60 protein-coding genes (2 of these 60 only partly in view) are annotated in these 57,046 nt (G+C 46.9%); 26 read left to right on the plus strand and 34 right to left on the minus strand.

Features of this window, described 5'->3' with window-relative positions; all coding sequences use genetic code 11:
• The 4 genes from ppk1 to H8K36_RS05790 all read left to right on the plus strand — a co-directional run.
• Window positions 1–1,706 carry the 3' portion of a polyphosphate kinase 1 gene (gene ppk1, locus H8K36_RS05775; protein ID WP_230404354.1) on the plus strand. It extends 376 nt beyond the left edge of the window, so the window shows 1,706 of its 2,082 coding nt (coding positions 377–2,082); the start codon falls outside the window, past its left edge; its stop codon occupies window positions 1,704–1,706.
• 1 nt (window position 1,707) lies between these two features.
• Window positions 1,708–2,178, plus strand: coding sequence for a SixA phosphatase family protein (locus tag H8K36_RS05780; RefSeq protein WP_186914656.1), 471 nt, complete (start codon window positions 1,708–1,710; stop codon window positions 2,176–2,178).
• A 106-nt stretch (window positions 2,179–2,284) separates the two neighbouring features.
• Window positions 2,285–2,746, plus strand: coding sequence for a MarR family winged helix-turn-helix transcriptional regulator (locus H8K36_RS05785; protein WP_186914655.1), 462 nt, complete (start codon window positions 2,285–2,287; stop codon window positions 2,744–2,746).
• Window positions 2,747–2,902: 156 nt separating this feature from the next.
• Entirely contained in the window at window positions 2,903–3,322 is a 420-nt protein-coding gene (locus H8K36_RS05790; protein WP_186914654.1) for an organic hydroperoxide resistance protein, read from the plus strand.
• Window positions 3,323–3,865: 543 nt separating this feature from the next.
• Here H8K36_RS05790 and H8K36_RS05795 read toward each other — a convergent pair.
• A complete protein-coding gene (locus H8K36_RS05795) occupies window positions 3,866–4,444 on the minus strand; it encodes an outer membrane beta-barrel protein (RefSeq protein WP_186914653.1) in 579 nt (192 codons plus the stop codon).
• A gap of 294 nt (window positions 4,445–4,738) precedes the next feature.
• On the opposite strand from H8K36_RS05795, the gene H8K36_RS05800 reads away from it, so the two are divergent.
• Both H8K36_RS05800 and H8K36_RS05805 read left to right on the plus strand, forming a co-directional pair.
• Window positions 4,739–5,437, plus strand: a complete 699-nt coding sequence (locus H8K36_RS05800) for a hypothetical protein (RefSeq protein ID WP_186914652.1) — start codon at window positions 4,739–4,741, stop codon at window positions 5,435–5,437.
• A 112-nt stretch (window positions 5,438–5,549) separates the two neighbouring features.
• Window positions 5,550–5,987, plus strand: coding sequence for a hypothetical protein (locus H8K36_RS05805; RefSeq protein ID WP_186914651.1), 438 nt, complete (start codon window positions 5,550–5,552; stop codon window positions 5,985–5,987).
• A gap of 19 nt (window positions 5,988–6,006) precedes the next feature.
• On the opposite strand, the gene H8K36_RS05810 is transcribed toward H8K36_RS05805, so the two are convergent.
• Both H8K36_RS05810 and H8K36_RS05815 read right to left on the minus strand, forming a co-directional pair.
• The gene (locus H8K36_RS05810; protein ID WP_186914650.1) at window positions 6,007–6,489 is read right to left on the minus strand and encodes a WbuC family cupin fold metalloprotein; all 483 of its coding nucleotides are present in this window, start codon (window positions 6,487–6,489) and stop codon (window positions 6,007–6,009) included.
• A 51-nt stretch (window positions 6,490–6,540) separates the two neighbouring features.
• Window positions 6,541–6,906 (minus strand): nucleotide pyrophosphohydrolase, encoded by a 366-nt coding sequence (locus tag H8K36_RS05815; protein WP_186914649.1) that lies wholly within the window; start codon window positions 6,904–6,906, stop codon window positions 6,541–6,543.
• Between the two features lie 244 nt (window positions 6,907–7,150).
• Between H8K36_RS05815 and H8K36_RS05820 the strand changes: the two genes are divergently transcribed.
• On the plus strand, window positions 7,151–7,798 hold the full coding sequence (locus tag H8K36_RS05820; protein ID WP_186914648.1) for a phasin family protein: 648 nt from the start codon (window positions 7,151–7,153) through the stop codon (window positions 7,796–7,798).
• 92 nt (window positions 7,799–7,890) lie between these two features.
• Here the strand turns inward: H8K36_RS05820 and H8K36_RS05825 are convergent, their stop codons facing one another.
• From H8K36_RS05825 to H8K36_RS05840, 4 genes are all read right to left on the minus strand, one after another.
• Complete coding sequence (locus H8K36_RS05825; RefSeq protein WP_230404297.1) at window positions 7,891–10,173, minus strand: xanthine dehydrogenase family protein molybdopterin-binding subunit; 2,283 nt, start codon at window positions 10,171–10,173, stop codon at window positions 7,891–7,893.
• Window positions 10,170–10,649, minus strand: coding sequence for a (2Fe-2S)-binding protein (locus tag H8K36_RS05830; RefSeq protein WP_186914647.1), 480 nt, complete (start codon window positions 10,647–10,649; stop codon window positions 10,170–10,172). Before H8K36_RS05830 ends, H8K36_RS05825 begins: the two co-directional genes overlap by 4 nt.
• Before the next feature lie 63 nt (window positions 10,650–10,712).
• Window positions 10,713–11,492 (minus strand): class I SAM-dependent methyltransferase, encoded by a 780-nt coding sequence (locus H8K36_RS05835; RefSeq protein ID WP_186914646.1) that lies wholly within the window; start codon window positions 11,490–11,492, stop codon window positions 10,713–10,715.
• 166 nt (window positions 11,493–11,658) lie between these two features.
• Window positions 11,659–12,513 (minus strand): HDOD domain-containing protein, encoded by an 855-nt coding sequence (locus tag H8K36_RS05840; RefSeq protein ID WP_186914645.1) that lies wholly within the window; start codon window positions 12,511–12,513, stop codon window positions 11,659–11,661.
• A 234-nt stretch (window positions 12,514–12,747) separates the two neighbouring features.
• On the opposite strand from H8K36_RS05840, the gene H8K36_RS05845 reads away from it, so the two are divergent.
• The 11 genes from H8K36_RS05845 (at window position 12,748) to H8K36_RS05895 (ending at window position 21,289) form a co-directional block, all read left to right on the plus strand.
• Window positions 12,748–13,119: a hypothetical protein gene (locus H8K36_RS05845; RefSeq protein ID WP_186914644.1), complete on the plus strand. Its 372-nt coding sequence runs from the start codon at window positions 12,748–12,750 to the stop codon at window positions 13,117–13,119.
• 31 nt (window positions 13,120–13,150) lie between these two features.
• Window positions 13,151–13,882 carry a flagellar brake protein gene (locus H8K36_RS05850; RefSeq protein WP_186914643.1) on the plus strand — a complete coding sequence of 244 codons (732 nt, stop codon included), beginning with the start codon at window positions 13,151–13,153 and terminating at the stop codon, window positions 13,880–13,882.
• Window positions 13,883–13,887: 5 nt separating this feature from the next.
• Window positions 13,888–14,523, plus strand: a complete 636-nt coding sequence (locus H8K36_RS05855; RefSeq protein ID WP_186914642.1) for an alpha-ketoglutarate-dependent dioxygenase AlkB family protein — start codon at window positions 13,888–13,890, stop codon at window positions 14,521–14,523.
• A gap of 159 nt (window positions 14,524–14,682) precedes the next feature.
• Window positions 14,683–15,045 carry a LiaF transmembrane domain-containing protein gene (locus tag H8K36_RS05860; RefSeq protein WP_186914641.1) on the plus strand — a complete coding sequence of 121 codons (363 nt, stop codon included), beginning with the start codon at window positions 14,683–14,685 and terminating at the stop codon, window positions 15,043–15,045.
• A 35-nt stretch (window positions 15,046–15,080) separates the two neighbouring features.
• Window positions 15,081–15,782, plus strand: a complete 702-nt coding sequence (locus tag H8K36_RS05865) for a LiaF transmembrane domain-containing protein (protein WP_186914640.1) — start codon at window positions 15,081–15,083, stop codon at window positions 15,780–15,782.
• Between the two features lie 350 nt (window positions 15,783–16,132).
• Window positions 16,133–16,882, plus strand: a complete 750-nt coding sequence (locus H8K36_RS05870) for a sensor histidine kinase (RefSeq protein WP_186914639.1) — start codon at window positions 16,133–16,135, stop codon at window positions 16,880–16,882.
• A 9-nt stretch (window positions 16,883–16,891) separates the two neighbouring features.
• A complete protein-coding gene (locus H8K36_RS05875; protein WP_186914638.1) occupies window positions 16,892–17,620 on the plus strand; it encodes a LytR/AlgR family response regulator transcription factor in 729 nt (242 codons plus the stop codon).
• An 87-nt stretch (window positions 17,621–17,707) separates the two neighbouring features.
• Window positions 17,708–18,559, plus strand: coding sequence for a ParB N-terminal domain-containing protein (locus tag H8K36_RS05880; protein ID WP_186914637.1), 852 nt, complete (start codon window positions 17,708–17,710; stop codon window positions 18,557–18,559).
• 224 nt (window positions 18,560–18,783) lie between these two features.
• Window positions 18,784–19,530, plus strand: a complete 747-nt coding sequence (locus H8K36_RS05885; RefSeq protein ID WP_186914636.1) for a peptidylprolyl isomerase — start codon at window positions 18,784–18,786, stop codon at window positions 19,528–19,530.
• 129 nt (window positions 19,531–19,659) lie between these two features.
• On the plus strand, window positions 19,660–20,169 hold the full coding sequence (locus H8K36_RS05890) for a DUF1993 domain-containing protein (protein ID WP_186914635.1): 510 nt from the start codon (window positions 19,660–19,662) through the stop codon (window positions 20,167–20,169).
• Window positions 20,170–20,488: 319 nt separating this feature from the next.
• Window positions 20,489–21,289 (plus strand): DUF2726 domain-containing protein, encoded by an 801-nt coding sequence (locus tag H8K36_RS05895; protein WP_186914634.1) that lies wholly within the window; start codon window positions 20,489–20,491, stop codon window positions 21,287–21,289.
• 15 nt (window positions 21,290–21,304) lie between these two features.
• Here the strand turns inward: H8K36_RS05895 and ribA are convergent, their stop codons facing one another.
• Window positions 21,305–21,937, minus strand: a complete 633-nt coding sequence (ribA, locus tag H8K36_RS05900) for a GTP cyclohydrolase II (protein WP_186914633.1) — start codon at window positions 21,935–21,937, stop codon at window positions 21,305–21,307.
• 182 nt (window positions 21,938–22,119) lie between these two features.
• A complete protein-coding gene (locus H8K36_RS05905; RefSeq protein WP_186914632.1) occupies window positions 22,120–22,677 on the minus strand; it encodes a peptide deformylase in 558 nt (185 codons plus the stop codon).
• A 169-nt stretch (window positions 22,678–22,846) separates the two neighbouring features.
• On the opposite strand from H8K36_RS05905, the gene H8K36_RS05910 reads away from it, so the two are divergent.
• Complete coding sequence (locus tag H8K36_RS05910; protein WP_186914631.1) at window positions 22,847–23,494, plus strand: site-2 protease family protein; 648 nt, start codon at window positions 22,847–22,849, stop codon at window positions 23,492–23,494.
• Window positions 23,495–23,558: 64 nt separating this feature from the next.
• Here the strand turns inward: H8K36_RS05910 and ilvD are convergent, their stop codons facing one another.
• Window positions 23,559–25,433 carry a dihydroxy-acid dehydratase gene (ilvD, locus tag H8K36_RS05915; protein WP_186914630.1) on the minus strand — a complete coding sequence of 625 codons (1,875 nt, stop codon included), beginning with the start codon at window positions 25,431–25,433 and terminating at the stop codon, window positions 23,559–23,561.
• 169 nt (window positions 25,434–25,602) lie between these two features.
• On the opposite strand from ilvD, the gene H8K36_RS05920 reads away from it, so the two are divergent.
• The 4 genes from H8K36_RS05920 (at window position 25,603) to H8K36_RS05935 (ending at window position 31,205) form a co-directional block, all read left to right on the plus strand.
• A complete protein-coding gene (locus H8K36_RS05920) occupies window positions 25,603–26,283 on the plus strand; it encodes a sigma-70 family RNA polymerase sigma factor (RefSeq protein WP_230404298.1) in 681 nt (226 codons plus the stop codon).
• Entirely contained in the window at window positions 26,280–27,542 is a 1,263-nt protein-coding gene (locus tag H8K36_RS05925; RefSeq protein ID WP_186914629.1) for a prolipoprotein diacylglyceryl transferase, read from the plus strand. Before H8K36_RS05920 ends, H8K36_RS05925 begins: the two co-directional genes overlap by 4 nt.
• Before the next feature lie 108 nt (window positions 27,543–27,650).
• The gene (locus H8K36_RS05930; RefSeq protein WP_186914628.1) at window positions 27,651–30,020 is read left to right on the plus strand and encodes a vWA domain-containing protein; all 2,370 of its coding nucleotides are present in this window, start codon (window positions 27,651–27,653) and stop codon (window positions 30,018–30,020) included.
• 270 nt (window positions 30,021–30,290) lie between these two features.
• A complete protein-coding gene (locus tag H8K36_RS05935; protein WP_186914627.1) occupies window positions 30,291–31,205 on the plus strand; it encodes a DMT family transporter in 915 nt (304 codons plus the stop codon).
• A gap of 72 nt (window positions 31,206–31,277) precedes the next feature.
• On the opposite strand, the gene H8K36_RS05940 is transcribed toward H8K36_RS05935, so the two are convergent.
• Window positions 31,278–32,096 carry a hypothetical protein gene (locus tag H8K36_RS05940; RefSeq protein ID WP_186914626.1) on the minus strand — a complete coding sequence of 273 codons (819 nt, stop codon included), beginning with the start codon at window positions 32,094–32,096 and terminating at the stop codon, window positions 31,278–31,280.
• A 275-nt stretch (window positions 32,097–32,371) separates the two neighbouring features.
• On the opposite strand from H8K36_RS05940, the gene H8K36_RS05945 reads away from it, so the two are divergent.
• Entirely contained in the window at window positions 32,372–33,259 is an 888-nt protein-coding gene (locus H8K36_RS05945) for a polysaccharide deacetylase family protein (protein ID WP_186914625.1), read from the plus strand.
• Here H8K36_RS05945 and H8K36_RS05950 read toward each other — a convergent pair.
• The 20 genes from H8K36_RS05950 to H8K36_RS06045 form a co-directional block, all read right to left on the minus strand.
• Window positions 33,256–33,864 carry a 4'-phosphopantetheinyl transferase family protein gene (locus H8K36_RS05950; protein ID WP_186914624.1) on the minus strand — a complete coding sequence of 203 codons (609 nt, stop codon included), beginning with the start codon at window positions 33,862–33,864 and terminating at the stop codon, window positions 33,256–33,258. The two genes, H8K36_RS05945 and H8K36_RS05950, sit on opposite strands and share 4 nt — an antisense overlap.
• 47 nt (window positions 33,865–33,911) lie before the next feature.
• Window positions 33,912–34,370, minus strand: coding sequence for an excinuclease ATPase subunit (locus H8K36_RS05955; RefSeq protein WP_186914623.1), 459 nt, complete (start codon window positions 34,368–34,370; stop codon window positions 33,912–33,914).
• A gap of 68 nt (window positions 34,371–34,438) precedes the next feature.
• Window positions 34,439–35,668 carry a beta-ketoacyl-ACP synthase gene (locus tag H8K36_RS05960; RefSeq protein ID WP_186914622.1) on the minus strand — a complete coding sequence of 410 codons (1,230 nt, stop codon included), beginning with the start codon at window positions 35,666–35,668 and terminating at the stop codon, window positions 34,439–34,441.
• On the minus strand, window positions 35,665–36,396 hold the full coding sequence (fabG, locus tag H8K36_RS05965) for a 3-oxoacyl-ACP reductase FabG (RefSeq protein ID WP_186914621.1): 732 nt from the start codon (window positions 36,394–36,396) through the stop codon (window positions 35,665–35,667). The genes H8K36_RS05960 and fabG overlap by 4 nt, the downstream gene beginning before the upstream one ends.
• Before the next feature lie 94 nt (window positions 36,397–36,490).
• On the minus strand, window positions 36,491–36,976 hold the full coding sequence (locus tag H8K36_RS05970; protein WP_186914620.1) for a hotdog family protein: 486 nt from the start codon (window positions 36,974–36,976) through the stop codon (window positions 36,491–36,493).
• Complete coding sequence (locus tag H8K36_RS05975; protein WP_186914619.1) at window positions 36,973–38,169, minus strand: beta-ketoacyl-ACP synthase; 1,197 nt, start codon at window positions 38,167–38,169, stop codon at window positions 36,973–36,975. Before H8K36_RS05975 ends, H8K36_RS05970 begins: the two co-directional genes overlap by 4 nt.
• A gap of 7 nt (window positions 38,170–38,176) precedes the next feature.
• Window positions 38,177–38,761, minus strand: a complete 585-nt coding sequence (locus H8K36_RS05980; RefSeq protein ID WP_186914618.1) for a DUF3261 domain-containing protein — start codon at window positions 38,759–38,761, stop codon at window positions 38,177–38,179.
• Between the two features lie 7 nt (window positions 38,762–38,768).
• Window positions 38,769–41,195 carry an MMPL family transporter gene (locus tag H8K36_RS05985; protein WP_230404299.1) on the minus strand — a complete coding sequence of 809 codons (2,427 nt, stop codon included), beginning with the start codon at window positions 41,193–41,195 and terminating at the stop codon, window positions 38,769–38,771.
• Window positions 41,192–41,821, minus strand: coding sequence for an outer membrane lipoprotein carrier protein LolA (locus tag H8K36_RS05990; protein WP_186914617.1), 630 nt, complete (start codon window positions 41,819–41,821; stop codon window positions 41,192–41,194). Before H8K36_RS05990 ends, H8K36_RS05985 begins: the two co-directional genes overlap by 4 nt.
• Entirely contained in the window at window positions 41,808–42,248 is a 441-nt protein-coding gene (locus tag H8K36_RS05995) for an acyl-CoA thioesterase (protein WP_186914616.1), read from the minus strand. Before H8K36_RS05995 ends, H8K36_RS05990 begins: the two co-directional genes overlap by 14 nt.
• Window positions 42,241–43,797, minus strand: coding sequence for an HAL/PAL/TAL family ammonia-lyase (locus H8K36_RS06000; RefSeq protein WP_186914615.1), 1,557 nt, complete (start codon window positions 43,795–43,797; stop codon window positions 42,241–42,243). The genes H8K36_RS05995 and H8K36_RS06000 overlap by 8 nt, the downstream gene beginning before the upstream one ends.
• Window positions 43,784–44,761 (minus strand): LpxL/LpxP family acyltransferase, encoded by a 978-nt coding sequence (locus H8K36_RS06005; protein ID WP_186914614.1) that lies wholly within the window; start codon window positions 44,759–44,761, stop codon window positions 43,784–43,786. The genes H8K36_RS06000 and H8K36_RS06005 overlap by 14 nt, the downstream gene beginning before the upstream one ends.
• 33 nt (window positions 44,762–44,794) lie before the next feature.
• Window positions 44,795–45,556 (minus strand): glycosyltransferase family 2 protein, encoded by a 762-nt coding sequence (locus H8K36_RS06010; RefSeq protein WP_186914613.1) that lies wholly within the window; start codon window positions 45,554–45,556, stop codon window positions 44,795–44,797.
• Window positions 45,557–45,580: 24 nt separating this feature from the next.
• A complete protein-coding gene (locus H8K36_RS06015; protein WP_186914612.1) occupies window positions 45,581–46,657 on the minus strand; it encodes a class I SAM-dependent methyltransferase in 1,077 nt (358 codons plus the stop codon).
• Between the two features lie 24 nt (window positions 46,658–46,681).
• Window positions 46,682–48,472 carry an ApeI family dehydratase gene (locus H8K36_RS06020; RefSeq protein ID WP_186914611.1) on the minus strand — a complete coding sequence of 597 codons (1,791 nt, stop codon included), beginning with the start codon at window positions 48,470–48,472 and terminating at the stop codon, window positions 46,682–46,684.
• A 32-nt stretch (window positions 48,473–48,504) separates the two neighbouring features.
• The gene (locus H8K36_RS06025) at window positions 48,505–49,068 is read right to left on the minus strand and encodes a COG4648 family protein (protein ID WP_186915707.1); all 564 of its coding nucleotides are present in this window, start codon (window positions 49,066–49,068) and stop codon (window positions 48,505–48,507) included.
• A gap of 16 nt (window positions 49,069–49,084) precedes the next feature.
• Entirely contained in the window at window positions 49,085–49,348 is a 264-nt protein-coding gene (locus H8K36_RS06030; protein ID WP_230404300.1) for an acyl carrier protein, read from the minus strand.
• Window positions 49,349–49,360: 12 nt separating this feature from the next.
• On the minus strand, window positions 49,361–49,615 hold the full coding sequence (locus H8K36_RS06035) for a phosphopantetheine-binding protein (RefSeq protein WP_186914610.1): 255 nt from the start codon (window positions 49,613–49,615) through the stop codon (window positions 49,361–49,363).
• Complete coding sequence (locus tag H8K36_RS06040; protein ID WP_230404301.1) at window positions 49,608–50,399, minus strand: lysophospholipid acyltransferase family protein; 792 nt, start codon at window positions 50,397–50,399, stop codon at window positions 49,608–49,610. Before H8K36_RS06040 ends, H8K36_RS06035 begins: the two co-directional genes overlap by 8 nt.
• Before the next feature lie 10 nt (window positions 50,400–50,409).
• A complete protein-coding gene (locus H8K36_RS06045) occupies window positions 50,410–51,177 on the minus strand; it encodes a beta-ketoacyl synthase chain length factor (protein WP_186914609.1) in 768 nt (255 codons plus the stop codon).
• Window positions 51,178–51,395: 218 nt separating this feature from the next.
• On the opposite strand from H8K36_RS06045, the gene H8K36_RS06050 reads away from it, so the two are divergent.
• Window positions 51,396–51,803: an OsmC family protein gene (locus H8K36_RS06050; protein ID WP_186914608.1), complete on the plus strand. Its 408-nt coding sequence runs from the start codon at window positions 51,396–51,398 to the stop codon at window positions 51,801–51,803.
• The gene (locus H8K36_RS06055) at window positions 51,800–52,696 is read left to right on the plus strand and encodes a pirin family protein (protein WP_186914607.1); all 897 of its coding nucleotides are present in this window, start codon (window positions 51,800–51,802) and stop codon (window positions 52,694–52,696) included. Before H8K36_RS06050 ends, H8K36_RS06055 begins: the two co-directional genes overlap by 4 nt.
• 11 nt (window positions 52,697–52,707) lie before the next feature.
• Here H8K36_RS06055 and H8K36_RS06060 read toward each other — a convergent pair whose 3' ends face one another.
• The 3 genes from H8K36_RS06060 to pepN all read right to left on the minus strand — a co-directional run.
• A complete protein-coding gene (locus tag H8K36_RS06060; RefSeq protein WP_186915704.1) occupies window positions 52,708–53,622 on the minus strand; it encodes a glutaminase in 915 nt (304 codons plus the stop codon).
• A gap of 153 nt (window positions 53,623–53,775) precedes the next feature.
• Entirely contained in the window at window positions 53,776–54,780 is a 1,005-nt protein-coding gene (locus H8K36_RS06065) for a class 1 fructose-bisphosphatase (protein WP_186914606.1), read from the minus strand.
• 54 nt (window positions 54,781–54,834) lie between these two features.
• A protein-coding gene (gene pepN / locus H8K36_RS06070; RefSeq protein ID WP_186914605.1) for an aminopeptidase N crosses the window boundary here: on the minus strand, window positions 54,835–57,046 show its 3' portion. The gene runs 476 nt beyond the window's last position; only the last 2,212 of its 2,688 coding nucleotides appear in the window; its start codon lies beyond the right edge, outside the window — the gene reads right to left on this strand; the stop codon is at window positions 54,835–54,837.

The raw sequence follows: 57,046 nt of genomic DNA on the forward strand, positions 1-57,046 counted from the left end.
GAGCCTGGGTTAAGTCTTACTTTGATCGTGAAGTTCGACCGTTGTTAACGCCAATCGGTCTAGACCCTGCGCATCCGTTCCCGCAAGTGGTCAACAAGAGTCTTAACTTCATCGTGTCGTTGGCCGGTAAGGATGCCTTTGGTCGAGGCACGGCAATTGCGATTGTAAAAGCACCACGTGTTTTGCCACGGGTCATCAAGATTCCCGATGAGTTAACAGAAAAGGGGCAAGCCTTCTGCCTACTCTCCTCCATCATCCATGCTCATATCGGTGATTTATTTAATGATAGAGAAGTACTCGCCTATTCTCAGTTCCGCGTGACGCGCGACAGTGATCTATGGGTAGATGAAGACGAAGTCAAAAATCTACGTCAAGCATTGCAGGGCGAATTGCAGGGTCGCCAATTTGGTATGGCAGTGCGGCTTGAAGTCGCTAAAAACTGCCCTGAATCCCTCTCTCAATTCTTACTCGAGCAGTTTTCGCTCAGTAAAGATCGACTGTACCAAGTCGATGGACCCGTGAACATGGTGCGCCTGTCTGAGTTGATCGATCATGCTAACCAAGCCAATTTGCGCTTTCCGGCGTTCTCGGCAAAACCTGACAGCAAACTCAGCCAAAAGAATATTTTTGAAGTCTTAAATAAACAAGACATTCTCCTACACCATCCTTTCCAACCGTTTCAGACAGTAATCGATTTTATTCGTACCGCATCGCTCGACACGAATGTTTTGGCGATTAAGCAAACGATCTATCGTACGGGTATGAATTCAGACCTTATGGAAAGCTTAATCACTGCGGCACGCATGGGTAAAGAAGTGACCGTCGTCGTAGAGTTAATGGCTCGCTTTGACGAAGAGGCAAATATCAACTGGGCAGATCGCTTGCAACGTGCTGGCGCCCAAGTGGTCTATGGCGTTGTCGGCCTAAAAACGCACGCCAAGCTTGCCCTTGTCATTCGCCGAGAAGAAAGTGGCCGCCTCAAACATTATGCCCATCTTGGCACTGGCAATTATCATCCTTCAACGACACGTTTCTATACTGACTTCGGTTTACTGACTGCGCATCCGAAGAAAGCGGCGGAAGTAAATGAAGTGTTTATTCATTTGACCGGTTTGACCAAACCTAAGAAATTAGAATACTTGTGGTTGGCTCCGTTTTCACTGCAGCCAAAAATCATCAAGGCCATTCGCAATGAAGCTCGTATCGCACGCGAAGGGCGCCCTGGTCGCATCATTGCCAAGATGAATGCCTTGGTCGACGAAACCGTTATTCGCGCACTCTATGCAGCCTCCGCCGACGGTGTAAAAATTGACCTAATCGTACGCGGCGCCTGCACGCTGCGTCCTGGTGTTCCTGGCTTATCTGAAAACATTACAGTTCGCTCCATCATTGGCCGCTTCCTCGAGCATTCACGCATCTATTATTTCCGGAACGATCTCGAGCACAATGTGTATCTCGCTAGTGCCGATTGGATGAGTAGAAATTTATTCCGACGCATCGAAGTGGCCTTCCCTGTTCTCGAAAAAAATCTGAAAAAGCGTATCATTACTGAGGGGCTAGACCCTTACCTCAAAGATAATCAGAACGCTTGGGTACTTGAAAGTGATGGTAGTTACGAACGCAAGAAACCAAGAGGAAAACAAAAGGCATTCAGTGCACAACAACACCTGATGCAAACCCTCGGCTCTCCAGAATCTGACGACTAATATGGACCTCATCTTATGGCGTCATGCGGAAGCGGAACCCGGCACCATTGAACTGGCAGACCTAGATCGCCGTCTCACTGCAAAAGGTCGTAAGCAAGCGCAAAAAATGGGGAGTTGGCTCGATGGTCAATTACCGGAGAGTTGTAGGATTTTAGTGAGTCCGAGTATAAGAACTAGAGAAACGGTTGCCGCCTTAGAGAGAAAATTCAAGATAGTTGAAGAGCTAGCACCTGACGCGAGTCCGGAACAACTATTGCAGACGGCAAACTGGCCCAATAGCAGAGAGAGTGTCATGATTGTTGGGCATCAACCAAGCTTAGGACAAGCAGCTTCGATGATCATCACCCCCTATCAGCCCGAATGTGCCGTGCGCAAAGGCAGCGTTTGGTGGATTAGCCAAAAACAACATCAAGCTGAGGGCTTGCGAACCTATCTCAAAGCGATCATTGCACCTGAGTTACTCTCACGCTGATACCGCAAGGAGCGCCACATCCAAGACCCAGTGAAAAAAATAGTTTGCGCTTGCCTTCCAGCGCGACTACTTTGATAATAGCTTCAACTCTGTTCACTGGCTCATCATGGCAACTCCATCCAAAGACGATATCGATTTTCTCGCACTCGAGAACCAATTTTGTTTCGCCTTGTACTCCACTTCACTCGCGCTAACCAAATCCTACAAACCACTGCTAGACAAAATTGGCCTTACCTATCCACAGTATTTGGTGATGTTGGTGCTATGGCAGCAAGACAATATTTTGGTCAAGGACATAGGCGAGCGACTATTTCTCGATTCAGGCACGCTAACCCCACTACTCAAAAGGATGGAGTTGGCCGAGTTAATTCAACGACAACGAGATTCCGAGGATGAGAGACAAGTGCGCATCATCCTTACCCGCCAAGGCAAAGTCTTAAGAAATGCAGCAAAAGAAATTCCCGAGAAAATTCTTTGCGCAAGCGGTCAACAGGCTGGATCCCTACACAAGATGCGTCAAGAACTGGTGAAACTTCGCAGTCAGTTGCAGCAGCATAACGAGGAATAGCTCCCTTCATTTAAATAATCTATGTTACCGATAGAAATCTTTTTTAAAAAATAGATGGCACACAATTTAATTGTGCACTACCATGATGTTCATACGATGTAACAAGCACTTTTTGTTACCCATCGATATCAACCATTAATTTGAAAAGGACCTATCATGCAAATTCTTTACACAGCAAACGCAACAGCAACTGGTGGCCGTGATGGCCAAGCAACTTCCAATGATCAACGCTTAGCAGTCAAGTTGAGCACGCCGAAAGAGCTTGGTGGTGCAGGTGGTGACGGTACCAATCCTGAGCAACTGTTTGCCGCAGGTTATTCGGCTTGTTTTATCGGCGCCATGAAATTTGTCGCCGCGGCACAAAAACTTGCATTGCCAGCGGACACAAGCGTCAACGGCCTAGTCGGGATTGGTCCAAACGGAAAAGGCGGTTTCGGTTTGCAAGTGGAACTCAATATTTCATTGCCAGGGATGGACCGCGCTGCAGCAGAGGCATTGATTCACAAAGCGCATGAGGTTTGCCCTTACTCCAACGCGACACGTGGCAATATTGAAGTAGCGGTCAAATTAGTCTAAGTAGACCAGATCATTTGCTTCTAAAAGTGATCTGAAAATGAAGATAGGCAGGTGTCAATTGACACTTGCCTTTTTTTATGACGGGAGAGACTTTCCAGAAAAAGAACTTCAAGCTAAAACTCGTCCGGAGTTCAGAAACGATATATCACAACGCCTTACTTCACCTTAAATCCAAGTTCAGTTTTCTCGTTTGATTGTTACTCATGATGGAAATATGATTCGTAGGAGATGGAGCAGATGCCAATTAAATTCCTGACAACTACCTGCAAGCATTACCGCCTATCTTAGCTTGCACGTGCGGAACCCATCAAAGCAATCCTCGCGATTCAGTGTTCGAAGGCAAAATTGTAGAGAAACAGAGACGTGGCATTGACCATCAACGACACTCACCATAATATGAAGTCTACGCTCCTGATGAGAAATGCTAACGTGCCAGAATACGCTAAAGCTCAGGCGCCACAGGTGATAATAATGCGAAAAAAAATACGCCATCAGAGATGGCGTATTCAACCGGTAAGATCTACTTATAAAGAGCGAATCGAATTAGAAGCTATACTGCGCGCCAATCGAGAAAGTATTGACTGTTTCTTTCTCGGAACCCAATTTAATACGACGTGATTCAAATTCGCCGCGCAATGCCAAATCCTTAGACACTTTATATGTCAAACCCAACGCAGCAACAGGCTGTGTCGAAGTTGTGTCAGTTGAAATGCTTCCAAGATTCGACAATGTACCTTTCGCAGTTGACGTTGTGCGAGCTAAGCCCAATTTTGCGAAACCACCAAATTCCTCGGTGAAGTCATGCTTAACCACGCCCGCGAAATCAATACCAGCAGACTTCAATTCCGCACTACCAACGGCATTACCAAATGGCGCTGATGCAGAAATTTTACCGAGCGAGAAGACTGTAGTTTCAAAAGCAAAGTTCTTGTCGAAGTTATAGCCACCGATTAACTTGTAAGTCGTACTGTTTGTGTCGCACTTCGCAACAGATTTGCAATCATCATTCCATTTTGATTGGCCAACAGTGCCGCCAACATAAACGTTTTGAGCAGATGCACTTGCGCCAATCAACAAACCAGCAACCGCCAAAGTAGAAACCATCAAACTTTTTTTCAACATATAAACCTCAATATAAAAAATAAAAATGTACTTGCAATCAAAAGAACGGGACACATGTAATCCAGTGTTTCATTTCGCTCTATCCGGAAGCAAAGACAAAAAACAAATTGATTTCACGTATGCATTGCGACTCCGTTTTGAACGTCATTTACGCTCATTGCGTTGTCGATGAACGAATAATGCGTGAACTCTCAGAAAAGCCCTAAAGAACTATGCGAGGTCTTTCAGGTTGCGCCGTGAAGTAGCAAAGAACAGTACTTACGCTAGTATTCCAATGAGAAGAGGAGATCAATTATGGGCTTCGACCCACTCAATTTAAAAGATGCATCAGTTCAATTTGAACAAAGTATGGGGCGCGTTATCGATGAACGCTTGGCGCCGCTATTTGATCGCTCTATTAACCATGTAAGTCAAGAGCTGAGTAGTGTAATTCAGGAAGCAGGGGCACAGGTCGACCGCAACATCGCGCTGTTGTCAGACGAAATTCATAATCAACGTAGCATGACCAAAGATGATATTCGTTCATTAATCGACTATGCCACATTACAGCTAGGCTCCGCCCTCGATCAACGCATTACAACAATCAAACAAGAAACCTCCGAACTCATTAATCAAAAAGTCGAACTTTTGAAATCCGAGCTCAATGATGCTGCTGCTCTCAGCCGTAAAACCATGCTGAGCAATGTCTTGATTTCAATTTTCGCTGCCTTATTCATGGCGGGCATAGGCCTCGTCTACAAACAAGTGTCAAGCGGTGACCTCAGCTTGCTGAGCCTATTTCGGGTGTCACTAATGTCATGTGCCACCTTCACTTTTGTTTTGTCTATGCTGAAGTTCATACAACGCTGGCGCAATATGAATCAAAGTAAGAAAGGTGTTGCAACCATCGCTATTGGCTATTTCGGCATACTCAAGCCCAACGGCGCAGGTGTTTTGCTCGCGCTCAGTGTGTGCTTGGTTGCTACCTGCGTGGCTGCCTATCATTTTCTATGAGAATTATCTCCCAACGGCCCTTAGTGATAGCAAACAACGTCTCAATCTAAATTCAAAACCATCTCGCTCGAATTTGCGTAGAATAGCTTGATCCAGGTTTGAACGACTTAATATGAAAATTCATGGTGAATGGCAGATCAGCCTAGTTCGTAACATTCTTGTTCGAAGCACTGCTGGTGTCTTTAACAATGAAGGTACGCTAGCTGTTTTTGAAGAGACGAAAGCGACGGCGCCAATTCATGCGCCGTGGGCTGGCCTCACCAATGCTGAAAATTGGGAGATGTCGACGGCCAGCAGTTTGCAATTGTTTCCAGGTATGCGCGAGTGGGCATTTGAAAATAACTGCCACTGCCTTGCGATTGTACTTCCGAGCATGTTGAAGAAGAAAATCCATCAACAACAAACCGGACACTTCCCTGAAGAATTCGTTCGTTACTTCTCCGATATTGATCAAGCCTGTGCTTGGTTGAGCGGCAAAGGTTTTCCGATCACCGCAGAGGAGTATCCGCATTATGCATTTATCGAACGCACACGTCCTGCACATACATAACGCGAGCGAGAAACCAATCTCAAGCGAAGTGCTCCAACATTTTTTGTAAATAAGTGACGCATGCCACGTCTCCTTCGACAGGCGCCCATGCTGCCTTTTCCGTAGGGGCAATCGGCACATAGGGACCAGCTTTTGCTTCAAAGAAAACCGAACCTGCTTCTAAGGCAACCATGCTATGAAACACCCCGACGGGTATCGTGATACCAAAATGTTCTGTATTTGGTGAGAGCTCAACTGTCTGTTTGATGTTGCCTACTTCATCAAAAATCAAGACACCAAAACGCCCTTTTAACACTACTAAGGTCTCTTCCTTTTGTGGGTCGAGATGACAATGCGGTTGCACATAAGTACCTGGTTCTAAGGCATTCAAGAGGCGATGACATTGCGCCTCGTTACTTGCATGAAAATTCAAATTCTTTCGTAAACGAGGACTATTCACCGCCTCATTTGATAGATCCGCGAGCGTTGTTTGTCCAATTAGTTGCACCAATGATTGCGTCATTCATTTGCTTTCTAAAGTATAAATTCGGTATTGCAGACCCAATTGGGCGACTCAAAGTTGATCATATTTCTTCAGCGTGCCGCGTGATTTTTCAATCGGATATTTCACTGCATTGAGTTTGATCTTATCAAAGGCTGCATCGACCAAATCAATATCTAAGCGATCAGCAAGCATCACCAAATAGTTAAGCACATCAGCGAGTTCATGGCGGACGGCTTGCAAACCCTGCTCACCCAATTCTGTTGCATGTCCCTGCTGCAACCATTGAAAAGGTTCGAGTAATTCAGCCGCTTCAACACTCAAAGCACTGGCTAAATTTTTAGGCGTATGGAACTGATGCCAATCACGCTCTGCTACGAACTCACGCAATGCTTGCTTCAATGCCGGCAAGTCTAGTTTTTGAGTATCCACGCTCATTTCTCACTCTTCGTTGGAGGTATAAAAGCACCATTTTACGTGTTTTTGCTGTGGATAAGAAACACCGAACGCAGAGCAGCAAATATACTAAGCAAAAACTCGCTATTTCCAAGAAGCGCGCCTACAATAAGAGTTATTGCACCGCAAAAGAATTGTTCTATCACACACACGACGTTTCAAATAGGCTCGTTTGTGGAAATTGATTTTATTCACTGGTATCACTCATCCATCCATGGAGGATATTATGTTGTTGCTGTCAAGTCAGTTTTCTTCTCCCGCTCATAGTTCGCTGGAATCAGCGTTAGCGGCATTACAAGATGTTTCTCAATTACTGAGTGAAGATCTTGATCGCAGCAATGAAGCTTGCAATCAATTCTGGCAAAAATCCGCTGAATCAAGTTGGCAAACATATTCTGAGTTATTCGTCTGCAAAGAACCCCAAGATTTTTTCATGGTATCAAGCGCCCATCTGAAGTTCTGCCTAGAGCAAGGCACTTTGCTGCAGAACACCCTCCATAGTATTGTTCAAGATGCAGGACAAAAATACCAAGAGCTCGTCAAACAAACACTGAATTTGCCACATGCAAGCCTAGTAATCACGACACCGACTGCACCTGCAATCAAGGTCACCGCAAATCCCCTCGAATTGATCATTGATCGTCAGACCAAGGTCAAAGCTAAGCCGGGAATGACAGAAGTCGCTGTACCGGCTGTAAAACCAGCTGCAAAACGCAAGACAAGTAGTAGCGTGAAAACGAAAGCAGAAACGACTGCTGCGACTAGTCTAACGAAACCCGTCGTCAAAAAACCTAGTTTCCCGACGGTACCTGGGCGCGAACCGGCGACAACCGCGAACAAGACTGCCAGTACTAAGAAGCGCGTGACCAACTAAGGCAAAGTAAATCACTGCCGCATATAAGAAAAGCCCGAGATATCATTCTCGGGCTTTTTGTTTTATCACTGAACTTTACCGTTGGTCGCAGTTTATGACCAACGCAGATCATTTCGCGATAAAGGCAATTGTCGTACTCGCTTGCCTGTTGCAGCAAAAATAGCATTACATACGGCTGGCGCCAGAGGAGGAAATGCAGGCTCCCCTAAACCAGTAACTGGATAGTTCGACTTCAAGAAATGGACGTCGATCTTCGTTGGTGAATCGGGCATTCGGAGCAAAGGATATTGATCAAAGTTCGACTGCACCGTACGGCCACGTTGGAAATCTAATTCAGGGAACATCAATGTGCTGATACCATCGATAACAGATCCTTGCACTTGATTTTCTGCACCACTCAAATTCACTATTTGCGAACCGATGTCGGTCACCACAACCACTCGATCGACTTTCACTTGACCGTCTTTCGATACTGTCACTTCGGCCACTTCAGCGATATAACCTCGGTGACTAAAGTGGAAGGCGATACCCTGCCCCTGCCCTTTCGGGAATTTCCGTTTCCCCCAACCAGATTTTGCAGCCACTTCCTTTAGCACATTACGCATGCGGGCAACATTGTAAGCTTGGCCGCGTTCACCCGTGCCTTGCATCATGTCCTTATCGCCTAAAATTTCTAAGCGGAATTCCAAAGGATCGCGATTGGCCGCATACGCTAACTCGTCAATGAAACTATGGAAGACCCACGCAAACACATTACTACCAGGCGCTCGCCACGGTCCCATGGGAATACCACATTCCATCGGTGTCTGTTCGAGCAAACAGTTCTCTACCCAACGGCCAGGAAATTCATCGCCCGACAGGCTCGCGCCACTACCCGGCTGCAAAATACTTTTACCATCACGTGTAATACGATTGGCAAAAGTCACAAAATGGTTGTGCCAAGCACTAAGCTTACCGTTCTTATCGACCGCACCGCGCAAGAAGTGAAAACCACCAGCGCGATAATGGTCATGGCGCATATCATCTTCACGTGACCAAGTGAGCTTCACGGGCGCATTCACTTTTTGCGCAATCGCAGCCGCTTCGATGATGTAGTCAGCACTTAAGCGACGACCAAAACCGCCACCGCTGCGCGTCATATGCAAGGTAATTTTTTCTTTCGGAATTTTCAGAACGGAATTGACGATATTTTGCCCCGCAGCCGGATTCTGCGTTGGCGCCCACAACTCCAGCGTACCCTGCTCAGGTTTGAACCATGCTGTACAGTTTTGTGGTTCGATACTGGCGTGTGAAATAAAGGGGTAAACATACTTTGCTTCAACTACTTTGGCCGCATTTGCTATCGCTACATTGACATCACCGTCCTTGCGCAAAGATACGGTACCGGGTTGCTTGCTAAAGCCCTCGGCCTTCGCAGCAAAGTCATCCCAACTCTCGTTGACCACACTACCTTCGTCCCATTGTACTTTGAGTTGTTTGCGTGCACTCAAGGCTGACCAAGTTGATTCTGCAATAATGGCGACACCTGGCATCAAGCCATTTAGATTAGAGGTTCCTTCAAGAATAAACGCATCTTTAATGCCGGGTAATGCTTTGATTGCTTCGAGGTTGGCGCTCACTACTTTGCCGCCAAACGCTGGGCATTTTTCATACACCGCATACAACATACCTGGCAACTTCACGTCAATACCAAACAGGGGCTTGCCGCTAACGACTGCTCCATTATCTACGCCGCCAATACGGGTTCCTAACAATTTGTATTCGGAAGGCTTTTTCAATACGACGCTACTTGCCTCTGGTACCGACAAACTCGCGGCTTTATTCACTAAGCTAGCGTAACTCAATTGACGTTTGCTTGGCTTGTGAAACACGACACTTTTTTCCGCATAGCATTCCGTCACTGGTACATTCCAAGTTGCGGCGGCGGCCTGAACTAACATCGTACGTGCAGTGGCACCAAGTTTTAGAAACTCGTTGTAATTCATTGGGGTTGATAATGATCCTCCCGCAAATTGATCTCCATACATCGGGTTCAAATCTGCTTGAACGATCACTACGTCTTTCCAATTTACTTCTAACTCTTCAGCGATCACCATTGGCAACGAAGTCTTAATGCCTTGCCCAATTTCAGGTTGCTTCGACACCAATGTCACTTTGCCATTGTCGGCAATCTGAATGAATGCGTTTGGTTTAAAACCCACTTCTGCAGTTGCGGCCTGCGGCTTCGCAATACTCTGTTCAGCATGGGCACCAAGAGTCCAAAAACTGCCGAGCACCAGACCACCACTGAGCATCGAACTCTGGCGCAAAAAATCACGACGCTGCTGATCTTCAACTTCAGCCATGCCAATATTTTCCTGATTCATCGCATTCATTTTTTGCCTTTCTGTGTGCGCGCAATTTCGGCAGCACGATGAATCCCTGCACGAATCCGTAAGTAGGTCGCACAGCGGCATAAATTACCGCCCATCGCTGCGTCAATATCCGCATCAGTAGGCTTTGGATTATCTTTAAGTAAGGCGGCTGCGGTCATAATTTGACCGGATTGGCAGTAGCCGCACTGGGGCACATCGAGCTCTTGCCATGCCTGCTGCAATGGATGAGCATCTTTGGCATCGAGGCCTTCGATGGTTGTTACTTTCTGGCGCCCAACACTGGAGACTGGTGTCATACATGAACGGCTAGGAACACCATTAATTTGTACGGTGCAAGCACCGCACTGACCAACACCACAGCCATACTTGGTACCAACCAAATTTAAGGAGTCACGCAAAGCCCAGAGCAAAGGCGTCTCTGGAACCAAATCGACGGTCTTAACCTGACCGTTCACTGTCAAATTGTATTTACCCATTGCTTCACCACCCTCACGCTGATAAAAAACCCCGGAACAGTTTATCTCTTCCGGGGTTTCAGTTTATTGCTTAACAAACTTCAAGGTCATGCGATCACTTTCACCGATCGCCACATACTTTGCCCGATCTTTATCTTTATTCGCGAGCACTGGTGGCAATGCCCATACACCGTTTTCGTGGTTAGCATCATCTTTAGGATTCGCATTCACCTCAGATTTAGCAGCGAGTTTAAAACCCACGCTTTCAGCCAGCTTAATGACATAGGCTTCATGCACATAACCTGAACTCGCTTTTTCATCTTGTTTGGCGCTAGCTGGCAAACGGTGCTCTACCACACCGAAGACGCCACCCGGTTTCAATGCATCAAAAGCGCTCTGAAAAACCTTTTTGGCAGCAGTTTCATTCACGCCCATCCAATTGTGTACGTTACGGAAGGTCAATACGACATCGACACTGCCTTTCGCTGCGTAATCGATCTTGTCAGCAGGATTAAAATCGCCAATCACAACTTTATCGAATACCGCTGGATTGGCGGCCAATTTTGTTTTCAAGCCATTGCCTGCACCTGCCAAAATTAACTTACCATCATTACGCAACAACGGCGCCAGGATTTCAGTGTACCAGCCGCCACCTGGCGAGAGTTCTACTACGGTCATTTTGTTGTTCACACCGAAGAAACTCAGGGTCTCGTACGGATGACGTGCAGCATCACGTTCAACGTTCGCTGGTGTACGTTGAGGATGGGCGACTGCTGCCTTCAAGGCATCTTGCGCCATCGCCACACCACCTGCCACCAAATTTGCTGCCACCAAAGTCAATGCAAATGCTAACTTTTTCATCATATCTCCTAGATTTTTGGGTCGATTCAAGCGTGAAAAATTCACCTTAATCTCAATCTCGCTGAAAGCGCATTACAGCCGGATTCATCGACATGCGCTGCCTTTGACTGCAATTCATGTCAAATAGTTCAGCAAATCCTTATAAAGCGTAGGGCTAAAATTAAGTGTATCAAGCAATGATTTTGAGGATCTGGGCAATCTCTTGGCGCGTCTCAACCATCAAGGTCTCGGTGGCTGTCTTATCCAGCTGAAGATTGGTCAAAGGCACAGGAATGTCTTCCCAATTCAGGTCGTCCAAAGACTGTTTAACAAAGCCTGCGTCTAGAAAATCTGCGGCTGCCACCACATCGGTTAAGCATGGGCGACTTGTCAGAGGCAAGTCTGTACGTTTGCGCTCCATCACTGCAGTACGAATATCTTCAGAAACTTCCCAGCTCTCGAGGATCGCTGCGCCGATATCGACATGCCATTGATCGACTAAATCCCAAAGTGCCTCTTGCGAAGTGAACAAGCCTTCGTATTGATGCGCGCGGCTCAAAATATAGAATTTACCAATATCATGCAATAAGCCTGCAATCATGGCCTTATCAGGGCTCAATTTACTGCGTGCCTTTGCCAACACACAGGCCAACGCTGCGACTCGCATACTGCGTGTCCAAAGACCTTCCATCTGTTCAGAATTGCCAGTGTGGCTTTGTTGGTCTTTTAGCTGCTTCATCCCAACAGAGATCGCAATGTTTTTGACAACGCCAAATCCCAATAATGAAACTGCTAATTTCAGCTCTTCAATTTTCTTACTGCTACGATTAAACATCGGTGTATTCGACAACATCAATACTTGTGCAGATAAAACAGGTTCTGTGCTAATGATGCGAGACACCTGATCACTCGACATATCTGGGTCGTCGAGTGCTTGCCGAATTTTCATCGTCGCTTTCAGTGAAGTCGGAAAAACGAGATTGCGTGAAGAAAGCTCGGCACTCAATCCTTTAATAAATTCAAATTCTGATTCACGTTGATTCATGATAGGGCTAACAATGACGATAATAAGGAAGAGGGATACACAAAATAGTTGCCATAGTAAAACAAAAACAGGCTTAACCGAAAGCTAAAAGCACCACAATGACAGAGATTTGAGGCAAATTCAGCAATAGCCACATTTTTCGACGTTTTCCTTCACAAATACATCACTACCATTGGATCAAAAGAAACTTTCTGCTAGGCTTAACAAAACAAAGAGACACTAGGGAGACTGAGAATGTTCACCGAAGAAGATTTTTTTGCAATCAGTAAGTTCTTGAAATTAGGCGTCAAGATTGCGATGAAAAATCCTATGGGCCAACGCCCGATATTTAGCACCGCCTTTCCCAACCCTAAAGGAGGGATGGTCAAGATCGAAGTCGCGAGTCTGTATGACGTTGAACGTAAATTAAGAGCCCTCTTGGCGAGCGATGTCCCGGTCAAAACAAAACTCACTCCTTTTACTTACCTCGGCACTAACTTTGAAGGTCAGTTGCTATGCACGAAAGGAACAAACGAATTTCAAGTGCTAGAGACCAAAGATATGTTTGGCATGGAGTCTAAAAAAGTCGTTCGAAGCGCTGAGCACTTTATACAATTACTTCAATAATGTAGATTTTTTATCGCCGAGTACACTCCTCATGTCAGCTTCATTTAGCGATCAGGAAATTGAAGACCGATTTTTCCTTCGAGGTCAAGTTGAGATCTTGAGCGCTTTGAATGATCTAGCCCATCGACGAGAACCGATTTCTGTCTATTTCAACAACGGCCAAAGCTTTATTTTGACCGCCATACTTTCGGCTAGACCTGATGGCTTAGTCTTTGACTTAGGTGGCGATCCCAATATGAATCGCCAACTTGAGAAGGCAACACATTGCGTTTTCATGGCCTTCCCTGATGGTATTCGCGTCCAATTCACAGGCATCAATCCCCAGCGATTTATGTGGGGAGAAGATGCTGCGTTTTGGGTGCCAATACCAGAACGTATTATTCGCCTACAAAGGCGTGAGTTTTATCGAAATCTCCCACCATTGAGTCAAGACTTCAGGACTAAGCTACATGATGCGGATGGCCATGTAATCGCAGACTGGAGGCTACACGATATCAGCGTTGGCGGTTTTGGTATCATCACTGAGGGCGAGCCGCAATTACGTATCGGTGATACCATTCCTCAAGCTTGGATTACGCTACTCAATAAAAATCATGTTCATTGTGCGGTAACGATACAACACATCACTTTCATTGAACGAACCAAGCTGGGGAAATTTCAAATCGGCTTTCAATTTCAGAACCTGAGCCATGCCATGGATATCACGATTCAAAAAACGATTCTAAATATCGAATATGAGCGTCATCGGCTACTCGGCAAATAGTCACTATGTCTCAAGCTTCACTCTTCGGTGATCAAAGCACCAGTTCAGAGTCGTTCGAATCATTTAGCTTACCGCAAGCTGAGTTACGCTATTACGAACACTATTTTTCACCAAACGAAGCAGATCAACTTTACAGGACGCTTTACGATGAGGTCCATTGGCAGCAACACCGCATTCGTATTGCTGGCATTGAGCGCCCACAACCTCGTCTCAGTGCCTGGTATGGTGACCCTAAGGCTCATTATTCTTACTCGAGCCTGCGCCTAGATCCCAACCCATGGACGACGACTTTGCTCGTACTCAAGCAACGACTAGAAGCGAGCTGCAATGCTAACTTCAACAGTGTGCTACTCAATCTATACCGAGACCAGCAAGACAGCATGGGATGGCATGCCGATGATGAGAAAGAGCTTGGACCGCTTCCGGTGATTGCGTCTGTGAGTTTCGGCGCCAGCCGTGATTTTCTAATCAAGCACAAAGTTGAGCCACAGCTCAAACGAAAAATTGCCTTAGCACACGGCAGCTTATTAGTCATGGGAGGCGATATGCAAAGCCACTGGTTGCATGCCATCGCCAAACAAAAAGAGCAGCTTGGCCCTCGGCTGAACTTAACTTTCCGCCAGATTTATCCTAGCAATTAAGGCCCTTACCACCGCTTTTCGTCATTCACCGACCAATTTCGTCATTCGCCGAAAGCAGCATGACTTCTCTTTCTTCTTGTTTTACCTTATCGATGTGGCGCAAGCCAATACACGACTACCCAAGCACACTACGCAACACATCGAATTGAAAGGAATATCATGTCTCGCTTTGGAAAACGAAACAACGGTGACCACGTCGAATTTGGCATTATGCTGATCCTCGTTGGCTGCGGTTTCTTAGCCTATAAAATGGGCTACATCAACAACAACTGGTATTGGTGGGAGCTGGTAGCCGGTGCTGCCGGCATCCTCGGTACCATTCGTCTAATTCGCGCCCGAGATTTACAACAGGCTGTTAGCGCTGTATTTCAAATTGCGTTTGCGGTTGTCATTTACGGTATGTTCGAAAACCTCTGGGGCCTCAATTTTTACATACACTGGCCCATTTTGTTGATTGGTCTTGGCTTAAGCAGCTTGACCAGGTATGCCCTTGGCTCAAAAGATAAAGCCGATCGCTGCTAAACACCTATAATTAACGAACAAATTTGGAGTATAAAATGAGAAACAGAAATAGAGATCCTCAACAACGCTTAGTATTCGGCATCCTCATCATGGTCGTTGGCGTACTAGCCTTACTCGATAATTTACGTATTTTTGAGGGCATCCGACTAGTTAGTTTTTGGCCTGCGGTCTTCATTGTTGGCGGCATCCTAAAGATGTCCCAATCACAGGCACGTTCTGGTTATGTTATCGGTGCGATTTTTATCGCGGTCGGTTCCATCATGACACTCAATAACTTAGGTGTAATCAGCATCCGAATGCGCGACTTCTGGCCTCTCATTCTCATTGCTGTCGGCTTCTTAGTTATCTTCAAAGATAAAGCGAAGCAAACCATGGATGAAATTTCAACGACTAAAATCAATGAAAGCAAAGAAGGCAAAATCGATATCATTGCTATCATGAGTGGCAGTCAAGGCAATATTGCTAGTGCAAACTTTACCGGTGGCGATATTACTGCAGTGATGGGCGGCGTCGAACTTGATTTACGCAATGCTTCTATTGAAACTGAAGCTGTTCTTAACGTCTTCACTTTCTGGGGTGGCATCTCTCTCAAGATTCCAAACGATTGGAGTGTCGTCAATAGTGCAAATGCGGTACTCGGTGGCATTGAGGATTCAACCGTTCCCAACATGAGCGCGAATAAGCGCTTAATCATTACTGGCACATCGGTAATGGGTGGCGTCGAAATTAAGAACTAATCGTAGCTCCACATGATAGTCCAACCAACAAGCTGCTCTGAGAAACTATGAATCCTTTCCTCTCGAATCTCAGAGCAATTTGCTACAACAGTTTGATTTGGGCGCTGGTTGGCGCCCTCTTCGCTGTGCTATTGGTAATGACCCATGTCAGCGGATGGCAACAAGCACTGTGTTTTACTTTGCCCCTATGCCTGAGTTTTGGATTTATTTCCGCATCTGCTTATTACGTCTGCAAAGCCCTTCCTCTCCATAAGCGTCATTTTTTCTCTTGGCTGACTTTTTTTGGTACAAGCTCCTTTTTCTCGGCAGCCCTTTGGCTCTTGATTGCGATCGCTTGGAACAGGCTTTGTATGACATTCGATAGCACTTGGGCTTTTGAGCTCAGTACCACGATACAGTGGCTCACCTTTATTCTCGGTGCTTTACTCTACCTGCTTTCAATTTTGTGCTACGACGTTTTAATCGCCTTCGACAATATTCGCCAAGCGGAACGTCGGCAAGCAGCCTCGGAAATTCATGCACGTGAAGCTGAATTGCAAATGCTTCGAACCCAAATCAATCCGCATTTCCTGTTCAATAGTCTTAACTCAATCAGTGCGCTTACAGCAATCGACGCTGCAGCGGCGCGTGAAATGACCATCGAACTAGCGCAATTTTTTCGGCAAACGCTGGCCCTTGCAGATCAACAGAAAATCAAACTCGAACAAGAGCTTGAACTCTGCCAACACTTCTTAGCCGTAGAAAAAATTCGCTTTGGAAAAAAATTGCAAACATCATTTGTCATCGATGAACAAAGTCTCGCTTGCTTAATGCCACCAATGATCTTGCAGCCACTATTAGAGAATGCGATCAAGCATGGTATCCGCGATCTCGTCGATGGCGGCACCATAGAGGTAAGTAGCAAAGTTCGCGAAGAATGGTTGTATATCGCGATCGAAAATCCTATTGATCCAGATAGTGCATCGGCTGAAGGTACGGGCACTGGGCTCAAGAATCTTCGCTCACGTTTCGCCAGTTTGTATGGCCAACGTTGTCGTGTCGATTGGAGCAAAGACACCGCTATGTTTCGCGTTGAAATCGCCTTGCCCCTAGAAAAATAAGACCACACCATGAATAAACTCCGCACCTTGATAATTGATGACGAAGAGCTCGCCCGCCGCCTAATTCGTGAATACCTCAAGGCTCACGAAGATATTGACATCATCGGTGAGTGCGAGAACGGCTTACAAGCGGTAGACGCAATTTCGGATCAGCAACCAGACTTAGTCTTTCTCGATATTCAAATGCCCAAATTAAATGGATTTGAAGTGCTCGATGCAACGCAAAGAAAACAGGGAGTCATTTTCACGACGGCCTATGATCAATATGCACTCAAAGCTTTCGATCAACATGCCATTGATTACCTTCTTAAACCGTATTCCCAGCAACGCTTCGACGAAGCACTTGCGAAAGCTCGCAAGTTGCTGAGACAGGCTGATGAACGCGTTCCCGCGCTAATCACACAGCAGAGCCAACAATGCCAAAGACTGGTGGTGCGCGATCGCGGTCAGACATTCATCATCCCTTTTGAACAAATTGACTATATCGAAGCACAAGATGATTACGTACAAATTCATTATGCCGGTAAGTCTTTGATGAAAACGCAAAGCCTGTCCGATATCGAGAAGCAACTCCCACTCGAACATTTTGTTCGCATTCATCGCTCGGCGATCATCCGCCTTCCTGCGCTTAAATGTCTGGAACGCGCCAGCAAAGACAGCTATCAAGCGGTAATGCACTGTGCTGCGGTGTTACCGGTAAGCAGATCTGGCTATGACCGCATCAAGGGAATGCTGTAAAGTGCTGTTCTTTTGAATTTACCTCGCACTGACAGGCATAAGCATGCATGGCAGCGCTAAAACAGCACTTCCAGCAATTTGAGCACTATGAATATCATCATCAATCCCGAATTACGCGACTACATCGACCCACTGACGACGCAAGAGTTTCTTGCACTCGAACGCAGCCTATTAAAAGAAGGCTGCCGAGATGCCTTGGTGCTCTGGGGTGAAACACTGATTGACGGCCACAATCGCTATACTATTTGCCAAAAACATAGCATCCCATTTCAAACCAAACAAAATGACCAGTTTTCAAGCATTGAAGATGTCATGCTATGGATGATTGATAACCATTTGGCACGACGCAGCGTATCGAATTTCCAACGTGGCGTTTTAGCCTTGCGCAAAAAAGAAATCATTACAGAACGTCGCAAACAACAAAGTAAACAAGAGAAAGTGGCTGAAGCTGAGCTGGCGGTCAAAGAACCTGATCCCGTTTCAGTAGAAACACGAGATGAAATCGCCAAAGTTGCTGGATTAAGCAAACCCGCGGTGGCCCAAATCGAAAAGATACGTAAGGCAGCAACACCAGAATTAGTTGAAGCAGTACGCGCGGGCACGATATCTATCAACACCGCAGCCACCATTGCAGCATTGCCTGGCGAACAACAAGTCGCCGCTGTCGCAGGCGGCAAAAAAGAACTACAACAAGCAGCGCGGCAATTGCGTGAAAGTCGAACTCCACGGGTGCCCAAAGAATCTAACGCAGATCAAACAGAAACCGGCAGTGGTACTCAAGGCGAGACAGAAGCGAACCTCGGTACTAACAACAGCACAGCTTCATCACACCAATCTGCAGACATGTCTGAATTGGAACGCTTACGTGCCGAAAACTTCTCGTTGAAACAGCAAATTGCACAATTGCAAGCGCAATTGGGTAGTTCCGTGGCTAATTGAAGTAAAACTGCACGACTTCGACTCTTTAACTCCTTCTTTCAACCGAAAAAGCCTACTTTTTTGCGTATTTTGTCGAAAAATACGCTTGAATTCTGGCATTTTGGCCATAATTACGAACTGTTTACAATTCTCAGTGCAATTTCCTGAGTTTTACATTGCTGGCTACTTGCGAAAATACTGTCTTGTAGCCTTTCACAATTACTCTACCTCTTGTTAGGAACATCATGACTATTAGCGTTAACGGCACAGAAATTAATGAAGCAACGATCGCCGCTGAAATGAACCGTGCCCGCGCTGCTGGCCATCCAGAAGGCGAACAATTGCGCGATAGCGCGATTCAAGAACTCATCTTGCGTAAATTAATGTTAGATCAGGCTGCCAAAGTCGGCGTCTCCGCCGGTAGCGATGAAGAAACCATCGGTACCTTGTTACAACAAGAAGTGGCATTTAACGAAGTCGATGAAGCGAGCTGCCGTAGCTTTTACGATGAGAACAGCGCAAGTTTTATGCAAGGTGAAATGGCCGCAGCAAGCCACATCTTGTTCACACCAGGTGAAGGCTTGGGCGGAAGCTTGGTTAAAGCGAAAGCAGAAGGCATCTTGGCCGATTTGCAAAAGAACCCAGCGGCATTCGCGGCAATGGCGCGCGAACATTCTGCTTGCCCATCCGGTAAAGAAGGCGGCGCCTTAGGTCAATTCGGTCGCGGTCAAATGGTGCCAGAATTTGAACAAGCTGTTTTCAGCACTGAGCTAGGTCAAATCACTCCAGAACTGATTGAGACGCAATTTGGTTACCACATCATTCAAGTAACCGACCGCAAAGGCGGTGATTTGGTCAGTTTCGACGAAGTCAAAGAGCGCCTGCAAGCGTATTTGACGGACATGGAAGGCCGTAAAGCGACGCACGCTTACTTGGCTGATTTGGTCAAAGCCGCAGACATTCAAGGCTACCAATTGCCAGCATTCGCTTAAGTTAAGCTCATCATCTATGCTCGACTCGTCTAGAATCGAGCAAACAAAACGCCCAGAGTACACATGCTGTATGCTTTGGGCGTTTTGCTGTATGCAAAACACTTTTCCAACTCACACGAATTGAAAATCATGACTCCTTCTATGCATCGCGCCTCAGTCCCTGTATTTCAACAAATGCTTGGCAGCCTCAAGACTATCCTGCAAAAAGCACAAACTCACGCGGCAGAAAAAAAGATCGATGACCAAGTTTTCTTACAAGCACGCTTGGCTCCCGACATGTTTCCCTTAATTCGCCAAGTTCAAATCGCAGCCGATTTCGCAAAAAGTGTGGCCGGCCGTTTAGCTAGTGTCGAGTTGCCTGAGTTCGCAGATACCGAAGTCAGTTTTGAGGACTTACAACAGCGCTTGGACAAGACTTTAGTGTTTCTTGCCAGCTTGGACCAAAAGCAATTTGACGGTAGCGAAAAATTAGAAATCATCCTTCGCCCAGGAACGCCGAAAGAGAAGAAACTTCAAGGCGATAATTATCTTTTTGCTTATGGATTGCCTCAATTTTTCTTCCATGTGACAACGACCTATGCAATTTTGCGTCACCACGGTGTTGATCTTGGCAAAAAAGACTACATGGGACAATATTAAATTTTGTGAAACTGTATTTTCTAGGTTCAAAAATTTGATGGTTTTAATACCTCTTGTTGCGAATCAACATATAATAGTTAATCTTTTTTTGTTCGAAAATATCGGCTACCGCAAGCTTTCAGTGCTAAAGATTGTTAGCGGATAGCCGACAAATGAAGTAGATAGATCGAATACCGCTTATCAGACTGAAAATACCATCCGATGAAATCGACCGATCGGTCGATTGCATTTTATGGGAAGAAGTCTATAGTGCTGCCCTTGGTGTAAAACTGTATCGATGCACGTTTGAGACACAACGCGAGTAAGGAAGGGAGGTTCTATGTTTTCTCATTTTCTAGATAAAGATTCTAAGTCCGAACCGGATTTTGAGAAGCGTAAGTTCTTTGCTGCTGAAGAAGAAGTTTTCTTCAAGCGCCTGATCAAAGCGCTTCCCAATTGCAGTATTTTCCCCAAAGTTCAAGTGGCGGCGATTCTTGAGCCGCACATCAGCAATGAGAAAAAGCGACAAGTCATGCGGCAAAAGCTGCAATCTCGCCATGTCGACTTCGGTATTTTTGATAAAAATTTAGAGTTACTGTGCGTCGTTATCCTTGAAGGTGACGACGAAGTGGACGAGGATGAGTATCCGACCCGACACTTGTTAAAAAGTGCTGGCATTAAAAGCATACGCTGGAAACGTGCAGCCCTTCCGACTTACGAACAAGTTCTCCGCACTTTAGCGCCGTTCTCTGACTTGAACTCGCCAAGAGCAGAGAGTAGTCTACATACAATTGGTAAGCTTTTCCCTGATGAAGACGTCACGAGTGGCAAGATCTTCACGAAAGTGGAACATGGCAACCCAAACGCGCTCTCTTTGGCAGCGATAGAACGGATCACGCCAGAAAAACTGATCAAAACTCAGTATCCTCATATTTGGCAAAAAATATGTCTTTTTGCGGGTGACCCTGGTTACTTGAAAAACTATCTCGAGTCCTTATTTATTCAAAATCGCCCGACAAAGCGACGTGGATTACCAAAGCCTGTGGCAAACGAAGTAATGGCGATTCAGTATGAAAATAGTCGCTTCGTGGTATCGAAAGATCCGGATCCAATTTGGGATCCGACCTTCCTTCACCGTTGATCTAGCAATAATTTCTTAGAGATCTGGCGCCAACATGTGGCCAAGCTTGGCAGCTTTGGTCTCTAAGTACCTCTGATTAAATTGATTGCGGGCGATAATCAAGGGGACGTGCTCCTCAACCTTCACTTGCATATTCTGGAGCGCAGAGATCTTGCGCGGATTATTCGTCATCAGCTTGACACTACTGATCCCCAAATGTTTGAGCATAGGGTCGCAAAGGCTATAGTTGCGCAAATCCGCGGCGAATCCTAATTTCTGATTGGCTTCGACAGTATCGGCGCCATCATCTTGCAAATGGTAAGCGCGAATCTTCGCTAACAACCCTATACCACGCCCTTCCTGACGCAAATACAGAATAACGCCACGCCCCTCGGCAGCAATCTTTTGCATTGCTGCTTCCAACTGTGGGCCACAATCACAACGCTGACTAAACAAAGCATCACCTGTCAGACATTCGGAGTGAATACGTGCCAAGACAGCCTTGCCGTCAGCAACGTCACCCAAAGTCAATGCCACATGCTCTTTACCCGTAGCGGGCTCTACAAAGCCATGCATGCGGAACCTCGCCCAAGTTGTGGGCAAGTCGCAGCTATCTACAAATTCCAGTGCCTGTTCTTCCGAATTCAGAGGCAAATCTACAATCGACATAGTATTCTCACGGTCTGCTTTTCCGCGCAGGAAAGGCTGGATACCAGCTCGGATGATGTAAAAACTTTATTTACATCAATCGCTAAAAAGTAAGAGTATAAACGACTCGGTGAAACTCAGCGGAAACGGGACTTGAGCGAGCTCACTAAAGCAACTCGCTTAATTGTCTTTTTTTACATCGATTAGGCCAAGCTTGGCGGCGGGATAGTGTAATCGACTTGTTTTTGATATTTTGCTCTATCCATCTCAAATTCCTGACGGGATACTGTGGAATTCACATCTAAAGCGAGATCGAGTGCCAATACGCCATCCAGATGGTCTAACTCATGCTGCAATAGCTCAGAGAGTGGGCGATCTAATTGATGCCATTCTATCGTTTTACCTGCTTCATCGATGTAGCGGACTGAGATCGACTCGAAGCGCCGCACTTTCACCAAGGTATCAGGAAAACACATGCAATCATCCCACATCGTGAAAGATTGCTCGCTATGCCAGATGATTTCCGGGTTAACCAAGGTGAAACTTCCTTCTCCCAAATTAAGAGCGATGAAGCGTTGACTAATGCCGATCTGCGGAGCGGCGATACCACGACCGAAGCCGCGCTGCCGTCGAAACGCATCAAGGCAGGATTTCAATAGCTCACTTTGTTGTCGGAACTGTGGATCAAAGACGTCGAGAACAGCACTTGCTATCAAGCGCAAGCGCGCATCGTCACTTGGTAAAATACTAGGCAGAGCCATTTTCTTCTTTCAGAGAATTCCAATTAGACTAACGTTCGTTCAGGTATATTCATGATACAACACTGTTATTCTTCGGTTTCGCCTCCATCTCCACTGTAACGTGTTTCTTTGGATAGGTTCGCTATCAAAAGTAGAGCGACTAATACCGTGACCAATCATCAGGATAACTATGAATTTCGATCTCGAAAAGATGTTCAGCATCTTCCCAGCTGTGGTTATCGGCCTCACCATACATGAGTGGGCACATGCCTATACCGCGTATAAACTTGGCGATACCACCGCCAAAGATCAAGGCAGACTCACGCTCAACCCGCTCAAGCATCTCGACCCATTTGGCACCCTACTGATTTTGATTTTGGGGTTTGGATGGGCTAAGCCAGTACAGTTTAATCCTGATAATCTCAAACAGAAGCATCGCGATGAAATTTTGATTTCGATTGCTGGTCCCTTGTCGAATTTCTTACTCGGCATTGCTTTCCTCGCCTTGGCCCGAGGAATTTTCAGTTTCGCCGATGCACAAAATGCCAACTCCATCTTTGGCTACATCAATACACTCGTGTTATGGGCGATTATCAATTTTGGTCTAGCCATTTTCAATATGATTCCTTTACCGCCTCTCGATGGCTCTCACCTTTACATGACCTTTTTTAGCCGTATCAACCCGACCTTAGCCAACCGCATGTATAGCCTTGGCATGTTTGTCTTAATTGGTATTTTGCTGATGCAGAATTTCTTGGGGAACGAGATCTTGCCAATTGGAACCTATGTCAATCAACTCACAGATTACTTCCTACGACTACTCGGCTTTCAATTGTAAGCATTAAAAAAACAAAGGGCGACTCTTTGCAGAGTCACCCTTTTTCCTATATCGATTTTAGGTATTAGCGACGCAACTGCGTAATATCACGCACCGCTCCACGATCAGCAGATGTAGCCAATGCTGCATAAGCTTGCAAAGCTTGTGAAACATAACGATCACGATTCACAGGTTGCCATGCTTGCGCGCCCTTCGCTTCCATTGCTGCACGACGTGCCGCCAAGTCCTCATCGCTGATATCGAGACGGATGCTCCGATTAGGGATATCAATCAAAATACGATCGCCCTCTTCCACCAAACCAATTGCACCACCTTCGGCAGCTTCAGGGGAGGCATGGCCAATGACCAAGCCAGATGATCCGCCTGAGAACCTACCGTCGGTAAACAAAGCGCAGGCCTTGCCTAAACCTTTGGACTTGATATACGAAGTTGGATACAACATCTCTTGCATACCAGGGCCTCCTTTCGGGCCCTCGTAACGAATGATAACGACATCACCAGCATGGACGGTATCACCTAAAATAGCCTCAACTGCTGCATCTTGGCTTTCAAACACACGTGCCTTACCTGCAAAGGTCAGAATACTTTCATCGACACCGGCAGTCTTTACGATACAACCTTTTTCTGCGAGATTACCGTACAAAACCGCGAGCCCACCGTCCTTAGAATAGGCATGCTCGTAATCACGAATGCAGCCATTGGCGCGATCAGAGTCCAAGCTATCGAAACGTTTATTTTGTGAGAAAGCGACCTGAGTTGGCACACCACCCGGTGCAGCCAAAAATAATTGTTTTACTGCGGGGTCATCACTAACCGCAATATCATTTTTTGCGATAGCTTCAGCGAAACTCGCGGCATGAATCGTTGGACGAGATGTATCGAATAAACCAGCACGTGCCAATTCACCGAGAATGGAGATAATGCCACCCGCGCGATGCACGTCTTCGATATGATACTTGTCGGTCATGGGCGCCACTTTGCATAAGCAAGGAACTTTACGCGAAATACGATCAATATCGGCCATCGTAAAATCAACACCGGCTTCATTTGCAGCTGCTAACAGATGCAGAACGGTGTTAGTTGAACCACCCATTGAAACATCAAGTGCCATTGCATTTTCGAAAGTCGCTTTATTGGCGATCGAACGTGGCAACACCGTATAGTCATCTTGCTCGTAGTGACGCTTAGCGAGTTCAACAATCAAACGCCCAGCGCGCAAGAACAATTCTTTGCGATCTGCGTGGGTCGCCAAAATCGTACCATTACCTGGCAAAGACAAACCTAAGGCCTCGGTTAAGCAATTCATGGAATTAGCCGTGAACATGCCCGAGCAAGAACCGCAAGTGGGGCAAGCAGAGCGTTCGATACGACCAATTTCTTCGTCACTCACTTTACTATCACCGGCTTTAATCATGGCATCGACCAAGTCGATCTTCATGATTTTTTGCACGCCGTTATCTTTCGGATGCAGTGTTTCTAATACCTTACCTGCTTCCATCGGGCCGCCCGATACAAACACCACAGGAATATTCAAACGCATCGCCGCCATCAGCATGCCAGGAGTAATTTTGTCGCAATTCGAAATACAGACCATGGCATCTGCACAGTGCGCGTTGACCATGTACTCGACGGAGTCTGCAATCAGTTCACGTGAAGGCAAGGAATACAGCATACCGCCATGTCCCATGGCGATACCGTCATCGACGGCAATCGTATTAAACTCTTTCGCCACACCACCTGCGGCTTCAATTTCGCGCGCCACCATTTGGCCGAGATCTTTGAGATGTACATGGCCAGGAACAAATTGCGTGAAGGAATTAACGACAGCAATAATCGGCTTATCAAAATCACCGTCTTTCATACCAGTAGCACGCCAAAGAGCACGAGCTCCGGCCATATTGCGTCCGTGGGTTGTGGTTCTTGAGCGATAGACTGGCATATTTTTTCTCTTCAATAAAAGTAACGAGGTAATTTTGTCTAGCATGCCGCAGACCATCATATTCGTCAAATATTAAATATAAACCCAATTAAGACGAATAACATATTAATTAAGGACATTGAATCAATAGAGATTGTCACTCAATTTGAACTGGGCTACACTGCGCCGCATGAATTCCACCGAGAACGCCTATCTAACTCAAGGACTCATCCAAAGCGATGAGGAATTGATGTTGCGCTATTGCGATGGTGATTTCACTGCTTTCAAAGAACTATATCAACGTCATAGCAAACCCTTATACCGTTTTATCGCATGGCGCTCACCACGCACCGAATGGGTCGATGAAGTGATGCAGGATAGTTGGACCGCGCTACACAATGCACGTGCTGGTTACCACGCCAGCGCTAGTTTTAAGACCTATCTGTACCAAATTGCCCGTAATCGTTTGATTGATCTAATGCGTCAAAATCAAATCATCCTTGCCAGTGATTTCGGTGAAAGTGACGATAACAACTCCACTTTTGAAGATTACGCTGAACTTGCGACCACGCTCTCAGGTCAAACTCAAGCATCCACTAAGGTCGGAGGAACTGATGAGTCTGGATCAAACCCAGAACAGCTATTTGTCGACAAGCAAAGACTCCATGCCTTACATGATGCGATCGATCAGCTTCCAAGCGTGCAAAAGGAAGCATTGGTGCTACAACAATTTAACGAACTCAGTTTGGATGAAATCGCGGAGATCAGCGCGGTGCCAGTCGAGACGATCAAGAGCCGTTTGCGCTATGCGATGCAGAAACTGCGACAGCATTTTGCCAAACCTGAGCATAGGCTGGAGGAATTCACATGACCACGCCACAAAATACCGACAAAGACTTGCTCCCTAGAGCAGGCGATGCGATGCTGGAGAAACAGTTGCGGGCCTTACCGCAAGTTGAGCCATCGCCCGAACTTGATGCTGCAATACTTGGCAAGATCGAACATGCACTCAAACTGGAGGCGCAGCAAAAGACACTTGCAGAGCCAAGCCAAGTCGAGCCTATCGCTACAGCACAAAGACCTCGCCAACATTTCTTCCAAGGCTTAGAACATAAGCTCAAGCAATTCTGGTTCATCCCCGTTGGCGCGATGGCGATGTTGCTCGCATCAGTAACGTTGAATCAAACACAAACTTGGTCTGAGCACACAACATCGCCAAGCCCGGCCAAGGAAGTCGCAATTGCAACAAACTCGTCTGTGCCTAGTTCAGCAGGCACAGATAAATCGACCACTGTCGCGATGAACGAAACGCAGGATCAGGCGACCAACACGCCAGCAAATTCAACACCACCACTCAAGCGTGATGAGATCGAAACAAGGTCTGTAGTCGACAGTAAGAAAATGACGTCTGAGTTGGCTCTTCTCTTTGAAAAGAGATCAAAAGAACGATTCGCCAGCAAAGAGGAATCAAAAATAGCGGCAACAAAGAAATTGGCTCGCTTAAATGAGGCTGAAATCGCATTTGCGAAGCCAGTCGAAAAACCAGATCAAGAAAATTCGAAACCCGCTAGTGTGCCACCGGCGCCTACTGTCGCTGAGGTAAAAATGAGCTCGGCTAGGCCTGTTCTGACTGCCGATGTGCAACGCGTAGAAGTCACCGGCTCTTCCATCAAACGTGTGCAAGTGGAGAGTAGCAATGCTGTGCAGGTTGTAGAGAGAAACGACAGAATAGAAGACAAAGTCTCGCCAAAGACCGAGCTCTATGCGGTGAAAGATCTGTACGACCCGAATCTGAAACTCACCGAAGAAGCGAAAGGGCTAGCCAAGGTTTCGCCTCGCGAGACGGCAGCGATCATCGAAGCACCCAGACCAGCGTTTGCTACGGCAAAAGCTGCGCCTGCTCCAGCAGCCCCCATTACTCCTCCATTAGAATCATACCGAGAGCTTCCACATCCAGTTGACGTGATTCGCGCACGCTTGGAACAGCTAATTAGTCTAGGTCGCACTGGAGACGCTTTACAGCTATGGAAAGACTTTAAAGAGAATTACCCTGAAGCTGGCCTGGCGCCCGATCTGCGGAAAAAATTGGAAGAATTAGAACGCAAACACAACACCAAAAAACCATACTAAAAATCTATTTTTTAGATCAAAAAATATTTTTTCATTTTCTTAACCCCTTTTTTCGAACTGTTCCGTTTAAGTCATTACCACGGTCAATCCGGATAATAGGAGAAGAAAATGTTGCGACCTCTTTTAATTGCACTCTTGGGTGCCTCAGTTTTACCTATCGCTGTCAGTCACCCTACTCATCATTCGACGCCGTCAGAACTCGTTCCGCTTGCAACAGCAACCGCTGAACAAGGCGTTGAGCTACAAAACATCGCAATATCGACTCACGTACAGGGTCTTTCTGTGTTGAGTGAGTTCCATATTAGCCTCCGCAATCCCACACTTTCAACGAAAGCCTTGCCATTCAAGATCTCTCTGCCAAAGGGAGTCCAAGTAGTGAGTTACCAACTCGATCAAGAGCCAGAAGTGCCAGTCAATCATCGTGGCATCATTGCCCGCTCAGACTTTCAACTCAAAGTTAATGACATACCAGCCAATGGTGCCCGGGTCCTTACATTGAGAGTCAAAAGTACGCTGGAACAAATGGCAAACCAATGGCGCTATCAGCTGCCAATCGGTTTTGCACAAGGCGTCAACAAACTCAGTATTGAAATCATGAATCCGGGCTTAATTGCGCAGCCTAACTTGCAAATCGACTCCCGTCCTGTTGCACTGATCAAAATAGGCTCGACTTTTACGGCTACTCTCGACAAACCACAGATTTCAAACTCTACGATGCTCACTGGTACGCTGAATTTAGGCGGCAATCCGCAGAGTATCGAAGTTACCAAAGGGGATGCTAAAGAGGAATTTGTAAATTCCTCGCAAGCGGTCGTTAGCCTAGCACATCCACCTAACGAACCAAAGGCTATCGCGCCGGTAGCGCCTGCCATACAAAGAGTAGAAGTGACGGGGACTCATATTAAGCGAGTAATGCCAGAATACTCAACGTCTAATCAAGCAATACTCGCCAAGGCTTCTGCACCATACGGACGTGTCGATTATTCTCCACCTCAAGCAAGCAATAATACCGCCAAGTATCAGCACTACACAGAAAATGCTTGGAAGCGGGTCGATGACGAACCAGTATCAACCTTTAGTGCAGATGTTGACACAGGTAGTTATGCCAACGTGCGACGTTTCCTGCAACAAGGTAGTTTGCCTGCACAGGATGCTGTACGCACGGAAGAATTAGTCAATTACTTCTCGTATGAATATGCACTCCCTTCTAAGGATTCTGCTCATCCTTTCAGTGTGCATACCGAGACCAGTGTCTCGCCTTGGAACAAAGATCGATTATTGATGCGGGTTGCCATCAAAGGTAAAGATGTCGCCAAAGAGTTACTTCCTCCAGCCAACTTGGTATTTCTGGTCGACGTTTCGGGGTCGATGTCACCATCCGAACGCCTGCCTTTGATAAAGTCAGCTTTAAAACTCTTAACTTCACAATTGCGAGCCAAAGACCGAGTGAGCTTGGTGACCTACGCCGATGGCACCGGTGTCGTCTTACCACCAACATCTGGTAGCGAAAAAGAGAAGATTATGATGGCCATCGACCAACTGCGCTCTGGCGGCAGCACCAATGGTGAAGGTGGCTTACGCCTCGCTTACCAGCAAGCTCGAGCAGCGAAAATCGACGGTGGTATCAATCGTGTGTTGCTTGCTACCGATGGTGATTTGAACGTAGGTGTGACGGATCCGAACGAACTCAAAGCATTGGTTGAACGTGAACGTAAATCCGGCATTAGTCTAAGCACTTTAGGTGTGGGCGATCACAACTACAACGATGCGCTGATGAAAAAACTCGCTGACAATGGTGACGGTAGTTATCACTATCTCGATAGCTTACAAGAAGCCCACAAAGTTCTGGTGAACGAGTTTACTTCAACGCTTTCTACGATCGCTCAAGATTTAAAGCTACAGTTGGAATTCAATCCTAAAAACGTCGCTGAATATCGACTGATCGGCTACGAATTACGCGCCTTAACTCGTGAACAATTCAATGACGATAAAGTTGATGCGGGTGATATCGGCGCGGGCCACACAGTGACTGCACTTTATGAAATTGTCCCAACGGGTAGCAACGGCAACGTCGACCCATTGCGGTATGGTGAGCGCAATCAGAGACAAATTGGCGAGCTCAATAGCATTGCGAATAGTCAGTTCAAAAACGAATTAGCATGGCTCAAACTACGTTACAAGAATCCTGGCGAGAACAAGAGTATTTTGGTGCAAGTCCCCATCAACAAAGCGGCGCAGACAAAATCGATTGAAAACACCGATAAAGACTTCCGTTTTGCCACAGCTGTAGCTGCCTGGTCACAATGGTTACGTGGCAGCCCGTTGATTGGCGATTTTTCTGCGAGCGACATCCTAAAACTGGCACGTGATGCTCGCGGTGAAGATAAGTTTGGTCATCGTGCGGAATTCATACGCCTCGTAGAATTGTCGTCCAGCTTGAAGCCTAGCGAACCAGCAATCGCTTTGATTAGACGCTAGACTATACAATGACACTGAACGCCAGCAGCCTTCCATCTGCTGGCGTTTTATTTCGTCAACGAGCCTCGGTTACTTGAAATGAAATCGATGTACAGCGGTCCAAGACGCATACTTGGCCGTCCTTCTTCTCTCGTCACGAAAAAGTGTTAAGCTAGCAGCTCTAAGCCAGTGTCCGGTTTATCCCAAAACAGAGTTGCGTTCCTCAATCGACATGACTCTGTTCAAAGCGAACACTTACGCTCCTGTATCGTGTTTTTGCTGATGCTAACCATGTCGACCAAGCTCTCACCATCCACCATCATCTTGTTGACCATTCCGCCGATTCTCTGGGCGTGCAATGCGATTATCGGTCGTCTCATCGCGCCAATGATCCCTCCCGTCACACTCAACTTCTTACGCTGGGTAATCGCCTTTATCGTGTTATTGCCGATAGCATGGTCCATTTTTCGAGTCGGCAGCGGTGTCTGGCTGCATAAGACGCAATATGCGATGCTTGGCTTACTCGGTATCGGCTTATACAACGCGTTGCAATATCTTGCATTGAAGAGCTCTTCGCCAATCAACGTCACTCTAGTCGCGTCGGGAATGCCAATTTGGATGATGCTAGTGGGAGCGTCCTTCTTTGGCGCTGCACTTCAAGCCAAGCAAATATTGGGTGCCATACTATCGATGCTAGGCGTGCTTTTGGTCTTGAGTCGAGGGGAATTGCAGCACCTTCTCGAATTACACTTAGTGCCCGGTGATTTACTCATGATACTCGCCACCATCGCTTGGTCTTTTTATAGTTGGCTATTGGCGGGCAAAAGCAAACTTGGTGAAGTCAGCCAGCAGTGGGCGCACTTTTTATTGGCGCAGATCAGCTACGGATTAGTTTGGTCTGGCTTATTCGCCGCCGCTGAATGGCAACATGCGCAACAACATATTGATTGGAGTCTTCAATTAATAGGTGCCATCATCTTCGTGGCGATAGGTCCGGCGATCATCGCCTTCCGTTGCTGGGGTGCTGGTGTGCAAAGAGCAGGCGCCAATATCGCGGGCTTTTTTGTAAATTTAACGCCCTTGTTTACCGCCCTACTATCTACATTGGTCTTGAATGAAACGCCGCATCTCTACCATGCCTTAGCATTCATATTGATCATCGGCGGCATTTTTGTTTCGGCGCAAATTCGTCGCCCTAATCAATGACATGAATTGACAGCGGAGGGCGCAGCTTGTGCCAAGTTGCCGCCCTACGCTAACTATATTAAGGGCATCGTTTTAATCAACGCCAAAGTCGAAATAACTGTTGGCAGCCTGCGCAAAAAATCCAGCGACGCGTAATTCACCGGTATATAGCACGAGTGCATATTCGCCTTTCGCCAGCTCTTTTTCGGGGGTGACTTTATACAAAACAAAACCATCGCGCGCCTTTGCTTGGCTCGACAATACTTCTGTCTTCACAGGGATAACGCGATCTTTGTGGATGCCGCTCGAATAACTTAAGAAACCACCTCCGACCAATACTTCTCGGTTACCGTTATCGCGCACGACAAAGCTCGCCAATGTCAGATAATTTGGTGCCTGGGCATTTTTCGGAACCGAAACGATAAACTCCGGCAAAGTTGAAGTGATCCTTCGTTGTGCGGCTGAATTATTGAGAGACGCGTACGTTGCGACACCACCAAAACCAAAAGCACGACTTGCCGTTCTCATTTGCGGAATGATGTATTGCATATTCGATTCCGCCCCATTCACTAGCAGCATGACTTCCTCAGGATTGCTCGTCTCATTTGCTGCAGGCTTGTTCACCGAAGCATTTTTTTCTTTTCCACTACTGGATTTGTTCGCAAATTCCGCGGGATTAATCATTGCTTTCAAAATGAGTGGTGTCGCACCTTTCTCACGTAATTTGATTAGCGCTGCGGGTGATGTATCAAATTTATTTTGCCCACTCACGATGGCTTGGAGGATCACATCCTCTGGCATCTTTGCATCTAATAGTTTAATGACGTCTTGATTAGTTAAGGCACCTGCGATGGCACTTTGCAGGAAAGCTGAGCACAATAAAATAACGACACACCGAAAAATTCGCTTCATATCCACTCTCTGTAAAAGTTAAAAAGTTTATGTAAGAACACAAGTTACAATACTGAATAATGAGATATTTAACAAGAAAAACCCTTTCGAAACGTAGTAATTGCTGTGACAAAGGAGATTTAAGTCTTTTCCAAAATCATGTTTCGGTCTCATGCTCCTCACCCTTTTTGAGCATGCGCTTTTTTATTTGCACGATTTGATCCGCAATAACGTAAAATTCTCCACTTTTTGCACTTTCTGCTTTTATGGCCTACGCTTCACCTCGAATTCGATGGATGCTCTTTGTCGTTCCATGCTGGTTCACATGCTTACTCGGCCTTCTTTGCACCTTCAGCCCCGTGCAGGCTCAGCAAACTGCATCTGCGGCAACGAGGACGGCACCCGCCCCAATTCGATTCTTACTGACCTTCGACGACGGGCCAAGCGCCTCAGATTTCGACAACCCGAGTGAAAAGATTCTCAATGCACTCGATAAAAATCCCTACCAGTCTGATATCAAAGCAATATTTTTCACGCAAACACAAGCCAAAGGTGCCGGTGGCTCTGAGCACGGTCGAGCACTACTGAAACGAATGTTTGAGACTGGGCATGAATTAGCGTTTCACACGGCGACCGCGGGGCACGCAAACCATCGATTTTTATCGGAAGAAACACTTAGGACTTCGTTAGTAACCGGCGTCCAAGACTTATCAGCGGTACGCGGCAGCCCGCCACAACTCGTGAGACCACCGTTCTGGAGTTATAACGAAAGAACACTCGCGATGTATCACGAGCATGGCATGCAAATGTTACTCACTGATCTGAGCGCGAACGATGGCGTCATTTATGTATTCAATTTTAGTTTTAGTAAGCGCAAGAATATGCGCCAGATGTTATTGAGCTTAAAGCCAAGTTGGGAGGCGGGCGAACTGCCTAGTGTCGATGGTGCAACCCCGATTGTGGTGACATTTCACGACATCAATCGCTACACGGCTAATCATATTGAAGAGTATCTCGGCATACTATTAGACGTAGCAAAAGAGTTGGAAATGCCAACCACTACACTTCCCTTCTATGATAAACGAGAAGAAATGCTGCGGGCAGCTATGCTCAAAACGACAAAAACGACGCATGCCAAACAAGAATTGCCTGGGATCTGGAACTGGTTTTGGAGTTGGTTCTAAAGAACGACTTCTAGTATTTCTGGAGCGCAGGCGATGGCTGTGTCGCTACAAACAGCAATGGCAAGTTCTGGATAACGTGAGTACCTAAGATGCTGGAGCTCTTGACAAGCTGCTGACAGTTTAATTTGCGCTTCCTTCGCTGTCCAACACTGATAAAAATACTCAATTTGATCCTGCTGAGATTTTGCTAATAGTTCAGCAATTTGAGCGTGATGGAAGCTATGCTCGGCGAGTGCGAGTACATCCCGTTGCGGATCAATTACCTCGATATCTAGACCTAGCTTGGCATCTTTCGCAATCGCACATGCTACCCATTGCTGGCTGTGAGAGATACTAAAGCCTATTGGAGGCAAGCCCTTTAAATCCAAAAGAGGTGCATTGTTAGGACGCTCGGACAAAGGAACTTCGACTGCGGGGATGCCGAGTAAAGAGGACAACTGGTGGCGCAACAAATAACGACCCAGCAAAAATTGTTGTGCGCGTTCCGGCCTCAAAAAACGCTGATAACGGAGAGCCTCTGCCACCGACAAGCACTGGCAAATAGCGTCTTTGCGCAGCTGCGGCAATGTGGATAGCGCTGAAAGATGAGCAAGATAAATTTTCATCGAATTATCTTGCTCAAGTCATCGTCATTGAAACGAAGGTGTATCTATTATTTATCGGAAATTTTCACGAAATCGCCTTTTAATGCAACGCCTGCCATAATCGCGCCAGCATGGCATTCAAAGTCTGTTTCGCTAGAAAATTCGACATTGTCATAGTTACTTACAATGTTCACGACAGCATTAGCGCCAAGCTCTTTTGCCCGCGCTTGCAATTGCAACATACTCGACAAGAAAACCCAATTACATGCTTTCTCATCAGACTTACCGAAGGCATTGGTCTTCTTACTCGTTTTATCAGATGCAAGACGCTTCTCGATATGTGGCGTCGCTTGTTTTCCGAAATAGAACTTAATTGACTCATCCAAACGCGTGGATGCATCATTTTTAGCCATGGCACCTGCGATCGGTAAAATCAGTTTGCGGTCACTTGCTTGTGCGTCGTGAGATACTGAAACAAAAGTCGTTAAAAGAGCTAAGCCGCAAGCAGTTGAGATCAAAGTTTTCATTTTCTTCCTTTACAAATAAATCGTTTTACATTGCGCTAGTCGTTCAGCGCTATCAGAAACATGCGCGATTATGCCCATTTTTTAAAAATGAGCGAAGTATTAATTCCACCAAAAGCAAAATTATTTGACATCACATAATTACAATCAATTTTTCTACCCTCTTTCATGATGTAATCAAGATCGGCACATTGTGGATCGACTTGATGCAAATTTATTGTGGGCGCAAACCAGCCCTCGCGCATCATTTGAATACTGATCCAAGCCTCCAAAGCACCGCAAGCCCCCAAGGTGTGACCCATATAACTTTTCAAGGAGCTAATCGGCACGCCAGAGCCGAATACTTGCGCTGTCGCCTGCGATTCCGCAATATCGCCATGCTGGGTTCCGGTTCCATGTGCGTTCACATAAGCAATATCAGTCGCTTGTAAGTGGGCATCCTCCAAAGCAAGTTCCATGGCGATCTTCATGGTTTCGGAGTTTGGCTGAGTGACATGACACCCATCGCTGTTGGTACCAAAACCGACCAATTCAGCAAAGATAGTGGCGCCACGTGCTTTTGCATGTTCGAGCTCCTCAAGGATCAAGCAACCAGCACCCTCGCCGATGACCAATCCATCACGCTTTGCGTCAAATGGGCTTGGAGTGGTTTCAGGTGCATTGTTCTTCGTACTGGTAGCAAATAAGGTATCAAACACCGCTGCCTCAGTAGCGCAGAGTTCTTCTGCACCGCCAGCGAGCATCGCAATTTGTTTGCCAGTTCGAATCGCCTCATATGCGTACCCTATTCCTTGGCTACCAGAAGTACAAGCTGATGAGGTCGTAATCACCCGACCAGTAATCCCGAAAAATACGCCGACATTAACTGGCGCAGTATGCGACATCATTTTGATATAAGTCGTAGCGTTGATGCCTTTTGTCGTGCGATCTTCCATCATGCGACCAAAGTCACCAATCGCACTCGGTGTCCCAGCAGAAGAGCCGAAAGACACGCCCATCTTTCCGCTCTTTAACAACGGATGATCAAGCAAACCTGCCTGCTCCAATGCCAATTCGCTCGCGCGCGTTGCCATCAGTGCGACTCGCCCCATGCTTCGTGTCGACTTTCGGTTATAACGTTCATTCAGCTCAAATGGAGCTGCAGGGCCGCCTAACTGGGTATTTAGTCCTTCATAATCAGCCCAATTTTCCATGCGAACGATCGCATTATGATACTGTCCCAAACGTTCGCGGATACTGTTCCAATCATTACCGATCGGACTGATACCGGCCATACCAGTCACCACTACACGACGGTTCATGCCATACCTCCATTTACCGCAATCACTTGTCGTGTCACGTAGGCGGCATCTTCCTGCATCAAAAAGCTCACTACAGCAGCGACTTCCTCTGGCTTGCCAACGCGTTTTGCCGGGATCATTTTCATCGCCTCATCCACCGGTACATCGCTAATCATATCTGTCTCAATCAAACCAGGCGCAACACAATTAACCGTAATAGCGCGCTTTGCCAATTCGACCGCCAAGGCTTTTGTCGCACCAATAATGCCCGCTTTCGCGGCGCTATAATTGACTTGCCCTCTGTTGCCGACCATTCCTGAGACGGATGCCATGGTCACGATACGACCAGGTTTGCGGCGTTGAACCATAGGCATGACGAGCGGATTCAACACGTTATAGAAACCATCGAGATTCGTTTGCAGCACTAAATCCCAATCTTCTCCCGACATTGCGGGAAAGGCATTGTCGCGAGCAATGCCCGCGTTACACACTACACCGTAGTAACAGCCATGAGCTTCGACATCTTTGCTCAAGATATCAGCGACAACTTCACGTTGCCCAATATCGAATTGCAAGACACGTACTTTTCGCCCTAGTTGGGTGATTTCTTGCGCCACTGCATCAGCCTGCTGACGTTCGCTGCGACAGTGCAATACCAGGTCGTATCCATCGCGCGCTAAGCGTAAGGCGATCGCCTTACCGATTCCGCGCGAGGAACCTGTAACGAATATGGTTTGTTCTTTGCTCATAAAAAATGCTTGCTTATCTTGGGATGTTTTCTAACTTTTTTTCTGTTGTTCATTCGCTCTAACTGCGCGATTCTTCATTTATACTTTTCTCGCTCTACATGGACTTTCCTTGCAGAAAATCTTTAGCATCATGCGGTTGAAATACTGTAATCGTTGCACTTGCGAGATTCTCATTCGGCGCTTCACAGTCAACAATATTGCATTCAAATGCACCTAAACCATTGTCACTTTGCAAGCTACAATGAACTTGTATATGCAAATTACTGCCTAGTGTAAACCGTGGCGTCTTAGTTTCAAAGCGTCGCGTTCCCAGTAAAAATCCAACTTTGATTGGTTCACCTTTTGTGTGCGCCAAATAACCCGCATGCGCAGCAATTGCTTGCGCCATGTATTCAATTCCGACCCAAGCGCCAACACCTTCACCATCAAAGAATAAACTTTCAGCGTGAATTCTCACTTTGGCACACAAGGAGTCTGCATCAGCAGCGATAACTTCATCCAACAGCACCATAGGGTCTTGATGCGGAACAAGGGTACGAATCGCTGGATAAGCCACAGTCTCACTAGTTAGCTGATTCATGGCATATCCTTCCCAATTCGACCCAAAATTAGACTGGCATTGGAGCCACCGAACGCAAAAGAATTACTCAATACGTACTGCAATGGGCGACCAATCCCAACTCCTTTACCGCTTAGGTTCAAGCGAGGTAAATCTGGATCGAGCTCACCATCCCAAAGATGCGGCGGCACCAAACCAAGAGTATTATCTTCCTGCATGCTGATCCAGCACAAAGCCGCCTCGATCGCTGCTGCCGCGCCCAAAGTGTGCCCGGTAAATGCTTTGGTCGAACTGACCAAAACATCAGCACCAAATATTTCATGAATGACACGTGATTCCATCGCATCATTTTGTATCGTCGCCGTCCCATGCATATTGATATAGTCTATGTCGGATGCATTTAACTTGGCACGACGCAACGCTTGCTCAATCGCCAGTTTTGCACCAACGCCAGTAGGATCAGGCGCTGACATATGATGACCGTCAGAAGACTCGCCCCAACCATATAGACCTACCGTCGCAGGCGTCTTTGACATCAGGAACAAAGCTGCTCCCTCACCAATATTGATGCCGTCTCGGTGCGCACTCATCGGCTGACAAATCTTTTTGCTAACTGAATCCAAGGCGGAAAAACCAGCCACAGTGAAATTACACAGACTATCAGCACCGCCAGTGATCACAACGTCACATAGCCCCATCTGAATGAGCCTCGCCGCACTGGCCATCGCCTTGGCACTCGATGAACAAGCACTTGAATGGACATATGCCGGCCCGCCCGTCTGCAATTCATAGGCTAAAAACTCGGCCACAGAGCCCATCTCTTGCTGAGCGTAATGAAAATCAGCAGGAAGCTCGGTATGTTCGATGTGATGTTGCAAAGCTCGTTCTGTACCGCTAATTCCAGAAGTGCTCGTACCCAAAACAATTCCCACACGATCAGCGCCAAACTCCTGAATCGCCGCATTCACCGCATCGCGAATTTGATTTAGTGCGGCGAGCGCTAACTGGTTATTTCGACTTTGGAAGCGATCAGGCAAGTGACTGACATCCGGCAGCACCGCATCAACCACGCCCAAAGGGAGTGTCTGGTTACTGGACCACTTATCTGTCATCTGAATGCCGCTACTTGCAGAGACCAATAACTTACGCTTGACCTCATCTAGCTGATCACCCAAGGCACAAATAATCCCGCAATTGTTTAAGAAAAATGTCATAGCAATGTTAGTCTTTTGCAGTCTGAATCGTCAGGCGATATTTGTAATGGAAGTTTTCTAAAACGACAGTCCCCGACCAACGTGACTCTTCTCCGTAAGTGATTTTCATGATTAAGGTATCACCTTGATACAAAAAACGTTCGCGGCCACTCTCAGAGATTCGCCAAGGTGCCGGCAAATGTTGCGCGATAACTTCCGCTGGCCACAAACTGAGTTGAATGTCTTCAAGCACATCCTCTGCCTTTACTTGTTGCGGCAACATAAAATGACGCCAGGTTTTAATTTCCTTGCCATCAAAATTTACCGTTAACACACGTTGCCCAAATGCAAGGCCAACAAGTTCCAAGCGATCTGCGTCAATCTCAAGCGCCGCATCCAGATCATCGGTCTTATTTTCCCGTTCAACCTTGAGATGTTGCTGAATGCTGATATTTTCTCCCAGACTAGCGGGAGTCAATTTAAGATTAAGACGCTTGGCCACTGGTGGGGGTGCTTGATGACAGGCCACAACCACGAAGCAACACACCACGCAACTAAGGACACCTGCGTAATTTCTAAAGAATAACTTTATCGCGTTCAAACTCAATCGCATCGAGATCTCATTTCATGAAAGTTGTAGCAACAGATCGCTGACGAATAAAGAACGGCACGATCAACCAAACCAAACCCGTACCAATTAACATGGTCAAGCCAAATGCTCGCAATGCAGGCGTATTACTTAATGCGAGTAAGCCAAATGACAGTAGGGTACTGGCTGCTGACAGCCCTGTAGCTAACCAAGCCAAGTTCATTGCACTCACACGTTTATCTTTCGTTTCATCGCTCGCGGCTTGACGATTCTGTTCCTGCATAAAGATTCCATAGTCGACACCGATGCCAAGCAATAACATCAGGGCTAACACATGGAACAATTGCAATGCTTGGCCGGTCAGTCCCAATAAAGCAAGAGTAAAAAGACTCGCCATCGCTGATGGTGCAAGGGTTCGCCACGTGTCTTTTCGATAGCGGTGAAACATCAGTGCGAATACTAAAAAATATGCCCCAATCAAAACCCATCCCATGTTTTGACGATAGCGACCTAGCACCGAGGAAATTTCGCTAATTTTATCAACCCACTGCACACCGTCTAAGCCATTCGCTGCCTGGCTCAATTGAGGAATTTTGGCGTACTGCAATCCCTTCACCGCGACAATACTCGCGTATTCTTCGTTCACTTTCCCTAACCACAGATGACGAGTTGCCTGGCTGGCACTCGTGAGAAAAAAGTTCTCCACGGTGAGCGTTTGATTTGAGGTGCCGAGGTTCTGCCTAATCGCTGCCTGCCACTCATTATCTTCACCTATTTTTGCCGCTACCATCCGTAAGGGGCCATTCTGTGCCAACAATTTACCTTCAATCAGCGCTCGATTTTCGCTCTGAGTCTTTTGCGAGGGAACCCAATTTGAAATTGCTTGATAACCGGTAATTACACGCTGCGAAACAAAAGCATCTAAGGCACGCTTCAAGTTTTCTTCGCGCTGTAACACGACCTCCGTCGACTGACCGCGTACCAAGAAATATTGGACCGGGCTCGGTGCATCTAATAGTTTTCCGAATTTCATCTGATCCGTTACTAGATGCTTCGGTGGCGTTTGTAGCAAACGAATATCATCATTCACCGTTATACGGGAAAGCCCTAGCCCACTTGCGCCAACTAAAAATAGAGCCAAGGTCCACACTAAAGCCTTGTTTTTTGGCACCGAAAAAAATTGAAGAAGATGATCGTAATAAACCACTAACTTGCCGCTTTTCAGGTTCTTCTCTTGAACCAATTGTGGGAACCAACAAACCACGGTGAACCACGCAAACAACAAGCCGACCGCCGAAAAAACTGCCATATGGCGTAGACCCGGGAATGGCGTCAGCGCCAAGCCAAGATAGCCAATGATGGCGCAGAGCAAAGTCAACAATAGTCCAGGAATCAATTGTTTCAGAAGAGTCCGTGAATCCACATCGGTCGCGCCCAAGCGATGACATAAAAAGTAGATACCATAATCTTGCGCAATACCAATCAAGCTTGCACCGAAAACCAGTGTCATCAGATGAATGCCATCAAATAAGAGAACGCACACCGACAAGGCGCCGAGAAAACCGATACCAATTGATAAAAGGATGAGCCCAATCGGTTTCAATGAATGGAAACTTAACCACATCAACACAATAATCCCAATCAGGGATCCTACGCCGATTGTCGATACTTCTTGATGAGCCTGTTGCCCAGCAGCCGCTGCATGTAAGACAACACCAGTACTGATGACTTCGATCTCAGCATTCACTCCGGCACGCGCAGCCTTAGTCGCCTCATTAAGTAGGGGAATCACTTTTTCTTGAGCAGTTAACGAGAATGCCGGCGGCACCAGCGTAATCGGCAACAAAATGTACTGGCGTTTTTCATCTGCCACAAACAAATGACCATCACGAGGTCGCACTGGTGTCTCCTGAGCGCGTTCCTGCACCCAAGTCTCAAAAGTACCAAAAGGATCATCTTGAAACGAACCTAATTTGGGCCCAGAAAATGCGCTATACAGTTTGCTCAGGGCGACGTTAGCCCATTCGTCACTACTCTGTGCTTTAAGCAGTTCCTGCTGCCTAACAGAAAGCAAACCCAATCTGTTTTTCTGAAACGGTGCTAACCAGTCGCTTTGCGTTTTTTCTGTGAGACTCGTGATGTCGAACAAATCCGTGTGCGAGGAGAGTACTTGGGTATATTGCTTGGCTGCTTTTTTGGTGTTTTCCCAATCTTCTGCCCCAATCAAAACGATCACACGCTGCTGTGCCGCGTCAACCATATGCGTAAAAGACTGCTGCAGTGCAGGGTCACGCTCTTGCGTCGGCAGCAGTGCTAAGATGTCGGTATCAGGCGAAATACGTTTACCTAGCCACAGATACGCATTATGAGCGACCAGCAAAGACGCGACCATCGCCCATACTAGAAACCAAGCCCAACCCTGCTTTTTCAACGTTGATGATGATGCGAGTGACTTCAAAATAAACCTGCTTCTTCCGCGGTGATGGCGCTTTCACCTGTCTTAATTTCAGAAAAAATGATTACAGTACGATCGCCACTAGCTTCGTTCATTTGTATATTTTTTACATATGCAGCCCCATCTAGTGCAATCACACCGATGGCTTTCGCTAAAGCAGCTTCGCGCGCTTTCAACTGTACTTTCCAGCTATTGGCGTCTGCATTACCCTCCACTTCAAACATCGTTTCCAGCTGACTTAAATCACCAGATAACAATGAGAACAAAACACTGTTGATCATACGCACTACAGGTTCTTGTTTTGCCTCTAAGCGCATCGCCACTCGCTCACCTTGAAAATGAACAATTTCATCACGGGTAAGCCTCAAAGTATTAGGAAACGGCTGCAGAGTTCGCCATAAGACACCCTTACCGGCAATCACACAGAATCGTCCATTCGATAGCAATGGTTTCTTCATTCCAATCAAGTGTTTAGTTTGATCAAAACGTCCACACAAGACTTTTGGCTTCGCCAACATATTTTGAATCGCGGGAACAGGATTTCCGGCCTTTGCCTGCGGGCTCACCAGACCGAGCGCTAGATTTAGACTCAAGAATAAGACAACAGGAAAGAGTTTAATTTTCAACATAGGGAACTCCTAATTTTTCAAACAAAATCGGAGGCGACACAAAACACATCTCACCTTGGCGAATATCCACTGCAACTTGAGTTGTACTCGCCCTCGTCAATCGTTGACCTGATTTGGCATCACTAATTTGATAATGAATCACCAAGCGATTTTCCCATTCAACAATTTCGGCACGAAGCTTCAGTATCTGCCCAAAATGCGCCGATGCAATATAGCGTAATTGCAAGTCGATGACAGGCCATGCATAGCCGGATTCTTTCATCTGCACGTAGTTGTAATCGATCTTATCAAGCAAAGCACAACGCGCAATCTCCAAATACTTCACATAGTTACCATGCCACACGATTTCCATAGGATCGAGATCAAAGAACTGAACCTGAAGCTCAGTCTCAGCAAACCAAGGACTTGATGTGTTCTTTCTACGCATACAGTTTCCATTTCTGTTCGCGCAGGCTCACCAAAAGCTGACGCAGTTCTGGATCAAGTCGACGATCTTCTTGAATCGGAGCGATTTGCTGCTCCAAAGCTTGCATCGTGCTAACGATATTTGGCGACAGGGTCACTTCCGGATTCGTTTGTTGACGCAACCAAACCCCTTGTCTCACGGTGATTAACAACGCTACAGCCACTTGCTCCGTCAGCTCTAAGACACGCAAGCAATCACGCGCAGCGATGGTTCCCATGCTGACTTTATCTTGATTATGGCACTCCGTCGAACGCGAAAACACGGATGCTGGCATGGTCAACTTTAGTGCTTCTGCAGTCCAAGCAGACGCACTAATTTGCAAAGCTTTTAAGCCATGATTAATAGCGGCACGCTCGCCAACCATACCTGAAAGATTAGCCGGTAAGCCATGGTTGTATCGACTATCGACCATTAATGCCATCTGGCGATCCATAAGATCTGCCAAGTTAGCTACTGCATTTTTCATACCATCCATGGCAAAGGCAATGTGCCCTCCATAGAAATGTCCACCATGAAGAACGCGCTCATTTTCCGCATCAATGATTGGATTATCGTTCGCGCTGTTCAGCTCATTTTCAATCGATTGACGGAAGAATGGAAGTGCATCCGCCAACACGCCGATGACGTGAGGCGCACATCGAATCGAATAGCGATCTTGCAAGCGTTTTCCATTGCGTTCCGCAGCCCCAGCGGGTAGGTCTTGACGCAACCAGGCAGCCACATTCTGCATACCTTCATGTGGCTTTACAGAAAACAAAGTCTCGTCAAAATGATGAGCGTTTCCATCTAAAGTAATCGAAGCCATAGCAGTGATGCGCGTGGTCAACTGGGTCAAATAAGCAGCTCTATCGTAGGCCAGACAGGCAAGCGCAGTCATGACGGCCGTGCCATTCATAATCGCCAAGCCTTCTTTCGGACGCAGACGCAAAGGTTTCATGCCTGCCTCTTGCAATGCTTGGGCTGCGGCGACTTGTTCGCCGTTGCGCATTACTTCTCGCTCGCCACACAAAACTGCTGCCAAGTAGGAAAGTGGTGTTAAATCACCGCTAGCGCCAACCGATCCCTCTGAAGGAATTAACGGCAATAAATCTGCTTGAAGCAAGCCGGTGATTTGCTCTAACAGCTCGATGCTCACACCGGAAAAACCTTTAGACAAAGAAGCTAAACGCGCAGCAAGGACAGCCCGAGTTTGTTCAGGGTTCAAGTATTGTCCTAGGCCACAACCATGATAGGTGTACAAATGATGCGGTAACTCGGCAACCAAGTTTGCAGGGATATTAACCGTGCAAGAATCGCCATACCCTGTCGTCACACCGTAAATGGTGCCATCTTCTCGCAAAAGTCGATCCAAGAACTCCGCACCCCGTGTAATCGCTGCGCGAAAAGTAGGGTCATCAGACAATTGAGCACGCGCCTCGCCATGAGCGATCGACACAATATCTTCAATACTTAATCGCGAGCGATCAAATTGCACTTGTTTTTGGGAGGGAGTAAGGTCAGCGGGATGCATCAGAAATATCCAATTGAGAAGTAGTCACTCGAGTATCGGTCGAGTACCAGAAATCATAAAAGTTGAACCACTGTAGTGGTGCACGCGTGCAAAAATAACTCAATCGCTGTGCGTATTGAGAGGCCAAAACATGAAAGGCTCGCTCACGTTCAGAACGTTTCGGGTTCACCGATTCGCAAAGCAATTCAAAACGCACTTGTGGCACACCTTGAATCGGCAAAGAAAAAAGCAAAAATACTGGGCACTGTAATAGGCTGCCCAAGACATAGGGCCCGATCGGAAATGCAGCAGGTTTACCGAGAAAATCGACGATCGTGACACGAGGATTGGGAGACACAGGAACTCTATCCCCAGCGATGACAACAAAGCCGCCTTGGGCAACACGTTCAGCAAGCATAATTGCTGTCGCTGGAGTCATCTCGGTCACTTGTAATAAATCAAGCTGGCTGTCGGGATTCAGTTTGCCCATCATGCGATTGAAACTCTGCGCGTGCTTGGTATGGACCAATATCGTTAATTTAATTTCTGGGTAACGACGAGACAACACACGGCACATATCGATATTGCCAATATGCGAACAAATAAGTAAAGCACCTTTTTTCAATTCAATTTGTCGGTGCAAGGCTTCCTGCCCGTAGTACTCCACATCTTCAACCTTAAACAAACCACCCCATAACAACATCTTGTTGAGGATGGTTTCAGCAAAGGCGGCAAAGTGACGCATCACGCCAAACAGATTCGTTGACAAAGTGAGCTTAGCGTGGCGGTTCATTTGTCGCAGATAATTTTGCGATGCTTCTCGCCCTTTTTTTTGCGTGAGCACATACCAAAATAAAACCGGATAAAGCACTATGCGGAAAGGCCAGGGGCCAAACCACCGATAGATCCAAAACAATAGGCGCATGCCAGCCACGAAGCTGACTTCGTTAAAATTGGCCCAATGTTTAGTGGTGGTCTCTTGCATGATATAGGTGTCAGGTTCAGATTCGAAGCTGGTTTAGCTCCGTTTAAATCGCCGTGCAAGCAAGCGAGGCAAACGTAACAACATGCCGAAAAAGAGTCGCGTATGCATCGCGGTGATCAACACATTATCGCGCCATACACGAAAATGCGATACACCGTCAGCAGGATAGGCAACCCGAGTCCCCTCATTCAACACTTCCAAGCCATCCCAGTACAAACGCACCACAATGTCCGTATCGAAGTTCATACGTCGACCGACCTGATGACGTGACATCAAAGCAATCACAGGCGCTACAGGATAGACTCTAAATCCGCACATAGAATCACGAATCGAGAATGACAGTGTGTTAATCCAAACCCAGACATGCGTCAAATAACGAGCGTAGAGTCTAAGTTTTGGAACAGATTCATCGTAAATCGGATAACCTGCAATCACCGCATTAGGGTGAGATTTTGCTTGGGCGAAGAAACGTGCGATATCAGCGACGCAATGTTGGCCGTCAGCGTCCACTTGAAGCAAATGCGTAAATCCATTCTTTGCAGCATGAGCAAAGCCTGTTAATACCGCTGCGCCTTTCCCTTGATTGATTTCATGTTTCAAGAGTACGACACGAGTTGGATACTTCTGTTGTAGAGCATGCAGCACATCTGCACATGCAGCACTACTGCCATCGTCAACCAAAATACATGGCGAGTCAAAGCGGAGCACTGCCTCAACGACATCGCCAATTGCATGTTCGTGGTTATATACGGGAATCACGACGCACGGCGTAAACTCGGATTTCAATTCAGACATATCTACTTACCAGAATGCGAACGATTAATCGACTTTGACGAAACGCAGCAGTGAATGGCAATAGCCAATACCATCACGCACCGTCTGCAGCTTAAGACCCGCAGCTTCGGCTAAGCGGATGTAATCTGTACTTTCATAAATCTTGCTATTACCACTTGCCATCGCTGTAAAATACGGCGAAGTATTGATCAAGCAATAGGAAGCAATATCATATTGTTGCCTGTCCCAGAACGTATCCATAATCAGCAACTGACCATTTTTGACCAAGGCTTGCGCCGCACGTTGCAAGATACTCGCAATTGCATCTTCTGAAAAACAGCTCAGAAACTGACTCATCCAGATGAGATCCATGTTGTCTGGCAAAGTGAGTGACTTATCGAGCAGGTTAGTTGGGTGAAAATGCGCACGCTCAAGCAAACCTTGTTCACCCAGATTTTGTCTTGCCACGTTCAACTGTATCGGCAAATCGACGAGATGCAACTCGACCTCAGGCTGATAGCTCAATGCCGCATAACTAAACTTACCAGTATTGGCACCGATGTCCATTACCCGCCGCGGAGCTGTTGCAAAGACATCCGGCATAATACTAGGGAATGATGTATCGGAATAAAAATGGTCAAAATCAAACCAACTTGTCTTGGCTGGCTCTGGCAAATTCGAGAGACCTTCATAAATCGTGGACCATGCACCTAGATGTTTCAAACCGATCGGTTTTTCCTCATCCAAAGATTGTTCCAATTCAAACAAGCCTTGGTAGCACACATCATGAGTAAAATTAATATTGATCTGCGTGATGCTATCAGTTAGTACACAATAGCCCGCTTTATCCAGCACATAATGGCCCTCGCGCAAATACACCACGCCCGCCGACAAGCAAGTCTCTAGCACTAATTTCAGGGCGTAGCTGGTCCACTTGCCACTTGCGGCCATGGTCTCTACTGTTAGCCCCTCATTCCCAGCGTCCGCCAAGGTTTGCAACATTCCACGTTTCCATGCATAACGTACGCATTGAAAAACGATAGGTCCAAAGGCTATTTTTTGCGCTTCAAAACGTGCTGCAAATGCACCTTGCTTCTCGGGTGAAAATTTCTTGTTTAGCATGGAAGATTGGTTAATTCGGTTAATTTAGATTGAGTCTGCTGGGCCAAAAAGCACTCGCCCCGTGGCATGTTGCCCAAGGTCAGAAAAGTAGCGAAATTGCAGAGATTGTTTCTGTACCTGATGTTGCAATTCCAAGTGGACTGGGGTGTCGGCGCTGATAATTTGCTGAAACTTTAGCCCTTGCATCCCGATAAACTTGATAGGCAAATTGAAATATTGGCGCGCAAAATAAATCGCCCAATCGACTTGCACAACCCCTGGCAGAACTGGCGCGATTGGGAAGTGCCCTTTGAAATACAATAATTCACTGGGCACAATGATTTCCATTAACAAACGTTCAGTGTCCTGTTCCAACACGCGCCAATGAGGTTTTGTGATGATTTTTTCGGCGACTTCTTGCTCGCCAATTGGCTCCATCATTGAGAGTAATTGGGCTTGCGTCGTTTTGCCTTGAGAATTGATTGGCATTGCGTCTAAATAGCGCCAACGTCGAGGCAATGCGATCGCTTCGACATACTGGCTGAGTACAGCACGAAGGGCCTGATTCAGGGCAAACTTGTTACGCGTTTGAAGGTAAGCGCGCCCTTCTTTTGTCAGCACCACGAAGGCATAGATATGCTGACGCGCTTGAGGCGGTGGCTCAGCACCGGCATCACCCGCACTCAACAACAGGTGGGCTTCTTGCACCAAACCGCTTTCGCGTAGTGCATTTTCCATCAAGTTGAGAGAAATACGTTTTTCCTCAATTTTGACGACACGGTCTCGTCGCCCACATAATTGGAAATGCTGGGCGTCGACGACATCAACTTGATCGGCAAGTTGAAACCATTCTTCGTCAGGCAAATGGGGAGAGCGAACTTGCAATAAGCGCTCTTCAGGATCAATACGCCAACTCACATTTGGGAACACTTGCCACGCTTGAGTATTGGTATCAAGGCGTTGGCGCCAGGCGATGCCTCCTGTTTCGGAGCTTCCATAAACTTCAATCGGGGTATGTAGCCATTGTGTCTGTACATTCGCTAGTGCATCTGGCAACAACGGTCCGCCGGAGGAAAACACAACACATAAATGTTCCCGCACACCAGACCAATCGAGATGGGAAGGTAATCGTTTCAAGTGTGCTGGACTAGCAATCAAGGCACATCTACGCTGCGTCAAATGTTGCTGCATTTGTTCAGGAAAATTAAGTGCCTCAGCAATAATCGCGCGGCCGCTCGCAAAGGGCCACAGCACCTTAAACAGGAGTCCGTAAATGTGATGATGCGATACCGTCGAGAAGATATCTGCAGACCCGAGTTTCGCTCCGAAAAGCAACTCTAAGGTCTCAATCTCAGCGGCGAGTTGCGACCATTTCTTAGGTATCGCCTGAGCCTCTCCGGTACTACCCGAGGTGTACACCACTAAAGCAGGAAAGTCTGCATCGAGCTGTGGCAAACCCGCTTCGCTAGCTTTATCGTCAATGACTCTGTGTGCGTTTACTAGAGGCAAAGATGTTGCAAAATTGGCTGGAAAATCACCTACAAAAATCGACAACTTTCGTGCCAGATTTCGACAATTATTTTCGAGTACATCAGCGGTCAAAAATACTGTTTTCTTCGCATGCCAAGCGCCGAACAAGGCTGCTGCAAATTCGATACTATCATTCAGATAGAGTGCGATTTCATTCGGCGAAAACTGAGCCATTACCAGTCGCCAATGAGCGACCTTTTGAGCGAATTGGATTTGTGTGACCGCGTCTTTACCCTGCCACCCAACCAAATCCGTTGGTGCAGTCGAAGTTCGTTGCGAAATAATTTTTCGATGAATATCAAACATGGTCAAACAAAATACACTTTCAATACACTTACTCAGTCGTTGTCGTTTTGATGTCGACGCTTAAAACGGATACGAACAAGGTATTCAACTGCAAATAGGCCACCCATCAATGCGTACGAAATAACGCCCGTGTAGAGTGTCCATATTTCCTGTGAGGCCCAAACAGCTGTCGCAAAAGCGATACTGCCATTGAGCACAAAAAACACACACCAAACTTTGGTAACGTTTCGGGTGTACCGCACCGCTGAAGGCGGCAATTCAGGCTCTGTCAAACGTGCAAAACGCTCAATCATGGACTGAGGGGTTGATAAGCTATAGGTAAAGGTAATCAAGAAAGCGAGATTGACCAAAACGGGATATAGCTTGAGGGGCAGCAAAGCATTCATCCAAACCGCCACCAAGACCATCATCAACGCACAGAGCGCAGACCAGCGAGCCAACTTGCTGACCTTGAGCGCTGGGACACGAGTTGCCACAAGCACTAACAGCAAACCGGCCAACCAGCGCGGCTCTATTTTTCCTTTACCAAACCATATCGCCAAGGGATAAAGCAAAGTGACGATAACCGTAAGAGCGGTTAGTGCTTTGGTGCGAATTTGAGCGTTAATAGAATTACTCCGGCTTGAGGCCAGTGAGTGCCTCAATAACGTCGCCGATCGTACGAATTTGCTTAAAGACTTCAGGCTGTAGACGCAAACCCGTCATTTGCTTTAGGCGTACCGCAAGATCGACAGCATCGATACTATCAATGTCTAAATCAGCGTATAAATTGGATTCCAAGGTCAGAGTGGACTTTTCCAACTCGAACATTTCACTTAGCAAATCGACGACCCATACAAACAACTCGTCTTTACTCATTTCACTAACAACCACCATGGCGCAATTCCCTTACTTCTTTCTTTGTGTTTCGATCAATTTCACTAGGGCATTTACCGAAGAGAAATGTTGGCGAGTATCCTCGGCATCGGCCGAGAGCGTAATTCCATAACGCTTTTGCAGAGCAACGCCCAATTCCAACGCATCGATAGAATCAAGTCCCAAACCTTCGACAAATAGCGGTGATGCATTGTCGATGTCGGCTGGGGTAATATCTTCTAACTGCAAGACATCGATAATCAACTCTTTAACTTCTTGTTCAAGCATGATGTGCTGTTTCCCGTATAAAATATTGTTGTAAAAACTTAGTTAACTGCCTCGCTGCAATCACATCCGTATCGCCACCTGCAGTGAAATTTTGAATTGAAATGTCTTCTCTAATTTCGATGCTAAACTGCACTTGCCGCTCTGGAATTTTCCACCACGGCTCACCTTTACTGAGAGTCTTAGGTTCACAATGTATAACCACTGGAGTGACATCTCTTTCACCTCGTACTGCGATATTGGCGGCTCCACGCTTCAACTCAATATCTCCACTCACAGGGGTTCTTGTTCCCTCAGGAAAAACGATAAGGTTGTTACCCGCTTCAAGTGTCAAAATACACGCATCGAGCAAATCGGAGCCATTCTCATTATTGATATAGCCGGCAGATCTAACAGGGCCTCTGGTGAACACATTTTTCCACAAGCCCGCTTTTACAATGCAGTCAGCACGTTCAACGAACGCCATCAAAAAAACCGTATCGATCAAGCTAGGATGATTGGCCAAAATAAGTAAACCGCCGCGCTGTAATCGTTCAGCGCCCTCAATGCGGTATCTGAGAACCCCCAAACCACTCATCAAACCGATGAAGCCTCGAAAGCTAATTCGAATCACTTCACGAGACCAACGAATTCGTCGCTTAGGCTGCCACACAAAAATATTTAAACAAGGGAATACCAACAACCAAAGCAAAACGCCGCCCACACCAAATGCTGTAAAGCTCACAGCTGTGCCAAATAAGCGCCAGTAACGCCCCATTACCGAGGCCAATCTCACTGATGATTGCATCTGATTGTTCTCAGACCGCATCGCTATTACGCGACCACGTCCATTGCAAGCCATTAGCAGACCGTTCTAGGCTCGCACTTTTGGCCAAATGGAAATGTAAAATATCCAGACCGGGAGGACTTACTCCCGAAACATCACATGGAGTATCCGCAGAAATCGAAGCCCCCTTTTTCCATTGTAGGGTCACCGAATCTTCTCTCGCAGGGACGATCAACCAAGCCCAAGCATAAGCTTGCTCCAAACAATCTTGAAATCGTTCGAAAACGGGAGGTAAAGCTTGCTCGTAATTAACTAGGAGCACCGCTTGTGCTCCATCCTCTAACAAAGAACAAGCCTCAATCACAGCGTGTTCCACCGTGCTTGCACCAGCAGCGATCGCGATATGATTGCTACGATCTTTACGTGCAATCGAAAACAAACCAGCCGTCGCATTATGAACAGCAGAACTAAACCCGATCGGTGAAATACCGCCTTCGGTATTGAGTTCTTGAATCAATTCGACCGAGTGATCAACCTCACCATGACGGGAGCAAAAAATGGTTGGAATATCTTGGCGTTCGCCGAGACAGCGATAGGCAACTTCCAAAGCCATTCGTCCTAAGAAACGGGCTCTCCGGCGCAACATGGCAGGCATGTCTTGCACACCAGGTGGAGTGTTATTCGTCGGACTAATCAGCGTACGCTCAGCAGCCCACTCATCCCACAGAGAATCTGTTTCCAGCCCCGGCGCCCACTGAGCGTGCTGTGCTATCGAAAATTGGACGCCATGACTGATCATATGTGTAACTACATTTACTGCAGCGTGAATTCAGAAATCTGAAAAATTTTTCCCGATTTTCTGCCCACCCTGCTACATTTGCGAAACCGCGAATGGTATCACGATCGAATTTACAACTCAAACCCATTCACTAGGTATTGATCTCGGACTTAATCACGAGAAATAGTTTGTAGCCAATGACAGCATTTTTACATGCAAAAGAGTCAAAAAACATTCCTATGAGCATTAATCTAACCTCGACGATCGGCGCACTTACCGCTCAAACAATACACTCCGGCAAACACCAGATCGTCAGCGACATCACAACAGCCGAAGGCGGTGAAGATTTAGGGCCGAGCCCACATGATTTGTATGATGCGGCGCTCGCTTCCTGCAAAGCACTCACTTTGATGTGGTACGCAAACAAAAAAGGCATCAAAATTAGCAATATCGACACCCGCATTGAACGTGACGACAGTCAGGAACGTCACGGCGTCTACAAGCTCAATGCGCGTTTAGTTTTAAGCGGCGACTTTAGTGACGAAGAATTTCAACAGCTCAGCGCCGTCGCTGAAAAATGCCCGGTCCATAAATTAATGACCAGTGTTACGACTGAAATCACTACCCAAGTTGAGCGTGCGTTATGACTGAAAATACCTCTGCATTTCCCATAACGGATTTACTTAAAGCACACGCTAAAGATCTCGGCGGTGGTTTTGTCGTCCGCCGTTTGCTACCAGCAGTGCAGCGGCAAGCCGTTGGGCCGTTTATCTTTTTCGACCACTTCGGCCCAGTGACCGTCACGCCAGCAGATAATCATGATGTACGCCCTCATCCCCATATCGGCTTGGCGACCATCACCTATTTGTTTGACGGGGTCATCATGCACCGCGACAATCTGGGCTATGCACAACGCATAGAGCCTGGCGCGATCAATCTCATGATTGCCGGCAATGGTATTGTGCATTCCGAACGCAAACCCGAAGAACAGAAAAATCAAACCTATGTCAACCATGGTTTGCAGTTGTGGATCGCCGTACCGGAAGAAATGGAAGCCATTAATTCTTCATTTAGCCATACGCCGGCAGCAGCAATCCCTGAACTAAACATCGGCGCAGCCCAAGTTCGAGTGCTAGTCGGCAGTGCATTTGGTGCGACATCGCCGGTACCAACACTCTCACCGACCTTGTATCTTGACGTGCAATTGCCAGCAAACTCGAGTTGGCAACTACCAATGTTGGCGGATGAACAGGCGATCTATCCAATTAGCGGTCACACTGAAGTCGATGATAAGACAATTGAAGATGGCAATATGCTGGTCATGCATCAACTACGAGCGATTCGAAGCGGTGAAGATGGAGCGCGCTTTGTGGTTATTGGCGGCAAGAATTTGGGCAAACGCTTGATGTGGTGGAATTTTGTCGCGAGTAGTAAAGAAGCGATCGATGCCGCCGCGGTCATTTGGGAAAGCGCGCCAACCGAAGGGTCACTCAAACAAGTGCCTGGTGAGGTCGAACGCATTCCATTACCACAACGCTAGGGCCTTCGCTCTTAAAAAATTGAACGTGCTGTCATTGTCGTAAACAATTCCAGCGCCATTACCCCCGCCAAAGAATTGCCGGCGGGGTCAAGTCCTGGTGACCATACGCAAACTGCGAGCTCACCAGGGACGACCGCTAAAATACCACCGCCGACACCAGACTTCGCTGGCAGTCCCACACGGAAAGCAAAGTCACCGGCTACGTCATAAGTGCCGCAGGTCAGCATCACGGCATTCAATCGTTTTGCTGAACTAGAATCGAGGATCTTTTGTCCGCTCCACGGAATCGTGCCGTGGTTCGCCAAAAAGCTCCCAGCTTTCGCCAATTCAAGACAGGTCATGGTGATGGAACATTGACGGCAATAGCTGTCGATGACCGTACTCACGGGGTTTTGAAGATTGCCGAAGTCTTTCATTAAATGCGCAATCGCATTATTGCGATGAGCATGTTTTTGTTCAGAGATGGCAACTTCTCGGTCAAAGTCAATTTTCAACTCGTCGGCCAACATACGCATAAACTGCAATACGGCGATGTCTGCTTGCACGAAGCGTTGCGCCAAGATATCGTTAATCACCAAAGCACCAGCATTGATGAAAGGATTGCGTGGCACACCCCGCTCATACTCCAACTGCGTCAAGGAATTAAACGGATTGCCCGAAGGCTCTCGCCCTACCCGCTTCCAAATCGCATTGCCTTCGCGCTCGAACGCCAAAGCCAAAGCAAATAACTTGGTCACGCTTTGTGTGGAAAATTTTTGATGCGCATCACCTACCGTATAACTACTTCCGTCAAGACAATAGACGGCCATTCCAAAATGCTGCGGCGATACCTTAGACAATTCAGGAATATACGTCGCCACTTTTCCTTGTGATAGCAGGGGACGCACTTGTTCTTGTATGGTCTCGAGGATTTGTTGGTAGTCGATACTCATCATGCACTTCTCTATTTGAATTAGAACGTAAGGCGCTGTACTTTTCCCACGATCAACAGATCTATCAGACCCAACAATATAAAAAAGCACGCGAACCCTTGGTGAGTAGGCGTGCTTTCTATCATCAGGCATGAACCTGGGCCATCACTATGCCTCGGTGTGATAACGTGTAATCAATTCCACTTCATTTTTCGAGCCCAAAAATACAGGCACACGTTGATGCAAGGCCGTCGGTTGGATATCGAGCATACGTTGTTTGCCATCGGTTGATGCGCCGCCTGCTTGCTCGACGATAAAGGACATAGGATTGGCTTCATACATCAAGCGCAATTTACCTGCCTTGTCCGGTTCACGCTTATCAGCTGGGTACATGAAAATACCGCCGCGATGCAAAATACGATGTACGTCAGCGACCATGGATGCAATCCAACGCATATTGTAGTTTTTGTTCAGTGGGCCTGTTTTACCAGCCAACATTTCGTCGACATAGCGCGTGACTGGCGGATACCAATGACGTACGTTAGACATATTAATGGCGAACTCTTGGGTATCGACTGGGATTTGAATATTGCGTTCGGTCAGTACCCATGAACCCATTTCACGATCTAAGGTAAAACAATTGACGCCATTTCCTGTCGTTAAAATCAACATGGTTTGCGGGCCATAAATCGCATAGCCCGCCGCGACTTGTTGACTACCTTTTTGCATGAAGTCTTGTTCTGTCGGTGTTTGTACGCCTTCTGGCGCTTTCAATACAGAGAAAATAGTACCGATCGAGACATTCACATCGATATTGCTAGAACCATCGAGTGGATCGAACAAAAGCAAGTATTCGCCTTGCGGGTAACGGTTAGGAATTGGATGGATCGTTTCCATTTCTTCCGATGCCATCGCCGCCAAATGACCGCCCCATTCATTGGCTTCGAGCAGAATTTCATTCGACAAAATATCGAGCTTCTTCTGTACTTCGCCTTGTACGTTTTCTGTATGAGCGGTACCCAAAACTTCGCCCAAAGCACCCTTACCAACCGCGTGGCTAATGGTTTTACAAGCACGCGCCACCACTTCAATCAATAAGCGCAATTCCGCTGGAATGCTATTATTGAGCCTTTGTTCTTCGACTAAAAATCGAGTCAGACTAATTCGTTTCATATGTTTCCTTCATTAAAATAAATCTAGTTGGCAGCATGGTGTACATGCCGCGCTTTACGATGCGGCGAGCGCTTTACTCACGACTTCCAATACATCTTTGGATAAATTCTTGGTGGCTGCGACTTTTTCTAAAGCTAGTTTCATCAGGGCTTGATTGGTGACCGGATACTTTGTCCAACGATCTAAACTACGAGACAAACGTGCCGCCACTTGCGGGTTGAGTTTGTTCAAGGCGATGACACTATCCGCCCACAAGGCGTAACCACTGCCGTCCACAGCATGGAAGCGTGCAGGATTCGCATTGCAGAATACAAACAACAAACTGCGTGCACGATTCGGATTACTCAAACTAAAAGCGGGATGCTTCATCAATGACTTCATCTGCACCACGTCTGTAGTTGGCGCTGAGGCCTGCAGTGTGAACCATTTATCGATGACCAAAGCTTCATTCTTGAACTCAGTGTAGAAGTGCTTCAAGACTTGCTCACGCGTTTTTTGATGAGCTTTGTCCGTCGCGGTCGAGCAATGCAACATGGCGGTCAGCGCAGCCATGCGATCTGTCATGTTTTCCGCTTCTTGATACTGCGTATGCGCTAAGGCATAGGTCGCCGCATCCGGCCACTCCACCAAATAGGCGAGCGCACAATTCTTCAGCGCTCGTTTGCCCGCGGAGGCCGCGTCTGCTTTGTATTTACCTGGCGTGAGATTATTTTGATAGGCTTCGAGCAAATCTGCTTTCAGTGCTTGTGCCAATGTCGCGCGCACAAACTGACGAGCTTGGTGAATACTGATCGGGTCAGCTATCGTCATTTCTTCGGCGATCATGGTTTCCGATGGCAAGGTCAGCACCAACTCACGGAATGCGGGATCTAAGTTTTTATCGTTGAGCGTTTTGCGCAAGGCTTCGATGAATATCGCATCGAGTTCTAAGACATGACCCTGCTGAACAGCCTCGACCAACTTCAACAAGCGACGCATTGCCAAACGTTGGCCCGCTTCCCAGCGACAGAAGGCATCGCTGTCGTGCGCTAAGAGGTGCGCTAATTGTTGATCGCTGTATTCAAACTCCAAAACGACAGGCGCAGAGAAGTTACGTAGCAAAGACGGCGTTGGTTCTTGCTCGATACCGGTAAAAGTGAAAGTGTGCTCTGCATCGGTGAGTTCCAACACCATAGACTTAGGTGCGTCTTTTACTTTTGCGCCCGCTAACTGCAAGGCAAACTCGCTGCCATCGGCTTTCAATAAACCTAGTGCAAACGGAATATGGAATGGCTGTTTGTTTTCCTGGCCCGCTGTACTCGGGCAAGACTGTTGTACATTTAAAGTATAAGTCTTTGCTTTCGCATCATAATGCGCCTTGACCGCGACACGTGGAGTACCAGCTTGGCTATACCAACGCTCAAACTGCGTAAGGTCACGTCCATTAGCGTCCGCCATCGCAGCGCGAAAATCATCACAAGTCACCGCTTGTCCATCATGACGTTGAAAATACAAGTCCATACCTTTGCGGAAGCCTTCGTGGCCCAGCAAGGTGTAGTACATACGGACGACTTCGGAACCTTTTTCGTAGACGGTGACCGTATAAAAATTATTGATTTCAACGAAGGAATCAGGACGTACTGGGTGCGACATCGGCCCCGCATCTTCGGGGAATTGGAACTGCCGTAGAACGCGTACATCTTCGATACGTTTCACGGCACGGCCCGTCTCATTACCGACCAAATCGCCGGAAAATTCTTGGTCACGGAAAACTGTCAAACCTTCCTTCAAGGACAATTGGAACCAGTCGCGACAGGTGACGCGATTACCGGTCCAATTATGGAAGTATTCATGTCCCACGACAGACTCAATACCGGCGTAATCGATATCGGTTGCCGTACGTGAATTGGCTAACACATATTTCGTATTGAAAATATTGAGGCCCTTATTCTCCATGGCGCCCATATTGAAATCGCTGGTGGCGACGATCATAAAGCGATCGAGATCAAGCTCGAGGCCAAAGCGTTCTTCATCCCAACGAATGCTGTTCTTGAGCGAATCCATCGCGTGCTGAGTTTTATCGAGATTACCCTCTTCGACCCACACTTGCAGCAAAACCTTACGACCGGATTTCAGTTTGTAATTTTCTTCTTGGCAAACTAACTTACCTGCAACGAGAGCGAACAGATACGATGGCTTCTTGAATGGGTCTTCCCACTTGGCGTAATGACGGCCGTCACCCAAATCACCTTGTTCAATCAGATTGCCGTTGGACAGTAAAACTGGA

This window comes from Affinundibacterium nitidum, from assembly GCF_014284155.1.
GTDB lineage: Bacteria > Pseudomonadota > Gammaproteobacteria > Burkholderiales > Burkholderiaceae_D > Undibacterium > Undibacterium nitidum.

What these genes read in the sequence shown, in the direction of transcription:
- H8K36_RS06020 (WP_186914611.1), bottom strand. Translation starts at nt 48,472, where the DNA reads ATGTTTGATATTCATCGAAAAATTATTTCGCAACGAACTTCGACTGCA.
- H8K36_RS06055 (WP_186914607.1), top strand. Translation starts at nt 51,800, where the DNA reads ATGACTGAAAATACCTCTGCATTTCCCATAACGGATTTACTTAAAGCA.
- H8K36_RS05945 (WP_186914625.1), top strand. Translation starts at nt 32,372, where the DNA reads ATGCTCTTTGTCGTTCCATGCTGGTTCACATGCTTACTCGGCCTTCTT.
- H8K36_RS05980 (WP_186914618.1), bottom strand. Translation starts at nt 38,761, where the DNA reads ATGCGATTGAGTTTGAACGCGATAAAGTTATTCTTTAGAAATTACGCA.
- fabG (WP_186914621.1), bottom strand. Translation starts at nt 36,396, where the DNA reads ATGAGCAAAGAACAAACCATATTCGTTACAGGTTCCTCGCGCGGAATC.
- H8K36_RS05865 (WP_186914640.1), top strand. Translation starts at nt 15,081, where the DNA reads ATGAGAAACAGAAATAGAGATCCTCAACAACGCTTAGTATTCGGCATC.
- H8K36_RS05885 (WP_186914636.1), top strand. Translation starts at nt 18,784, where the DNA reads ATGACTATTAGCGTTAACGGCACAGAAATTAATGAAGCAACGATCGCC.
- H8K36_RS05995 (WP_186914616.1), bottom strand. Translation starts at nt 42,248, where the DNA reads ATGCGTAGAAAGAACACATCAAGTCCTTGGTTTGCTGAGACTGAGCTT.
- H8K36_RS05845 (WP_186914644.1), top strand. Translation starts at nt 12,748, where the DNA reads ATGTTCACCGAAGAAGATTTTTTTGCAATCAGTAAGTTCTTGAAATTA.
- H8K36_RS06000 (WP_186914615.1), bottom strand. Translation starts at nt 43,797, where the DNA reads ATGCATCCCGCTGACCTTACTCCCTCCCAAAAACAAGTGCAATTTGAT.
- H8K36_RS05790 (WP_186914654.1), top strand. Translation starts at nt 2,903, where the DNA reads ATGCAAATTCTTTACACAGCAAACGCAACAGCAACTGGTGGCCGTGAT.
- H8K36_RS05780 (WP_186914656.1), top strand. Translation starts at nt 1,708, where the DNA reads ATGGACCTCATCTTATGGCGTCATGCGGAAGCGGAACCCGGCACCATT.
- H8K36_RS05955 (WP_186914623.1), bottom strand. Translation starts at nt 34,370, where the DNA reads ATGAAAACTTTGATCTCAACTGCTTGCGGCTTAGCTCTTTTAACGACT.
- H8K36_RS06050 (WP_186914608.1), top strand. Translation starts at nt 51,396, where the DNA reads ATGAGCATTAATCTAACCTCGACGATCGGCGCACTTACCGCTCAAACA.
- H8K36_RS05895 (WP_186914634.1), top strand. Translation starts at nt 20,489, where the DNA reads ATGTTTTCTCATTTTCTAGATAAAGATTCTAAGTCCGAACCGGATTTT.
- H8K36_RS05800 (WP_186914652.1), top strand. Translation starts at nt 4,739, where the DNA reads ATGGGCTTCGACCCACTCAATTTAAAAGATGCATCAGTTCAATTTGAA.
- H8K36_RS05850 (WP_186914643.1), top strand. Translation starts at nt 13,151, where the DNA reads ATGTCAGCTTCATTTAGCGATCAGGAAATTGAAGACCGATTTTTCCTT.
- H8K36_RS05855 (WP_186914642.1), top strand. Translation starts at nt 13,888, where the DNA reads ATGTCTCAAGCTTCACTCTTCGGTGATCAAAGCACCAGTTCAGAGTCG.
- ilvD (WP_186914630.1), bottom strand. Translation starts at nt 25,433, where the DNA reads ATGCCAGTCTATCGCTCAAGAACCACAACCCACGGACGCAATATGGCC.
- H8K36_RS05935 (WP_186914627.1), top strand. Translation starts at nt 30,291, where the DNA reads ATGTCGACCAAGCTCTCACCATCCACCATCATCTTGTTGACCATTCCG.
- H8K36_RS05920 (WP_230404298.1), top strand. Translation starts at nt 25,603, where the DNA reads ATGAATTCCACCGAGAACGCCTATCTAACTCAAGGACTCATCCAAAGC.
- H8K36_RS05880 (WP_186914637.1), top strand. Translation starts at nt 17,708, where the DNA reads ATGAATATCATCATCAATCCCGAATTACGCGACTACATCGACCCACTG.
- H8K36_RS05940 (WP_186914626.1), bottom strand. Translation starts at nt 32,096, where the DNA reads ATGAAGCGAATTTTTCGGTGTGTCGTTATTTTATTGTGCTCAGCTTTC.
- H8K36_RS06015 (WP_186914612.1), bottom strand. Translation starts at nt 46,657, where the DNA reads ATGCTAAACAAGAAATTTTCACCCGAGAAGCAAGGTGCATTTGCAGCA.
- H8K36_RS05795 (WP_186914653.1), bottom strand. Translation starts at nt 4,444, where the DNA reads ATGTTGAAAAAAAGTTTGATGGTTTCTACTTTGGCGGTTGCTGGTTTG.
- H8K36_RS05785 (WP_186914655.1), top strand. Translation starts at nt 2,285, where the DNA reads ATGGCAACTCCATCCAAAGACGATATCGATTTTCTCGCACTCGAGAAC.
- H8K36_RS06010 (WP_186914613.1), bottom strand. Translation starts at nt 45,556, where the DNA reads ATGTCTGAATTGAAATCCGAGTTTACGCCGTGCGTCGTGATTCCCGTA.
- H8K36_RS06030 (WP_230404300.1), bottom strand. Translation starts at nt 49,348, where the DNA reads ATGGTGGTTGTTAGTGAAATGAGTAAAGACGAGTTGTTTGTATGGGTC.
- H8K36_RS05950 (WP_186914624.1), bottom strand. Translation starts at nt 33,864, where the DNA reads ATGAAAATTTATCTTGCTCATCTTTCAGCGCTATCCACATTGCCGCAG.
- H8K36_RS05910 (WP_186914631.1), top strand. Translation starts at nt 22,847, where the DNA reads ATGAATTTCGATCTCGAAAAGATGTTCAGCATCTTCCCAGCTGTGGTT.
- H8K36_RS05975 (WP_186914619.1), bottom strand. Translation starts at nt 38,169, where the DNA reads ATGACATTTTTCTTAAACAATTGCGGGATTATTTGTGCCTTGGGTGAT.
- H8K36_RS06045 (WP_186914609.1), bottom strand. Translation starts at nt 51,177, where the DNA reads ATGATCAGTCATGGCGTCCAATTTTCGATAGCACAGCACGCTCAGTGG.
- H8K36_RS05825 (WP_230404297.1), bottom strand. Translation starts at nt 10,173, where the DNA reads ATGAATGCGATGAATCAGGAAAATATTGGCATGGCTGAAGTTGAAGAT.
- H8K36_RS05815 (WP_186914649.1), bottom strand. Translation starts at nt 6,906, where the DNA reads ATGAGCGTGGATACTCAAAAACTAGACTTGCCGGCATTGAAGCAAGCA.
- H8K36_RS05810 (WP_186914650.1), bottom strand. Translation starts at nt 6,489, where the DNA reads ATGACGCAATCATTGGTGCAACTAATTGGACAAACAACGCTCGCGGAT.
- H8K36_RS06005 (WP_186914614.1), bottom strand. Translation starts at nt 44,761, where the DNA reads ATGCAAGAGACCACCACTAAACATTGGGCCAATTTTAACGAAGTCAGC.
- H8K36_RS06065 (WP_186914606.1), bottom strand. Translation starts at nt 54,780, where the DNA reads ATGAAACGAATTAGTCTGACTCGATTTTTAGTCGAAGAACAAAGGCTC.
- H8K36_RS05990 (WP_186914617.1), bottom strand. Translation starts at nt 41,821, where the DNA reads ATGTTGAAAATTAAACTCTTTCCTGTTGTCTTATTCTTGAGTCTAAAT.
- H8K36_RS05875 (WP_186914638.1), top strand. Translation starts at nt 16,892, where the DNA reads ATGAATAAACTCCGCACCTTGATAATTGATGACGAAGAGCTCGCCCGC.
- H8K36_RS05835 (WP_186914646.1), bottom strand. Translation starts at nt 11,492, where the DNA reads ATGATGAAAAAGTTAGCATTTGCATTGACTTTGGTGGCAGCAAATTTG.
- H8K36_RS05870 (WP_186914639.1), top strand. Translation starts at nt 16,133, where the DNA reads ATGACATTCGATAGCACTTGGGCTTTTGAGCTCAGTACCACGATACAG.
- H8K36_RS05830 (WP_186914647.1), bottom strand. Translation starts at nt 10,649, where the DNA reads ATGGGTAAATACAATTTGACAGTGAACGGTCAGGTTAAGACCGTCGAT.
- H8K36_RS05840 (WP_186914645.1), bottom strand. Translation starts at nt 12,513, where the DNA reads ATGAATCAACGTGAATCAGAATTTGAATTTATTAAAGGATTGAGTGCC.
- H8K36_RS05860 (WP_186914641.1), top strand. Translation starts at nt 14,683, where the DNA reads ATGTCTCGCTTTGGAAAACGAAACAACGGTGACCACGTCGAATTTGGC.
- H8K36_RS05820 (WP_186914648.1), top strand. Translation starts at nt 7,151, where the DNA reads ATGTTGTTGCTGTCAAGTCAGTTTTCTTCTCCCGCTCATAGTTCGCTG.
- H8K36_RS06035 (WP_186914610.1), bottom strand. Translation starts at nt 49,615, where the DNA reads ATGCTTGAACAAGAAGTTAAAGAGTTGATTATCGATGTCTTGCAGTTA.
- H8K36_RS05890 (WP_186914635.1), top strand. Translation starts at nt 19,660, where the DNA reads ATGACTCCTTCTATGCATCGCGCCTCAGTCCCTGTATTTCAACAAATG.
- H8K36_RS05905 (WP_186914632.1), bottom strand. Translation starts at nt 22,677, where the DNA reads ATGGCTCTGCCTAGTATTTTACCAAGTGACGATGCGCGCTTGCGCTTG.
- H8K36_RS05930 (WP_186914628.1), top strand. Translation starts at nt 27,651, where the DNA reads ATGTTGCGACCTCTTTTAATTGCACTCTTGGGTGCCTCAGTTTTACCT.
- H8K36_RS05805 (WP_186914651.1), top strand. Translation starts at nt 5,550, where the DNA reads ATGAAAATTCATGGTGAATGGCAGATCAGCCTAGTTCGTAACATTCTT.
- H8K36_RS05970 (WP_186914620.1), bottom strand. Translation starts at nt 36,976, where the DNA reads ATGAATCAGCTAACTAGTGAGACTGTGGCTTATCCAGCGATTCGTACC.
- H8K36_RS05925 (WP_186914629.1), top strand. Translation starts at nt 26,280, where the DNA reads ATGACCACGCCACAAAATACCGACAAAGACTTGCTCCCTAGAGCAGGC.
- H8K36_RS05960 (WP_186914622.1), bottom strand. Translation starts at nt 35,668, where the DNA reads ATGAACCGTCGTGTAGTGGTGACTGGTATGGCCGGTATCAGTCCGATC.
- ribA (WP_186914633.1), bottom strand. Translation starts at nt 21,937, where the DNA reads ATGTCGATTGTAGATTTGCCTCTGAATTCGGAAGAACAGGCACTGGAA.
- H8K36_RS06040 (WP_230404301.1), bottom strand. Translation starts at nt 50,399, where the DNA reads ATGCAATCATCAGTGAGATTGGCCTCGGTAATGGGGCGTTACTGGCGC.